Consider the following 57671-nt stretch of genomic DNA (forward strand, 5'->3'; position numbering starts at 1 on the left):
TTTGATCGTGAAGACGTGTTTTCGGGTAATGTGGACGCTAAACTGTTGCGGGATACAATGAAGGAGTTTGGGATCAGGCAAACGCATGATTATCAAGAGCCGGAGTTGTTAGCATTAAAAACACAACGTAATGAACTCGCGCATGGTGTCCTCTCCTTTGCAGATGCGGGCAAAGAGATAACCGCAAGAGAGTTGATTGGTAAGTATTGGAGGGTAAGAGTGTTTTTTAACAATATGCTATCTGATTATTCAGAATATATTAATTCAACACGCTACATGAACGCCTGATCTCTTGAGTTTGGGCGAGGCTTAAGTCACGCCCAAATATTTCTGTACATGCTTGACAAAACTTAGACCGATCACCTCTCCTAGGCGCACAGGTACTGCATTTCCTATCATTTTCCCTACTGCTTTAAAGTTGACCTTCGCTGTGTGCGGTTGGAAGGAGTAGTTTTCTGGGAATGATTGCAATATTGAAGCTTCTCGCAGCGATAGAGCCCTATCCTGTTCGGGGTGCCCGAAGCGCCCATTGCCGTATCCATAGCAAAGTGTAGTTATGGTTGGACTCGGCATGTCCCACTCCATTCTCCCGTAGACACCGACGTAAGATTTCCCGGAAGGCTTGTTATGGCACTTCGCTCGCAAGTGTTCCGGCCAATCCTTCCATGTCCCTCCAGGCAACGAGGCTTTGATTCTCTCCAAATTCGTAGGGGATAAATTTTGCGTGGCATGCAGAGGATCATCGACGTTGGCTTCGCCTGCCGTAAGACTGGCTTTGTTAGCAATTGCCTCACGTACGGAAACAAATCTCTCGCTATGTGTCGCGGGTATAAGTTCAATCGGCCCAAGTTTTGAGGCTAGAAGCACGTGACGCCTTCTTATTTGAGGCAGGCCATATGTTTCACAGCGGACTCGGCCTTCCCAAACGAAGTAACCGTGTTCAACTAAACCTTTGACAAAATCTTGGTATACCTGATGTTTAGTCACGTCTGGAACATTTTCCATCGTAACAAGTTCAGGACGGCTTTCTTCTATTAAACGTGAGAACTGGTAGAGCAATGGCCATTTCTTGTCAAGGGTAGTATCCCGACCTTGATTGTAAGTTGAAAATGGTTGGCATGGGGCACATCCCGCTAGTAAACGTACTTTTCCAGGCTGGTACCAGTTGAGAATTTCCTCTTTGGTAACGACCGCAACATCCTTTTGAACGAACGTAGATCCGTTGTTAGAAGAATACGCATGGCTGCATGCTCCTTCCACATCGTATCCGGCAGGTACGTCGATACCAGCCTTAATGAGACCCGCAGTGAGCCCGCCGGCCCCACAAAATAAATCAACAGCTTGGATCATGAATTCCTCCGTAGCTCATTATATTCGATGTCAACGCCCCCTGCATCTTACGGTTTACCAAGTTCGCTGCGCGCGCCGTCATCCCCCCGCCTCGCCGGCGGGCTAAATGGGTCTTTTTTTCCGCAATCCTGCGATCTGCTCAGCGCACCCATGGCTGGGCTTTGTGATACTGAATGAATGAGACAAAAAGCCTGCGAATCCCTGCGAAGGGTAGGGCCGCCGATGCGTTTTCCCTGGGTCGATTGTTCGTCAGACATGACGCACCGTCAGGCGCTGATTCTCAGGAGCGCAGTCGGAAAAAAGTAATGTGGCGATTCGGATATCGGTAGACCGCTGAAAGCCCCGTGTTCATTGGCTTTGCTGGATTACTTCGAAAGGTAATTTTGAGTAATGAAAAAGGTAATGCGAGCGTAAGTGACTGATTTATGAGGGGTGAATAATTAGAAAAATTACTTTCTCAAAAGGTAACTACCTTACCTCTACATTACTTAAAAATTACCTTGTGCCGATCCCTTGCCGGCCAGTCAAATCAAGCCTCTCAGGCCGGTTAGTTGATTAGGTTACCGAAATTACCTTTTTCCGATGCCATTGCCGAAAAACCGGATAACCCTGTATGGCCTTTTGCGTGTCCGACCGCCGCCCAAACCCATGGGACTGCCATGGGAACGCTTGCGCGCTAACTATCGGCCTGAACCACTTATAAACCGGGCCCTGACTTCATGAAAATCGCAATCGGGCGGTTTCGAATCTCTCCTTCACCGCCACATTCAGTACACAAAACCCCTGATTTCGAAAGAAGTCAGGGGTTTTGTGGTTTCTGGCGTCTGAAAAAGATGTAGCGTTTGTTCGCGCAAGATTTCAGTCGGATTTCACGTAGCAGTGCAGTTCGTATGCGCTGCCAATGCTGGCGCTGGAGTAGACGATAAATCGGGATTCGACGCCTTCGATAGTCACATCGATTTCTGCAATCGACAGTCGATGTTGCTGCAACGATACGGAGATGATCACTTGGTCTTTGTGAGCATCTTGAGTCATATGGATGACGGTCTGGACGGTCATCCGACGGTAAAACGGTTTGAGGCAGCGGATGATCAAGTCCGCCTCGCCGATATACTCCATGCGCCTTTCCTTACTGACTTCCTGTCTAGTGAGGAGGGTACAGCACAACTTGCCAGTCACGGACCCTGACTAAAGTCGGGTGCTTAGCGATAGCACAGCGTTAGTTGGCGATTACAATCGCGGTTTTACCTGCCAAAGAAAGGACTGCATTCATGATTATTTCTACGACCCACGCCATCGAAGGCCGGCAGATCACTGCGTATCTGGACATCGTCAGCGCGGAATCGGTGCAGGGCGTCAATGTGATTCGCGATATGTTCGCTGGTATGCGCGACTTTTTCGGTGGCCGCTCGCAGACCCTGGAGCGGGCTTTGAAAGAAGCTCGCGTTCAGGCGACGGAAGAGCTCCGCGAGCGTGCGCAGGCTCTGCAGGCAGATGCGGTGGTCGGGGTTGATTTCGAGATCAGCATGCCCGGCGGCAAAGGCGGAATGGTTGTGGTATTTGCGACCGGCACGGCGGTGAAGTTGCGCTGATTTGTTATCAGGCCTGTGAGCCCATTCACAATCGAATGGGCTCTTTTTGTTGGCGATCAGCCCTGCGGCTTGAGGATTACCAGGCCTTTATCGTCATAGGTCAGCGGTGTGTCGATAGCGACCAGCGGAGGCGTGTCGGAGGGTTGACCCGGCTGCACCGGCTGGCTCGGATGATAAATGACGCCGGGCTGCAGGACCGGCGTATCCGGACCCGGTTGTTTGATGGTGATTTCACCGGAAGCGATCTTGTCCTTGAGTTTTTCCGCCCCGGCTTTGCCGGCTGCGATTTGTTCGTCCGTGAGCTTTACGACGGGCAGGTTTGGAAATCCGTTGATTTGCATGTTCTCTCCTTGAGATTCATTTGTCTGAAAAAGGGCAACGGCTTGTCGGTGGAATTCTTTAGCCATGCGAGACCAATGGTTCATGTCCGTGTTTAATCTTCGTAGTCCATTCGTCGGGCATCAGCGGATCTGAATCACAAGTCCAGGAATGACCGGCTAGTCTCAAAAGTCTTGGAGGTCGATATTTTTGCAGGCAAAAAAGTTTTGCCGGTGTCGACCGATGGCGAAGGGGCGAAGGTATGACTGATCCGTATATCGAAGACGATGGCGCTGAATTTTCCTTCAACAATTGCGTACGGTGCGGCCAGACCGAGTACCAGGCAGGCTTTGGCGAGGATCCAGTGCAGACCGGCAAGATCAAATCGACGGCACCGAAAGGACCGAAAGCGAAATTCCTCCCTAAGGTTACGGCGCGAGTCAGAAAGTAATTGCTCTCCGTATAACCCCGTCATTGAGCGGGGTTTTTTATGGTTGAACGATTGAGGAAATACGCTGAACACGATGTTTAGATGGATTTCACAAACTTTTCACGTCTACCGCAGTAGGGTGAAGCCATCCGTTAGAAAGCAAGTCTCCAGCCCGTCTCCCCAGCGGGCTTTTTTTTGCCTGTCATAAAACCTTTCGCAGAATCGCTGTCAAATCGGCGCCGAGTGCGCGCGACCCTGTGTTTGCGTCTGGACTTTTATGCGCCGAGCGCATTAAATCCCGGCCCGTTTTGTCATCCCATTTTTTGAGGTTTTTGTCATGCGTTTAACTCTGCCTGCTCTGGTTCTAGGGCTTCTGGTTGCTCAAGGTGCAATGGCTGCCGGTGATGGCACGGCTGCGTTGGGCGGTGGTCTGGGTGGCGCGTTGGGTAATGTGCTCGGTCAGAAAATGGGCGGCAGCACCGGTGCAGCAGTGGGTGCCGGCGTCGCGGGCGCAGCGGGCAGTGCTTTGACGGCTCGCAAGGGCAGCCGCACCAAGGCAGCCATCGGTGGCGGTGTCGGTGCAGCCGGTGGCTCGGTGATCGGCAACAGCCTCGGCGGCAGAACGGGCGCCACCATCGGCGCAGGTCTGGGCGGTGCAGCCGGTGGCGCAGTGGGCAGCAACTTGTCCAAAGGTCACAAACGTCACTGAGATTGATCGCTTGTCAGAAAAAGCCCGGCTTGATGTCGGGCTTTTTCATGGCTGAACGTTTTTCCCGCTGGTGTCTCCAATCTGACATAGGCCCATGTTTGGGCGAGCTGTCCCGCTTCGGGAACTGTGAGGTTCATATGCGATTGTCATTATCTGCACTGTTTTTCGGATTGCTGGTGGCGCAAGGCGCGATGGCCGCCGGAGATGGTTCTGCCGCCGTGGGCGGTGGGCTCGGCGGCGTGCTGGGCAATGTGGTCGGCGGACAACTCGGCGGCAGCACTGGGGCGGCGGCCGGTGCCGGTGTAGGCGGCGCAGCCGGTGGTGCGGTCGGGGCAAATAAACGCAATCGCACCGAAGCCGCCATTGGCGGTGGCCTCGGCGCTGCGGGCGGCTCAGTGGTTGGCAATAGCCTTGGCGGATCAACGGGTTCGGCGGTTGGCGCAGGTTTGGGTGGCGCGGCGGGCGGGGCGGTCGGCAATAACCTGGGTGACGATGGTGGATCTCACTCCGGTGGTGGCCACAAACACAAGAACAAACACAAGAACCGCCATCATTGATAAGTGGTTCAGCAGAAACCCGGCCTCGTGCCGGGTTTTTCGTTTTTGCCGGTCAGACTCAGGAACGATTGGCCGTAGGACTTTTCGAACTTCATACACTCCCCCGAAATGATGAGGTATGCCATGACTCCCGAAACCGAAGGCAAGGAAGAAAAAGGCCCGAGTGGGCTGCCGTTTATCAATGATCCGGGGAACGAGGATCCGGGCTCACTGATGGATGATGCGACGGTACCTTTGAATGATTCGGATGAGGCGGATATGGAGTATGAGGAGGATGAGGATGAGCAGTGATTGGTCGTGGGAATCGAGCGCGATATCGCACCGATTTTGAATTGCAAGGGCCTGTGCTTTCAGGCCCTTTTATTTGGAGTGATTGGTGGCGATGGTAACGGTTGATAAACCAGTCGTTAAGCCCTGGAAGTGGCGATCTATAAGAATTTTTATTATTGCCGAGTTGGGTTGGGGTTAGTGAGGGTGTAAAGATTATCTGATGCCGACATTTTTTCAATTCGACCTGATGCGATGTACTCTTTAAACTCCTTTTCCACTGTTTTTTTGTCGCAGTATTTTTGATATATGGATGGCCTATCGCTAGCGTAAATGTAGATGCGCCATACATCGAAGCCATCGATTCGGTTATTCGACCCGTAATCAAAGTCCACTGATTCCGATGGGAAGTGAATAGCGCATCCGACGCCGTGCAATTCATATCGAATTCCAGTGGTTATTTGCCCGCAGCGTTCGATTTCCTTGCTCCGCCAAAGTCTTAAAATATTCCGGGTGCCAAATTTCTTTAGTAGTAACTCCGTGCCACTGTCTACTTTTGAAAGAAAGTCAGTTATTAGGTTTTCAAGATTTTTATCGTCTGTTTTCATCTTCTTCTGTGGTGCTCCAATCGGTCGTGTCCGACATTGTCAGCTGATTCAATTACTTCTTCGATGGTGTTGAGCTGCCCTTTGTGTTCTCTGATATTTTTGATCAGTTTTATAATTATAGGCGTTGCTGTTTGTCTTGCAGCCGCTGCACGGTGATGTCCATCTAGAATATAGAGCGTGCCCTGGTGTTCTGCTACATCTATGGGATAGTTGATGTCGTAGCCATCTGCTCGCATTGCATCCCTTATTTTTTCAACACCTTTAGTTGATTTTTTTCCCATAATTGCATGCGTCCGCTTCAATGATGAGGTATGCCATGACTCCCGAAACCGAAGGCAAGGAAGAAAAAGGCCCGAGTGGGCTGCCGTTTATCAATGATCCGGGGAACGAGGATCCGGGCTCACTGATGGATGATGCGACGGTACCGTTGAATGATTCGGATGAGGCGGATATGGAGTATGAGGAGGATGAGGATGAGCAGTGAGGGAGAATAGGGTGATAAAAGTTTGAAGTTGGTTTTGAGGGCCTGAGTGAACAGGCCCTTTTTGTGGTCGCGTCTATTTGGTTTCTTCTGAGTCAGCCCATACATACAGGTTCCTCATGGCTGACATTTTTCTGATTTTTTTTAGTTTTATATATTCTTCGAGTTCTTTTTTAATGGTTTCTTCATCGCAATATTTCTTATGTCTAGATGGTCTGTCACGGGCAAAGTTGTATAGGCGCCAAGCGTCAAAACCATTAATTTCCCCGTTCGGGCCATAGTCAAAATCAACGCTTCCTGTCGATGAATTGATGCGGCAGCCAATACCATGCAATTGATATTTAACGCCTCGAGTGACTCTCCCGCACCGCTCTATTTCCTTGGTGTACCAAAGCTTTCGAATGTCACGAGTGCCAAACTTAAGCTCCAATGACAAGGTGCTGGACTCCACCGTGGAGATAAAATCATTTATCAGTGTCTCCAAAGTTTCATTTTGATCGCTCATCTTCTTCTCTTGTGCTCCAATCTGTCCAAGCCCACGTTGTTTGCTGACTCTAATACATCTTCAATACTTCTTAGAGCTCCGTTATACGCTTGGAGGTCGGTTATGAGTTTGATTGTCACATTTGTCGAAGTTTGCCGTGCAGCTGCTGCACGATGGTGCCCGTCCAAAATATATAGGTTGCCGTCATGTTCTATGACATCGATAGGATCTGTTGGATCGTATCCGTTGCGCATTTTATTTTTATAATCCTCAACTGTCCTGGTCGAGTTCTTTCCCTCTATCGTATGTACTCGCTTCAAAGTTTTTGGATCTATATTGTGAGCGATGGCCGGGAGGATCGGCCCTCCTTCATCAACCTTAACCCCATCACTCCCACCCGGCACCTCACAACCCGGCTTATTCGGCGGCGGACAATCGGAGCTCAACCCCAACGGATCCACCCACCCCGTCGGATTTGGCACGTACTCGTATTGATTCAAGCCACCCGCTAACTTGATGGGATCCGGCGTCAGATACCGTCCCAACCTCGGGTCGTAATACCGATGCCGGTTGTAATGCAGCCCGCTCTCGGCATCGAAATACTGCCCCTGAAATCGCAGTGGTTGATCCAGGTACTCGTCAGCAGCGAGGCTCAGCGCGGCGACTTTGCCGTAGGCGTCGTATTGCGCTGACCAGACGATCTCACCGCTGTAATCCGTGAGTTCCAGCGGCGTGCCGAGGTGGTCGAGTTGGTAATAGAACGGGCAGGCTTTTTTCGGGCCTTTGCCGTCGAGCAGCGCCAGCGGGCGGAAGGTGCCGGGTTCGTAGACGTAGCTGCGGTATTCGTTGTGGCTGCTTTCGGCGACGACCTGCTCGCCTTGCCAGAAGAACTCGGTCACTTGGCCGTCCACGGTTTTGCGGATGCGCCGGCCGAAGGCGTCGTACTGATACGAGGCGGTTTGGCCGTCGGGGCGAGTGAGTCCGATCAGGCGGTGCTGGCAGTCGTAGCGGTATTCGGTGACGAGTTTTTGTGCGGTGCCACGGCGTTCGCGGATCAGGTTGCCGAAGGCGTCGTAGTCGTAATGACGGTCGCCCTGCATGAGCAGGCGGTTGCCCTTGATCTGGCTCGGGCCGGGACGATCCTGCATCAGCAGGTTGCCGGCCGGATCGTGGGCGAAGCTTTCCGGCAGTTCGTCGCGCGAGTGGCGCACGCGGATCAGCCGGTCGAGGACGTCGTAGGCGTAGGTGCGCTGGCCGTGGCGGGTGTCGGCGATGTGCTCCAGATTGCCGTTGGCGCTGTAGGCATAGTCGCGGCGATACAACGAATCGTGGGAATGGCCTACCGCGTGGGCGAGTAATCTTCCCTGATCGTCGTAAGAATATTCGCTGAGCAGCAGGCCTTGCTGGCGTTGCTGTTCGCGCCCGGACAGGAAAACATGCGTGGTCAGTTGCGCGCCATTGAGGTCGATGCCGGTCAGCGCGCCGCCCTTAGCGTAGTGGTAATCGAGCTTGCTGTTGTCCGGCAGGCGCAGGCGTTTGAGCTGACCGCAGGCGTCGTAGCTGTAGCGCAGCGTGCCCCAGCCCTGATGCTCGGTGATCAGTCGATCCTGACGGTCGTACTCGAACGCCAGCGGATGGTTCTGGCCGTCATCGACGCCGGTCAAACGGCCGAGGCGGTCGTATTGATAGCTGACCTTGACCCCGTCGGGCAGGGTTTTCACCTGCAGCCGGCCAGCAGGGTCGCGCTCATACCCAGTGACTAGCGTCGAGCCGTCGTCACCAAATTCAGTCTTTTCCAGCAGATGGCCGTTGAGGTCATAGGCATACGCAGTGCGTCGCCCGTCGAAGCCGGTTTCCTGGCGGATCAGCCCGGTCGGTGTGTAGTCCAGTCGGTATTTTTCGCCCGACTCGTTTTCAATCTCGGTGAGCAGCAGTTGCGCGTGGTCGTAGCGGTACTGCACCCGCGTGCCGTCGGGGTTGATCCGCCGCGAGACCAGGTGCAGATCGTCGTCATATTCATAACGGGTGATGCGTCCGAGTTCATCGCGCTCGGCGGTGACCTGACCGTAGGCGCCATAGCTGTAAGCGCGGGTGGCGCTGGTAGGAAAAGTCGTCTGAACAAGTCGGCCCACACCGTCCCACTGCTGACGGGTGACCGCACCGTGTTCGTCTACGGTGGTGGTCCGCCGCCCCAGTGCGTCGTAGGAAAAGCGCCGCACGCCACCGTCAGGCGAGGTCTCTTCAACGAGCTGACCGAGGTCATTCCACACCAGCCGCAGCCGGCTGCTGTCCGGATAACGGATCGACAGCAAGCGCCCACGCGCGTCGTAGTAGTAATGGGTGACCTTGCCGTCGGGATCGACTGCTTCGGTGACATCGCCCTCGGCATTGCGCCGATAGATCCACACCGCATCACCGCGTGAACGCCGGTAGAGGAAACCGTTGCGGTACTCGTAGGACGTTGGCGCGTCATCCGGCGGAATCAGCGCGATCAGCCGTCCGACGTCGTCGTAGCGGTATTCGGTGACGGCGCCTAAGGCATCCTGTTCGGCGATCAACCGCCCGGCAGCGTCATAGGCCTTGAGCTGCTCGCCGCCATCGGCCTCGACCTTGCGCACCAGCCGCGCTTGATCGTCGTGGACGTAAACCTCTTCGGTGCCATCGACGTAATGCACCGTGACACGGCCATCATCGTCCCAGACGTACCGCGTGTTCATCTGCGAGAACGAGGCCCAGTGCCTTACGCAACGCGCCGATTTACCCGAGCGTTCCCACTCCCAGAAAAAACTCGCACCACCGGCCAGTTGCCGCTGCAGGATGACGTGGGCGTCGTCGTAGTCGTAACGCTCGCTGTCACCGACCGCGTTGGTCGCGGCCAACAGGCGTTGACGGGCGTCGTAGCTGTAACTGACCAGCGTCTGCTCGGTGTGCCAGGCGCCCTCAGACCACACCTGATAATCAACCGCGATCAACTGCGCCCGGTCATAACGCAGCAGCAGCGAGCGCCCGGCGCCGTTATCGAGTCGCTGCACCCTGTCAGACCGATCGCACTGCAGGGTCAGACGATTGCCATAGGCGTCGCTGATCGCCGTCAGACGTCCCGCCCGAAAGTGATAAAACCGCGCCGCGTCCCCCGCCAGCGCAAGAATCAGCTCCTCCGGTTCATCCCCCAGAAAAATCGCTGCCCGCGACAGACTGTTGTGAATCGCCGGGCGCTCGACGTTCGGCAGCGGAAACCGCGTGCGACGGTTCTCATGGTCGATCCAGACCACGAAATCGCCCTCAAACGCCAAGCGATGCGCCAGCGAATGGCTCCAGCCAAAACCCAAGCCGACATCGATCTCGACCGCACTGCTGCGATACAAACGACTGAACTCAAACGGCAGCACGCCATCGAGCACCGCATCGGTCAGGGTCAGCAATTCCTCGCCGGTGACCATCGACACCGGACAGCCGTTGGTGCAGGTCAGTAGCGCGCAATCGGCATTATCACCGTTGGGATTTTTCGCCTGATCAGAGGCGTCGTCGTGTGGCTCTTGCCGTTCCATCCGGGTCGAACCACCCGACTTGTCTCGGGCAAGCGGCGCCGGATTCGGCACCGTCAACACCAGTGAATCGGCCTGACGAATGTTCAGCGGAATCGACGGTGTCGGTTTCAACTCAACATCACGCGCATGGAGCGCCAATGGCCGCAAAGCGCTCGCGTGCTTGTTCAGCTCCGGCGTCGACGTCAGTTCAGCCAGCCGCGAAGCCGAAGCCGCCAGCCACTCCCGGGCCCGTGGCGACTTGACCTTTGCCAGCACTTTGCTGCTCAAGCGCAACGGCACACCGACGCCACCCGAAACGCGCATCAGCAGAAAGCTGATCAGCAGTTCGACGCGAACTTCAGCCACCACTTCGGCCAGATACTGTGGCGGCAACATCTTCAGCCAACTGGTAAACGCGGCCAGATGAATAAACAGCAGCGGCTCATCGCTGAGCATCAATAGAGCATTGGCAACGGCGTCGCTGGAGGCGTTTAGCAGCGCCTCCAGCTCAACCGCGCTCAGATATTCCAGCAACTTTTCGCTGTTGGCCTGCAAGTCGGCGAGGAGGGCGAAAACCTGCTTGATGTCATCCCAAACCCCGTTCAGGGCACTCTCGAATCCACGCCAATCGGCTCGCTGCAACTGCCCGTAACGATCAACAAACCCGGCGCTGGAAAACTCCTTCCACTGCGGCTGAAACTCCGTCCATTCACCCCGCAACCAGTCTTCCAGACCTGCAATGACCCCTTCATAAGAGGCGTACAGCGCACCCACATGCTCGCTGGAAACATCGGGAAAAAAGGTGATGCGATAACGCTGGCCCCGCTCGCAATCGTCCACTTGCAGAATGCCGCTCGGGCCGATCGTGTGGCGCAGTGGTTCGCCGAAAGTCAGCACACCGCCAACATCGGCTATCACCGGTTCGAGCGTGACCGGCGTATCGCCAATCGGCACAAACCGCGCCGCTTCGAACATGTGCACCAGCGTCAATGGACCACTGGCCGGACACATAACCACAGAGGAACTGATTGGCTTGCGCGATTGGATCGGCGCACTGAGACGCACGTCATTGCCGACGGTGAACACCTGTTCGACGTCCAGCGCCGTGCCTGTCCAGAACTGCTCGGCCCAGGCGTCGTAGTTGTTCAGGCACAAACGGAATTCGCGAAGGAGGGTTTCAAAATCGGGGTGTTCGGGATTCAGGGCAGCAACCAGCAGCAGACCGATGCTGTTGTTGAGTTGCAATAACCGTTCGGGTGGCTGCATTCACAGTCTCTCGCGCACGTAAAAAAGGTGCGGGGACTTTGCGGGGGATCAAACAGGAAAGAAGTCGGGCGAGTAGGTGAAGTCTGTAGGATGTTTCGCTAAATGCTTGCGAGTCGTTCATCGCAGCAACGGACATTGGCCGTTGCCCAATGTCCATTGCCCTCGTTATGCTGCTGAACCCTTTAATCAGATCCGAGCAGCGACCTGTATCAAGTCGCCTGGGATGTCTTTGTTAACGGATCCGATGATGAATGCACCGCTGAAGGCGTTTGGCCCGATCAAGGCCGTGATTTTCGATATGGACGGTTTGCTGCTCGACACCGAGGGCATTTACACAGAAGTCACCTCGCTGATTGCAGGGCGCTATGGGCGCACCTTCGACTGGAGCATCAAGCAGAACATCATTGGCCGTGGTGCCAACGACCTGGCGAACTACGTGGTGCAGGCGCTGGATCTGCCGATCACCGCTGAAGAATTCCTGGTGATCCGCGAACCGCTGATGCGCGAGCGTTTTCCTACCGCGCAAGCGATGCCGGGCGCCGAGGAGCTGATCCGTCATCTCAAGGCGCACAACATTCCGATCGCCGTGGGCACCAGCTCGTCGCGTCAATCGTTCGGCCAGAAAACCACGTTGCACCGCGACTGGTTTGCGTTGTTCGATTTCATTGTTACGGCAGACGATCCGGAAGTCGGCGCAGCTAAACCGGCGCCGGATATTTTCCTCACCGCTGCCCGGCGTCTGGGCGTTGCACCTGAAGATTGTCTGGTGTTCGAGGATTCGCCGTTTGGCGTGACCGCCGCGAAAGCCGCCGGTATGACTGCCATCGCCATCCCCGACGCCGCCATGGCCGATGAAAAATACGCTCACGCTGACGGGATTCTTCGTACGCTGAAAGCCTTCACACCGAGTGCCTGCGGATTACCGGCGCTGGAATGGGCTTAAACACCTGACACAGAAAAACGCCGTCCCTCTGTAAAAAGAGGGGCGGCGTTTTTCGTTCAGGCGAATCGGAAACAATCAGGCGCCGAAACCACCGTCGATGGTCAGGCTGGCGCCGGTGATGTAACCGGCTTCCGGGCCTGCCAGGTAGGCGACGAAACTGGCGATTTCTTCGGCTTTGCCGTAGCGACCGACGGCCATCAGCGGAATCAGGCTTTCGGCGAAGTCACCGTGCGCCGGGTTCATGTCGGTGTCGACCGGGCCAGGTTGCACGTTGTTGACGGTGATGCCGCGTGGGCCGAGATCGCGGGCCAAGCCTTTGGTCAAACCGACCAGCGCCGATTTGCTCATTGCGTACACACCGCCGCCGGCGAAGGGCATGCGGTCGGCGTTGGTGCTGCCGATGTTGATGATGCGTGCGCCTTCACCCATGTGTTTGGCCGCTTCTTGGGAGGCGATGAATACGCTACGAATGTTGATCGCTACAGTCTGGTCGAAGTCTTCGAGTTTGAAGTCTTCCAGCGGTGCGACGGCCAGTACGCCAGCGTTGTTGACCAGAATATCGACTCGGCCAAAGGCTTCGACGGTGGCGCTGACGGCGTGGCGGATGGCGGCGGCATCGGCACTGTCGGCCTTGATCGCCAGGGCTCTGCCGCCGTTGGCGGTGATGCTGTTCTGCAACTCTTCGGCTTTAGCGGCGGAGCTGACGTAAGTGAAGGCAACTGCAGCGCCTTCAGCGGCGAGACGTTTGACGATGGCAGCGCCGATACCGCGGGAACCGCCTTGAATCAGAGCGACTTTGCCGCCGAGGTGTTGAGTGGTCATGTTCGATCTCCAGACTATTCAAGGCGGAATGCCTTGGTGTTGGTGCCGAGTATCGGCGTGGTACCGACAACTGTGTAGACCATGATTGCTATAGTCTGTGTAAACCAGAAGTTTATAGTGGCGATCATGGAAACCTTCAGCAGCATCGAATGCTTCGTGCGCAGTGCCGAGGTCGGCAGCTTTGCCGAAGCCGCGCGGCGCTTGAGTCTGACCCCGGCGGCAGTCGGCAAGAGTGTGGCCAAACTCGAGGTGCGGCTCGGCGTGCGGCTGTTCCAGCGTAGTACACGCAGCCTGACGCTGACCGAGGCCGGACTACTTTTCCTCGATCAGGTCAGTGGCAGCCTGACCACGATCCAAAATGCCGTGGCCAACCTGTCCAGTGTCGAAGGGCTGCCGGCGGGAACGCTGAAAGTCAGCATGGGCGCAGCGTTTGGCTGTCTGCACATCGTGCCGATGCTCGGTGAGTTTTTGCGGCGATATCCGGCGATCAACCCGGACTGGCATTTCGATAACCGGCAGGTCGATCTGATCGGGCAGGGCTTTGATGCGGCCATCGGTGGCGGCTTCGAATTGCCGCAAGGGGTGATCGCGCGCAGGTTGACCCCGGCACACCGGATATTGGTGGCGTCCGCCGATTATTGTCAGGCTCATCCCGAGATCGTCGAGCCGGAAGACCTCAGCCATCACGATGGCATTCTGATTCGCTCGCCGCAGACCGGGCGTGTGCGTTCCTGGCAGTTGACCGGGCGCAATCCGCAGAACTGCCAACCGTTGACACTCCGGGCGCGGATGACCATGAGCGATTCCGAGGCCGCTTGCAGGACGGCGGCGCAAGGCTTGGGGATTGCCTTGGTGAGCATGCCGTTTGCGGTCGGTTATCTGGAGGCTGGGACGTTGCAGCGGGTGTTGCCGGATTGGTATGTCGATGACGGCAACATTTCGATCTATTACGCCGAGCACAAATTGTTGCCGGGCAAGACGCGGGCGTTTGTGGATTTTGTGATTGAGCAGTTTTCGGAGCAGGGGTTGGCGCGGCGGTTTAGTGCGATTTGAGTAGGGCTTTGGATCGAGTCGCGGCCATCGCGGGCAAGCCCGCTCCCACAGGGTTTTGTGTTGTGCACAGAATCTGTGGGCAACTCAGAACCTGTGGGAGCGTGGCTTGCCCGCGATGAACGATAACTCGGTCTAGCGGGCAAACCGCCCAGGCCAGCCAATAATGTTCTTCGGTCGCGGCGTCGCGTAGGTGCGGACTTTCGAGGTCGATAACTTCAGTCGCACCAGCGATTCCGCAATCGTCACCGCCGCCGTCACGCCATCCACCACCGGCACCCCGGTACGCCGACGAATCTGCTCATCCAGCCCGGCCATACCGCCGCAACCCAGGCAAATCACCTCGGCTTTATCCTGCGTCACCGCCAGTTCCGCCTGATGGACGATCGCTTCCAGCGCACGCTGCGGCTCGTGTTCCAGCTCCAGAACGGCCAAACCACTGGCACGCACTGAAGCGCAGCGATCCCACAAACCTGACAGCTTCAGCCGATCCTCGATTAGCGGCACGGTGCGATCCAGTGTGGTCACCACCGAATACGCATGGCCGAGAAACATCGCCGTGCTCGCCGCTGCATCGGTGATGTCCACCACCGGCACGTTAAGTAATTCCTGCAAGCCTTCGCGCCCGTGTTCGCCGTAACCGGCCTGAATCACCGCGTCGAACGGCTGATCGTAGGCCATCACCCGATCCATCACGGCGATGGCGGCGAGGTAGCTTTCGAAATTGCCTTCAATCGAGTCGGCGCCAAAGAACGGCGTCAAACCGACGATTTCAGTACCAGGTGAAGCGACAGCCTGCGCCGAGCGGGCGATGGCATCGGTGATGGATTCGGTGGTGTTGACGTTGACCACGAGAATACGCATGGGGACATCCTTATAGCGGGCAGTTCTGCGGCCCGAAGTCCGGGCCGCGAGGGAGTTAATGGCAGACGTTGTCGACCGCAATCGATTCGCCACTGACGTCGGCGTAGTGCGGCTGACGCTTGGCGATGATCAGGTAAAGCATTCCGGCGATACCGGCGCCGATCAGCCAGGAAAACGGCGAAACGCTGTGGAAACCTGGAACCAGCGCAAGGACGATGGCGATCAGCGCCGCAGGAATAAACGCCGCCACCGCGCGGAAATTGATCCCGTGGCTGTAGTAATAAGCGCCATTTGGGTCTTCGCTGTAGAGCTGCGGGACGTTGATCCGGCCTTTGCGGATCAGCCAGTAGTCGACCATGATCACGCCGTACAGCGGGCCGAGCAGGGCGCCGAGGCCGGACAGGAAGTACACGATCACCAACGGGCTGTTGTAGAGATTCCACGGCAGTATCAACACGGCGATGGTGGCGCTGATCAGCCCGGCACGGCGGAAGGTCAGGTATTTCGGCGCCAGGTTGCTGAGGACGAAGGCCGGAGCGACGAAGTTGGCCATGATGTTCACCGCCACGGTGACGATCAGGAACGCCAGGCAACCGAGCACCAGAAAGAAGGTGTTGGGGATCGAGGCGATGATTTCCGTAGGACTTTCAATGATCCGGCCATTGATCTGAAATTGCGCGCCGCAGAGCAGGACAGTAATCGCGGCGAACACCAGAATATTCACCGGCAAACCCCAGAAATTTCCCACCTTGATGGTCTTGCGGCACGGCGAGGAGCGGGCGAAGTCGCAGAAGTTGAGAATCAACGTGCCGTAGATCGCCAGCCACAACGCGCCGCCAGCGAAGATGTTGCGCCACATCTCGCCACCGGTCAGCGGGTCGCGAGTCGACCAGGCGATGGTCGCGTTGGCCTGGAAGTACATCCACGCGGCGAGCGCGGCGACAGTCAGCAGAATCACTGGCCCGGCGAACGCCTCGTAGCGACGCACCATTTCCATGCCGTAGGCGAGAATCGCCAGTTGCACGAACCAGATCGCCACGAAGCACACCCAGCCCAAGGTCGACAGGCCAAGAATCGAGTTGTGGTCGTATTCGGCGAAACCGGGGTGTACCGCTGTGAGCAATACACGAAAGACCACCGAGGCCAGATACGTCTGAATGCCGAACCAGGCGATGGCGATAACTGCCCGGATCAGTGCAGGAATTTGCGCCCCATGAATGCCGAAACTGATCCGGCTGATGACAGGAAACGGCACACCGGTTTTCTGCCCCATGTAACCGGACAGGTTCATGAAGAAATACACCAGCGCCGCGCCGATCCCCAGCGACAGCAGAATCTGCCAGCCACCCAGGCCCAAGGCATACAGGCCAATGGCGAAGGAGTAGTTGGCGATGTTGTGCACGTCGTTCGTCCACAGGGCGAAGATGCTGTATTTGCCCCAGCGCCGTCCTTCGGCCTTGGTCGGCGCGAGATCGCTGTTGTGCAGGCGAGGGCTCAGTTGTAACGGCTCGGTCAGACCGTCATGGGGTAACGGTTGGTCGAGAGCAGAGGCGGGCAGATTCAGCGCGATGTTATTGGAGAGACTTGTACGCATTCCGGCAGGCTCCTGATGTTCAGGGCCGCGATGACTGTGCATAAGCCGTCAGGCTCGACAAATCTTCGTCGCGGCAGTGAAAAACATCACTGGTTACGGGGCATCTGCAGCCTGTACGGGATAGGGCGCTTCAGGCTTGCGGATCGAAAGTGTGGGTATGTTTTGCAGTTTTGTATACAAAACATGTATGCACTCAAGCCAGATTTGTGCCAGTTAGCGATCTATACGCAGCTATGCTCATTTCTAAAAGTTATCGATGCGCGCTAAGTCTTTGAAAATAATTGGTTAAAAATTGACCGACTGAACAGGTATTTATTTTTGATGGAGGGGTTTCAGAGGAGGCGAGGGCGAGTGGTTTTCAGGCGGGATGTAACTTTTCAGGGCGCGGAAACAAAAAAGTGCACACACAAATGGCACCGATGGTGACAGTTGTGTGTACACATTTTTTGTAGGCCTAATACAGAGCGTGGAAGCCAGCTTTGCCGGCGATGGCGGTTGATCAGTCAACATTGCAGTGACTGAAAGACCGCCATCGCTAGCAGGGCTAGCTCCCACAGGGGAAAACGGTGGCTGGTGGTTACGCTTTGCTGATGATGTTGCCCGCGTGCAGCCCACACTCTTTCTGCGTCGCCTCTTCCCACCACCAACGCCCCTCGCGCTCGTGCTGGTTTGGCAACACCGGGCGGGTGCACGGTTCGCAGCCGATGCTGATGAAGCCGCGCTCATGCAGGCTGTTGTACGGCAGCTCGAGCATGCGGATGTAACCCCAGATCTCTTCGCTGGTCATCTGCGCCAGCGGGTTGAATTTGTACAGGGTGCGTTCCGGCGTGGAGAACGCGGTATCGATTTCCATCGCCGCCACGGCACTGCGAGTGCCCGGGCTCTGGTCGCGGCGCTGGCCGGTGGCCCAGGCTTTGACGTCGGACAGTTTGCGGCGCAGCGGCTCGATCTTGCGGATGCCGCAGCATTCGCCGTGGCCGTCCTTATAGAAACTGAACAGGCCTTTTTCCTTCACGAACGGTTCCAGTTTCGTGTAGTCCGGCGAGACGATTTCGATGTCGATCTTGTAGTGCTCGCGCACTTGCTCGATGAACCGGTAGGTCTCCGGGTGCAGGCGACCAGTGTCGAGGCTGAATACTTTGACGTTCTTGTTAAGCTTCCAGGCCATGTCCACCAGCACCACATCCTCGGCGCCGCTGAAAGATATCCACAGATCATCGCCGAACTCGGCGAAGGCGAGTTTGAGGATGTCTTGCGCGGATTTGTTGGCATAGGTCGTGGCGAGTTCCACGACGTCGAACGTTGGGCTCATCAGGGCGGCTTCCTACAGGTCGGTGGCGCTGGGCGCTCTATATGGGGCCGATGGTAACAAAAAGCTGCAGGGCTCGGGGCGCGCTGTGCGTTGCGCGTCGGGATTCGAGTCGCTAGAGTTCGGCCTCGCTCGACTCAAATAATCAATACAAACGGGAGTGTCTTGTGGAAATTGCTTGCCTTGATCTTGAAGGGGTGTTGGTGCCGGAAATCTGGATCGCCTTCGCCGAAAAAACCGGAATCGACTCCCTCAAGGCCACCACCCGGGACATTCCCGATTACGACGTGCTGATGAAGCAGCGTCTGCGCATCCTCGATGAACACGGCTTGAAGCTCTCCGACATTCAGGAAGTGATCGCCACGTTGAAGCCGCTGGACGGCGCCGTGGAGTTCGTCAACTGGCTGCGCGAGCGCTTTCAGGTGGTGATTCTGTCGGATACGTTTTACGAGTTCTCGCAGCCGCTGATGCGTCAGCTGGGCTTCCCGACCTTGCTGTGCCATCGGCTGATTACTGACGAAACCGGTAGGGTGACCAGCTATCAGTTGCGCCAGAAAGACCCGAAGCGCCAGTCGGTGCTGGCGTTCAAGAGCCTGTATTACCGGGTGATTGCGGCGGGGGATTCGTACAACGACACGACGATGCTGGGCGAGGCGGACGCGGGGATTCTGTTCCATGCGCCGGAAAATGTGATTCGCGAGTTTCCGCAGTTTCCGGCGGTGCATACGTTCGCCGAGTTGAAGCAGGAATTTCTCAAGGCTTCTAACAGAGAGTTGAGTTTGTAATGAATTCCCCTGTCATGATCGTTCCCACGCTCCGCGTGGGAATGCCTCAATGGACGCTCCGCGTTCGGCTTTGGATTGGACGCTGAGCGTCCCGGGCTGCATTCCCATGCAGAGCGTGGGAACGATCATTCATCAGAGGTTTTGCAGGGTTTCCAGGAGGATTCTGACTTTGGTAATCGACTCCTGATACTCCGCCTGCCAATCCGAATCCGCGACAATCCCGCCACCGCCCCAGCAGCACACCTGCCCATCCTTGACCAACAGACTGCGAATCGCGATGGAGCTGTCCATCTCGCCGCGCACGTCCAGGTACAGCAACGAACCGCAATACAACCCGCGTCGAGTCGGCTCCAGTTCATCAATGATCTGCATCGCACGAATCTTCGGCGCACCGGTGATCGAGCCGCCGGGGAAGCTGCCGGCAATCAAGTCCAATGCGTCGCGATCATCCGCCAATTCTCCGGTCACGCTGCTGACCAAGTGATGCACGTTCGGATAACTTTCCAGGCTGAACAACTCCGGCACTCGCACCGAACCGATGCGGCAGGTGCGCCCGAGGTCGTTGCGCAGCAGGTCGACGATCATCAGGTTTTCCGCACGATCCTTGGGGCTGGCCAGTAATTCGGCAGCGTTGGCGGCATCTTCTGCCGGCGTGAGGCCACGGGGGCGGGTGCCTTTGATCGGTCGGGTTTCCACCTGACGCTGGCTGACTTTGACGAAACGCTCGGGTGACAGACTCAACACCGCGCCGCCCTCGGGCAGGCTCTGGAAACCGGAAAACGGTGTCGGGCAGGCTTCGCGCAACGCGCAATACGCCAACCACGGATCGCCTTGGCACGATGCGCGGAAACGTTGAGCGAAGTTGACCTGATAGCAGTCGCCGGCCTGGATGTAGTGCTGAATGCGTTCGAAGGCCTGACGGTAATCGTCGGCAGAAAGATCGGCGGCCATCGGGGCGTTCAGTTTGAACGGTGTCAGCGCATCAATTTGAGGCTGAGTGAACAGCGCGATCAGCCGTTGTTTTTCGCTGTCGTTCACGGACGGGTGAAAGACCAATTGGCTGGTCGACGCGTGGTGATCGCTGATCAGCGCCCAGTCGTACAACCCGAAGCGCGCGTCCGGCAATTGCAGGTCATCACGGGCTTGACTCGGCAGGTGTTCCAGATGCCGACCGAAGTCGTAGCTGAGGTAGCCGATCAAGCCGCCAGCGAACGGCAGCTCGAAACCCAACGGTAAATCAGCCTCGCCCAAACGCTGCAAATTGTCGCGCAACCGCTGGAGGAAATGACTGCCACTCTCGTCGGGTAACACCGCTAATTGCTCCAGCGGCCAAGCGCTGAGCAGGTCATAACGGCCACGGTCGGCACTTGGCCGGCCACTGTCGAGCAGCACGGCGCCAGGTGCATTGCGAATGGCCGCGAAGTAGTCGGCGGGATTGGCGCGGTAGGGCAGCGGGTGTACGGAACAGGTCAACATGGGCGGGGCAGATCGGCCATCGAGGCGGGGTGGGGATTGTAGTCCTCTGCGGGAATTGCTCCTAGAGGGGATGTCGGGGATTGGCAGATTGGCGGCAGGCTGAGTGAATGATCGTTCCCACGCTCTGCGTGGTAACGCCGCCATGGACGCTCTGCGTCCACTGTGACGCGGAGCGTCACGGGATGCATTCCCACGCAGAGCGTGGGAACGATCATCGGGGGAGATCAGCCCTCGACCGCAGGAATATGCCCAAACATTTCCTGAGTAAAGGCCACACGCTCCTCAACCGTTTCCGTCACCCCACGCGCCTTCAGCTCTTCCAGTCGCGCCTCAACCGCGTGCGTACGCAACGTCAGCCCACAGTCATTGGCGATCTGGATATTCAGCCCCGGCCGCGCATTCAGTTCGAGAATCAGCGGGCCTTTCTCCTGATCCAACACCATGTCCACACCGATATAACCCAACCCGCACAGCTCATAGCAGCCAGCGGCGAGTTTCATGAAACCGTCCCAGTAGGGCAGTTGCACGCCATCCACTGCGTTGGTGGTGTCAGGGTGTTTGGTGATGATGTTGTTCAGCCAGGTGCCGCGCAGGGTCAGACCGGTGGCCAGATCGACACCGACGCCAATCGCGCCCTGGTGCAGGTTGGCTTTGCCGCCGGACTGCCGGGTTGGCAAACGCAGCATCGCCATCACTGGATAACCCATCAGCACAATGATGCGGATGTCCGGCACACCTTCGTAGCTGATGCTTTTGAAGATCTGATCCGGGGTCACCCGGTATTCGATTAGCGCACGGTCACGGTGACCACCCAACGAATACAAGCCAGTGAGGATGCTCGAGATGTGATGCTCAAGCTCTTCGTGGGCAATGATCTTGCCCGACACCGTGCGATAGCGGCCTTCGAAACGGTCGGCGATGACGATGATGCCGTCACCGCCGGCGCCTTGGGCCGGTTTGATCACGAAGTCGCTGCGCCCGCCGATGATCTCGCCGAGCTTGTCGATTTCCTTCTCGGTGGAAATCACGCCATACAGTTCCGGCACATGAATGCCGGCCTCGATGGCGCGTTCCTTGGTGATGATCTTGTCATCGACGATCGGGTACAGGCTGCGCTTGTTGTACTTGAGCACATAGTCGGCGTTACGCCGATTGATGCCCATGATGCCCCGCGCCTCCAGGGCCTTCCAGGTCTTCCAGAAACCGAACATCAGGCGTCAGCCTTCTTCAGGAAAGCCTTGAAGCGCACCAGTTCGGTCAGGCGGTAGCCGCGATAACGACCCATCGCCAGCATGAAACCGACCAGAATCAGCAGGATCGCCGGGAAGGTGAACACGAAGTAAACCAGCTCCGGCACGGTCATGATCAGGTGCGCCAACGAGGCCGCGAACAGCGTGCCAATCGCGACTTTCATTGCATGGCTGGCACCGCGTTCTTCCCAGGTGATCGACAGGCGTTCGATGGTCATGGTCAGAATCACCATCGGGAACAGCGCCACCGACAAGCCGCGCTCCAGACCGAGCTTATGGCTGAACAGACTGATCGCCGCAATCAACACCACGACAAAGGTCAGCACTACCGACAATCGCGGCAGCATTTGCAGTTTCAAGTGTTCCAGATACGAACGTAATGACAAGCCCAGCGCCGTGATCACGGTAAACAGCAGAATGCCGAAGCCCAGTTGCGTCTCGCGGAAGGCGAGGGCGATCAGTACCGGGGTAAACGTGCCGAGGGTCTGCAGGCCGATCAGGTTGCGCAGGATCAGAATCACCAGCACGCCGATCGGGATCATCACCATGATCATGAAGGTCTGCTGGGTCTGCAGCGGCAAGCCGTACAGCGAGTATTCGAGGAAGTTGGCGTCGGTGTTTTCGTCGGTCAGCTTGGCCAGACGAATGGCGTTCATCTCGCTGTTGTTCAAGCTGAAGGTCACGTTGGCTTTTTTGCCGCCGTCGACGGTGATCAGGTTTTCATCGCCGGTCCACCACAGCAGGCGGTCGGTCGGCAGGCCTTGCTCGCCAGTCTCCGGGTTGAAGTACAGCCAGTCGTTGCCGTTGAAGCTGCGCAGCCACAGTTCCGGCATTTGCGGCTGATCGGCGACGAGGCGGATGGTGTGGACTTTTTCCACCGGCACGTGGGCGATGGACAGCAGCAGTTCGACGATTTTGGCTTTGTGCGCGGTCGACGGATCGCCGGCCAGCAGCAGTTTCACGTTGTCATCGTTGAGGTTGTTGACGCGTTTGATCGCCTCGCCAATAAAAGTTTCAACGTCGGCCGAGTGCTGGCGGATCGGCGCGAGCAGGGCTTCGGCGGCGATTTTTTCCGGGCCTTCGATGGCGATGCTGTCGCGGAAGGTCGGGCCTTTGATCTTGGTTTTTTCCGCGGTGTAACGCTTGGTCAGCACCAGACGGTAATAAAGGGTCTGGTTGCCCTTGGCGCGACGGGCCGACCAGGTCACCTTGCGGTTGCCATCGACGCGGTTCACGGCGACGCCGTAGTTATTGGAAATAAAACTCTCGTTGAGGCTGACGTAGTCGCGGCTCAACGGTGGCACGAACATCTGGATCTTCACCGGATCCTTGGTGCTGGCGACGAACTCGACCTTGGCGTCGATGTTCCACAAGTCGTCGGTCGCATCTTCGGTCACCGGGATGCCGAGCACGAAAATCTGATAGGCCGTAACCGAAACGCCCAGCAGCACCAGAATGGTGATCAGGATTTTCAGGTGGAAGGTTAGAGAACGCATGGAAATTACTCGGCGGTATGAGCGGCGATGGTGCAGGCGGGTTTGCCGGCAGCGTATTTAAGACTGGGGTCGACCAGCGCGTCGAAGCGTTTCAGCGCTTCGGAGCCAATCAAAAGCGGGTATTGGAACGCACTTCGGTCGGTCAGGTTCACTTCGATGCTGCGCAGCGCTGTGCCCATGCAGATATCCAGCTCGATCACCGGACGGGCGGTGTACTTCTTGCCTTCTTCCGGGTCGTAGTCGCCGGCACGGCGTTTGATCTTGCTCACTCGGGCCAGTGGCCGTTCGATAGGGTGCGAATGCGCGGCGTCGATGGCCAGGTAGAAACGTACCCAGGACTCGCCGTTGCGTTTGAAACGTTTGATGTCGCGGGCACTCAGCGAGGCGGTTTTCGCGCCGGTGTCGAGTTTGGCCGCGACTTCCAGATTGATGCCGTCAAGCGAAGCGTATTCGTTGAGGCCGTACACGGTTTTTTCCCCCGCGGCGGCAAGGCCGGGCAGGCAAAACAGGGCAAAGAATGTGGGGAAGGGCTTGAGTCTCATAAATCCTGGTGCGCAGCGTTCCGTTTTCGGTTCAGGTCCTTGGCAAAACTTGCGCAAGGCCCTTCGTGTGCCTATCAGCTTTTTATGACAAGCCGTACAAATGGCCAGCAAATGCGGGCGGCATTCTAGCACGGTGGTTTTATGGCGCCAGCGCCCGAGCCGGTCTATAACCCTTGGGGATGTCAGCAGCTGTTATTAGACGATTGTCGACAATGTCTATTTATCCTTTGACTGATGCAGGCGAATTGGCTAGTTTTTGCCGCATTGGATTTAAAGGTGTCGACAATCATGCTGGATCAACTCGATCCCCCGGTCATCAGCGGCGACGATTCCGAGACGCTTTCGGAAAACGTTTTCCGGCGCATTCAGGCCGCGATCGTCAAGGGCGAGATCGCCCCCGGCAGCAAGATCTCCGAGCCGGAACTGGCGCGCACCTACGGCATCAGCCGTGGGCCGTTGCGTGAGGCGATCCATCGTCTAGAAGGTCAGCGTCTACTGGTGCGCGTGCCGCACGTCGGCGCGCGGGTGGTCTCGCTCAGCCATGCCGAACTGCTCGAACTCTACGAAATCCGCGAATCCCTCGAAGGCATGGCCTGCCGTCTGGCGGCCGAGCGCATGAGCGTCGAAGAAATCGACGAACTGCGCCGGGTGCTGGAAACCCATGAGCGTGACGCGGCGTTTCAGGCCGGCGTGGGTTATTACCAACAGGAAGGCGATTTCGACTTCCACTACCGGATCATCCAGGGCAGCGGCAACCGTACGCTGACCCAAATGCTCTGCGGCGAGTTGTATCAACTGGTGCGCATGTACCGCATCCAGTTTTCCACCACACCGAACCGCCCGCGTCAGGCCTTTGCCGAACACCACCGGATTCTCGATGCCATCGCCGACCGTGACGGCGAACTCGCGGAATTGTTGATGCGCCGTCACATCGGCGCCTCGAAACGCAACATCGCCCGTCATTACCAGGACGGCGCCCACAATAAGACAGCCACTGAACGAGGTGAGTCATGAGTTCCAAGCACAGCACTCCAGGCCAGCGTTTCCGCGATGCGGTCGCCAGCGAGCACCCATTGCAGGTGGTCGGCGCGATCAACGCCAACCACGCGCTGCTGGCCAAGCGCGCCGGTTTCAAGGCGATCTACCTGTCCGGTGGCGGGGTGGCCGCAGGCTCCCTCGGCGTGCCGGATCTGGGCATTACCGGCCTGGATGATGTGCTCACCGACGTACGCCGTATCACCGATGTCTGCGATCTGCCGCTGCTGGTCGATGTGGACACCGGGTTCGGTTCGTCGGCGTTCAACGTGGCGCGCACCGTCAAGTCGATGATCAAGTTCGGCGCGGCGGCGATTCACATTGAAGATCAGGTTGGGGCCAAGCGCTGCGGCCACCGTCCTAATAAAGAGATCGTCAGTCAGCAGGAAATGGTCGACCGCATCAAGGCTGCGGTCGATGCGCGCACCGATGACAGCTTCGTGATCATGGCGCGCACCGATGCGCTGGCGGTGGAAGGTCTGGAATCGGCACTCGATCGCGCTGCCGCGTGCATCGAGGCCGGCGCCGACATGATCTTCCCGGAAGCCATCACCGAACTGGAGATGTACAAGCTGTTCGCCAACCGTGTGAAAGCGCCGATTCTGGCCAACATCACCGAGTTCGGCTCGACGCCGCTGTACACCACCGAGCAACTGGCCGGCGCCGATGTTTCGCTGGTGCTGTATCCGCTGTCGGCATTCCGTGCGATGAACAAGGCTGCGGAAAACGTCTACACCGCGATCCGCCGCGACGGCACGCAGCAGAATGTCATCGACACCATGCAGACTCGCATGGAGCTCTACGATCGCATCGATTACCACACCTTCGAGCAGAAGCTCGATGCGTTGTTTGCGGCGAAGAAATAAAGATCAAAAGATCGCAGCCTGCGGCAGCTCCTACATAGATCCCTGTAGGAGCTGACGAGTGCAACGAGGCTGCGATCTCTTAGCCACACTCCCTAACAAATTCAAGATTGGAGATAGACATGGCCGAAGCAAAAGTACTCAGTGGCGCCGGGCTCCGTGGCCAGGTTGCCGGGCAAACCGCACTGTCCACCGTGGGCCAGGCCGGTGCCGGGCTGACCTATCGCGGCTACGACGTGCGCGAACTCGCAGCCGATGCGCAATTTGAAGAAGTCGCGTACCTGCTGCTCTACGGCGAGCTGCCGACTCAAGCGCAACTCGACGAATACCAAGGCAAGCTGAGCAAGCTGCGTGACCTGCCGCAAGCGCTGAAAGAAGTGCTCGAACGCATCCCCGCCGACGCCCACCCGATGGACGTGATGCGCACCGGTTGCTCGTTCCTCGGCAACATCGAGCCGGAGAAAGATTTCTCCGAGCAGCGCGACAAGACTGACCGCTTGCTCGCCGCGTTCCCGGCGATCATGTGCTACTGGTATCGCTTCAGCCACGACGGCAAACGCATCAACTGCGTGAGCGACGAGCCGACCATCGGTGGCCACTTCCTGCACCTCTTGCACGACAAGAAGCCAAGCGAACTGCACGTCAAAGTGATGAACGTCTCGCTGATCCTCTACGCCGAGCACGAATTCAACGCTTCGACTTTCACCGCGCGGGTTTGCGCCTCGACCCTGTCCGACCTGTATTCCTGCGTGACTGCAGCCATCGGTTCGCTGCGCGGCCCGTTGCACGGTGGTGCCAACGAAGCGGCAATGGAAATGATCGAGCGCTTCTCGTCGCCCGAAGACGCTATCAAAGGCACCCTCGGCATGCTTGAGCGCAAGGACAAGATCATGGGCTTCGGCCACGCGATCTATAAGGACAGCGACCCGCGCAACGAAGTGATCAAAGGTTGGGCGAAAAAGCTCGCCGATGAAGTCGGTGACAAGGTGCTGTTCCCGGTTTCCGAAGCCATCGACAAGACCATGTGGGAGCAGAAGAAACTCTTTCCCAACGCCGATTTCTACCATGCCTCGGCGTACCACTTCATGGGCATCCCGACCAAGCTGTTCACGCCGATCTTCGTTTGCTCGCGCCTGACTGGCTGGGCTGCGCACGTGTTCGAACAGCGCGCCAACAACCGCATCATCCGCCCAAGCGCCGAGTATGTCGGCGTCGAACAGCGCAAGTTCGTGCCAATCGAACGTCGCTGAAATGGTGAGGGCCAACCGCTGATCCGAGATTCACCGAAGGCCCTGTGGGAGCTGGCTTGCCAGCGATGACTGAGTCACATCCAACATTGATGTCGACTGACCCACCGCTATCGCTGGCAAGCCAGCTCCCACAGGGTTGAGTGTGAATTTCGAGGTCGGTGCCCGGCCCACCCTTTGCAACCACCGTGACCCGAGTCCTGACCCGATGAACACAGAATTCCGCAAAACGCTGCCCGGCAGTCCTCTGGATTATTTCGACGCCCGCGCGGCTGTCGAAGCCATCCAGTCCGGCAGTTACGACACTCTGCCGTACACCTCCCGCGTGCTGGCGGAAAACCTTGTGCGTCGCTGCGACCCGGCCACGCTCACCGATTCCCTTAAGCAACTGATAGAACGCAAACGCGACCTCGATTTCCCGTGGTTCCCGGCGCGTGTGGTCTGCCACGACATTCTCGGCCAGACCGCGCTGGTCGACCTCGCTGGCCTGCGTGATGCGATTGCGTTGCAGGGCGGAGACCCGGCGCAGGTCAACCCGGTGGTGCCGACGCAACTGATCGTCGACCACTCGCTGGCTGTTGAGGCCGGTGGTTTCGATGCGCAGGCGTTCGAGAAAAACCGCGCCATCGAAGACCGTCGCAACGAAGACCGTTTTCACTTCATCAACTGGACGAAAAAGGCCTTCAAGAACGTCGACGTGATCCCGCCAGGCAACGGCATCATGCACCAGATCAACCTGGAGAAAATGTCGCCGGTGATTCAGGTGCGCGAGGGCGTCGCGTTCCCCGACACCTGCGTCGGCACCGACAGCCACACGCCGCACGTCGACGCCTTGGGCGTGATCGCCATTGGTGTCGGCGGCCTCGAAGCGGAGAGCGTGATGCTTGGTCGCGCGTCGTGGATGCGCCTGCCGGAAAGCGTCGGCGTCGAACTGACCGGCAAGCTGCAACCGGGCATCACCGCCACCGACATGGTGCTGGCGCTGACCGAATACCTGCGCAAGCAGAAAGTCGTTGGCGCGTGGCTGGAGTTCTTCGGCGAAGGCGCAGCGGCGCTGACCCTCGGCGACCGCGCAACCATTTCCAACATGGCCCCGGAATACGGCGCCACGGCGGCGATGTTCTACATCGACCAGCAGACCATTGATTACCTGAAACTCACTGGTCGTGAAGACCAGCAAGTGCAGCTCGTCGAGCAATACGCCAAGCTCACCGGCCTGTGGGCCGACAGTCTGAAAGGCGCGCAATACGAGCGCGGTCTGACCTTCGACTTGTCCTCGGTGGTGCGCAACATGGCCGGCCCGAGCAACCCGCACGCGCGCGTTGCGGTGTCGGATCTGGCGGCCAAAGGTATCTCCGGCCAGTGGGATGACGTGCCGGGGCAAATGCCTGACGGCGCGGTGATCATCGCCGCCATCACCAGTTGCACCAACACCAGCAACCCGCGCAACGTGATCGCCGCCGGCCTGCTGGCGCGCAACGCCAACAAGCTCGGCCTGACGCGCAAACCTTGGGTGAAATCGTCGCTGGCGCCGGGCTCGAAAACCGTGGCGCTGTACCTCGACGAAGCGGGGCTGACCACTGAGCTGGAGCAGCTCGGTTTTGGCGTCGTCGCGTTCGCTTGCACCACTTGCAACGGCATGTCCGGCGCGCTTGATCCGGTGATCCAGCAAGAGATCATCGACCGTGATCTGTATGCCACCGCCGTGCTTTCGGGCAACCGCAACTTCGACGGCCGCATCCACCCGTACGCCAAGCAAGCGTTCCTCGCGTCGCCGCCGCTGGTGGTCGCTTACGCCATCGCCGGGACCATCCGTTTCGATATCGAGAAGGACGTGTTGGGCGTGGTCGACGGCAAGGAAATCCGCCTCAAAGACATCTGGCCGAGCGACGAAGAAATCGACTCGGTGGTGAAATCTTCGGTCAAGCCTGAGCAGTTCCGTCAGGTCTACATTCCGATGTTCGCCGTCCACGAAGACACCGGCCCGAAGGTTACGCCGCTGTACGACTGGCGCGAGATGAGCACCTACATCCGCCGTCCGCCGTACTGGGAAGGCGCGCTGGCCGGCGCTCGTCCGCTCAAGGGCATGCGCCCGTTGGCGGTGCTGCCGGACAACATCACCACCGATCACCTGTCGCCATCGAACGCGATCATGCTCGACAGCGCCGCTGGCGAATACCTGGCGAAAATGGGCCTGCCGGAGGAGGACTTCAACTCCTACGCCACCCACCGTGGCGACCACTTGACTGCACAGCGCGCCACTTTCGCCAACCCGAAACTGTTCAACGAAATGGTCGTGGAAAACGGCAAGGTCAAACAGGGTTCGCTGGCGCGTGTCGAGCCGGAAGGCAAGGTCATGCGCATGTGGGAAGCCATCGAAACCTACATGGAACGCAAGCAGCCGCTGATCATCATCGCCGGCGCCGATTACGGTCAGGGTTCGTCCCGCGACTGGGCGGCGAAAGGCGTGCGTCTGGCCGGTGTCGAGGCGATTGCCGCTGAAGGTTTCGAGCGCATTCACCGTACCAACCTGGTGGGCATGGGCGTGTTGCCGCTGGAGTTCAAACCGGGCACCGACCGTCATACCTTGGCAATTGACGGCAGCGAAACCTACGACGTGATCGGCGAGCGCAAACCGCGCGCGGATCTGACGCTAGTGATCCACCGCAAGAACGGTGAACGCGTTGATGTGCCGGTGACTTGCCGACTGGATACCGCTGAAGAAGTGTCGATCTACGAGGCCGGCGGCGTGTTGCAGCGCTTCGCGCAGGACTTCCTTGAAGAGTCGGCGGTTGCCGTTTAAAAAAATTAAGCGATCAAAGGATGATGAGTCCTTTGGTCGCTTTGAAGGAGCACACATGGCTCACGCACCACAAATCAAAATTCCCGCCACCTACATGCGCGGCGGCACCAGCAAAGGCGTGTTCTTCAGCCTCAAGGATCTGCCCGAAGCGGCGCAGGTTGCCGGCCCGGTTCGCGACGCTTTATTGCTGCGCGTCATTGGCAGCCCCGACCCTTACGACAAGCAGATCGACGGCATGGGCGGCGCTACGTCGAGCACCAGCAAAACCGTGATCCTGTCGAAAAGCACCCAGGCCGATCACGACGTCGATTACCTGTTCGGTCAGGTCTCCATCGACAAGCCATTCGTAGACTGGAGCGGCAACTGCGGCAACCTCTCGGCCGCGGTCGGTTCGTTCGCCATCAGCAACGGTCTGGTAGATGCCAGCTGCATTCCGCACAACGGTGTCGCCGTGGTTCGCGTGTGGCAGGCCAACATCGGCAAAACCATTATTGCTCACGTGCCAATCACCAATGGCGAAGTGCAGGAGACCGGTGATTTCGAACTCGACGGCGTGACCTTTCCGGCGGCCGAAGTGCAAGTCGAATTCATGGACCCAGCGGCGGAAGAAGAGGGCGGCGGTGGCTCGATGTTCCCTACCGGCAACTTGGTCGATGAACTGCAAGTGCCGGGTGTTGGCACGTTCAAGGCGACCATGATCAACGCCGGCATTCCGACGATTTTCGTCAACGCCGCAGACATCGGTTACACCGGCACCGAGCTGCAAAGCGCGATCAACAGCGATCCGAAAGCGCTGCAGATGTTCGAGACCATTCGTGCTTACGGCGCGCTGCGCATGGGCCTGATTTCCCATCTCGACGAAGCAGCGAAACGGCAGCACACACCGAAAGTCGCATTTGTCGCCAAGCCTGCGAATTACGTGGCGTCCAGCGGCAAAGCAGTTGGCGCCGGTGACGTGGATTTGCTGGTGCGCGCCTTGTCGATGGGCAAGTTGCACCACGCGATGATGGGCACGGCGGCGGTGGCGATTGGTACGGCGGCGGCTATTTCCGGCACGTTGGTGAACCTCGCGGCCGGCGGTGTTGAACGCAGCGCTGTGCGTTTCGGGCATCCGTCCGGGACGTTGCGCGTTGGCGCTGAAGCCAGTCTGGAAAACGGCGAGTGGATCGTCAAAAAAGCGATCATGAGCCGTAGTGCGCGTGTCCTCATGGAAGGTTACGTGCGCATCCCCGGTGATTCTTACTGATACAACACCGAACAAGACTGTAGGAGCGAGCCTGCTCGCGATGCCGGACTGGCATTCAGCACAATGTTGTCTGACACACCGCCATCGCGAGCAGGCTCACTCCTACAGGGGAATGTGTTCCAACAATTAGAAAAAGTTAGCCCTGAACCGAGGTCCCATCAACGAACCACTTCACGAGTGAATCGAACATGAGCGCCAACGTCGACCTGAACAAACGCCCCGACTACGACCGTGTCCTGCAGGACATCGCCGACTACGTCCTCACCTTCAAAACCGAATCTGCCGAAGCCCTCGACACCGCCCGCAACTGCCTGATGGACACACTGGGCTGTGGCCTGCTGGCATTGCGTTTCCCTGAATGCACCAAGCACCTTGGCCCGATGGTCGAAGGCACCGTCGTGCCGTTTGGCGCACGCGTCCCCGGCACGTCCTTTCGCCTCGACCCGGTCAAGGCCGCCTGGGACATCGGCTGCATCGTCCGCTGGCTCGACTACAACGACACCTGGCTCGCCGCCGAGTGGGGTCATCCCTCGGACAACCTCGGCGGGATTCTCGCGGTGGCGGATCACTTGTCGCAAAAACGCGTGGCCAACGGTGAAGCGCCGCTGACCATTCGCGATGTGCTGGAAGCAATGATCATGGCCCACGAGATTCAAGGCGTGGTTGCCCTGGAAAACTCCTTCAATCGTGTAGGACTCGATCACGTCATTCTGGTGAAAGTCGCCTCAACCGCCGTCACCGCCAAACTGATGGGCGCCAATCGCGAGCAACTGTTGACGGCGTTGTCCCACGCGTTTGCCGATGGCCAGGCCCTGCGCACTTATCGTCATGCGCCGAATGCCGGCTCGCGAAAATCCTGGGCAGCGGGGGACGCGTCGAGCCGTGGTGTGCGGCTGGCTGACATTGCGATGCGTGGCGAGATGGGCATTCCCGGCGTGTTAACCGCGAAGCAGTGGGGTTTCTATGACGTGTTGTTCAGCCACACCAACAGCGATCTGGCGTTGAAACCCGAAGACAAACGCGCTTTCAGTTTCTCGCGGCCATTCGGTAGTTACGTGATGGAAAACGTGCTGTTCAAGATCAGCTTCCCCGCCGAATTCCACGCGCAAACGGCTTGCGAAGCGGCGGTGACCCTGCACCTGCAAGTGCGCAACCGTCTGCATGAAATCGACCGCATCCTGATCACCACCCACGAATCGGCGATTCGCATCATTTCCAAGGTCGGGCCACTGGCCAATGCGGCTGACCGCGACCACTGCATCCAGTACATGACCGCCGTGCCCTTGGCCTTCGGCAATCTGGTTGCCGAGCAGTACGAAGATGATTTCCACCGGGCGCATCCGATCATCGATGTGCTGCGCGAGAAAATGATCATCGTCGAAGAGCCGCGTTTCACCCGCGAATACCTGGAGCCCGAAAAACGCTCGATTGCCAACGCCGTACAGGTGTTTTTCAAGGATGGCAGCAGCACCGACAATGTCGTGGTGGAATACCCGATCGGTCATCGTCGCCGCCGTGCCGAGGGTATTCCGCTGCTGGAGGACAAGTTCAAAGCCAACCTGGCCACGCGTTTCACCGGCCAGCGCTGTGGCGAAATCTTTGTGTTGTGCAAGGATCAGGCGCGACTTGAAGCCACGCCGGTCAACCGCTTCGTCGACCTGTTCGTGATCTGAAGGTACAAACACGCTCCTACATGGAAGGTTTGCGCCATTTTTCGATGGGCAATTTAGTGATCGCAAAACCGCTCAACAAAATCGCCGAATAGATCATCAGCTCCCGGGACAGGGTTTGTCCCTCGTACCAGGCGCCGATGATCACGGCGAACACCGGGAAAATGATGAACACGAACGACAGAATGATCGGGCTCAGGCGTTTCAGCAGCAAAAAGTAAACGATGAATCCACCGACCGACGCCACCAGCCCGAGATAGAGCAGGGCACCCCATGAGCGCGTCGTGATGTCCTGAAAAACCGGCGCTTCAACGCTTAACCCGACAATAAATAACATCGCGCCGGCAATGCCGATCGGCAATGTGTTGTAAGTGATCACGCTGATCGCACTGCCTTGTTTTTTTGTCACCACGTAGCACAGCGCATGCATCACGGCTGCACAGAGGATCGCCAGCACTCCTAGCCATTCGGCCTGATCCAGATGCAAACCCTGACTGCGAATAATCATGAACAGACTTCCGAAACCAATCGCGATGCCGAGCATTTGTGACGGGTAGATTTTCTCGCGCAGAAACAGCGCGGAAAAGATCAGGATAAATACCGGCATGCAACTGAACAGCAACGCAGTCAGACCGGACGAAACGTGCATTTCGCCGTAGTTGAGCAAGTAGTAGGGCAGGCTGAAATACGACAGCGTGACGAACACGAAAAACCAGCGGCTTTGCTGGGGAAACAGCAGCGGTTCCTTGCGCAACAACGCGAAACTCAGAAACAGCGGAAACGCGATGAGAAAGCGCAGTCCGGCAGCCGTCAGGGGCGGCACGCTTTCCACGGCAATCTTGATCCCCAGCCACGTCGTGCCCCAACTCAGGCAGACGATCAGAAACAAGGCGCTGGTGAGCAGCCCCGCGAGCCAGGGTTTGCCGAGGGGCATCGGTGTACTGACGGCGGTCGACATGATGTGCGTGCTCCGAACGTTGAAATTGACCTGATCGGGGAAACGGTCTATTTCTGATTGAACCTGTTTCCAGCACGCTATTCGGGGCGAGAATGACTGTCAAAGTAAGTATTGCCATGGTGTCAATCCTCCGTGACGGACTCAGCAATGGCTTGGGCGTGAAATACAAACGCCTTGCCAATGGCGTCGCGCAGGCCATCGAGGAGGGTGTAATCGAGGCTGGCGGCAAGTTACCGCCTCATCGACTATTGGCCGACAGCCTCGGCGTGACTATCGGCACGATCAGCCGTGCCTACGGTGAGCTGGAACGTGTGGGATTGGTCGTCGCCCGTGTAGGCGATGGCACTTACGTGCGTCAGCGCGGTATGGATCGGCCGCAGGACAAAGGCTTTCGCAATGTCAGCGATGAGCCGTCCACGTGCCTGGACATGAGTCGGAATCAGCCGATGCCCGGACAGGAAGCCGAATTCATGCGTCAAAGCCTGCTGGATCTGGCGAACGAGCCGGGCGTCCTGCAGCAATTGAGTGGGTACACCGCCGAGGCCGGGATGGCGCGGCATCGTGTGGCGGGGGCGGTCTGGCTGAGCCATGGCGAATTCGTGCCACATGCCGATCAGGTGCTGTGCGTCAACGGTGGTCAGCATGGTTTGCTGTGCGCGTTGATGGGGCTGCTCAAGGCCGGCGACACACTGGTCACCGAGCATTTGTCCTACCCCGGTTTGATCAGTGTCGCTCGTCAGCTCGGGATAAAACTGCTTGGCGCAGCGATGGATGACGAAGGACTTTTGCCGTCAGCGCTGGAGGATATCTGCCGTCAGCATCGCGTTTCGGCGCTGTATTGCACGCCGACGATCCAGAATCCTACGGCGGCGGTGATGTCTGTCCCACGGCGCGAGGCGATTGCCGATGTCTGCCGCCAGCACAATCTGCTGATTATTGAAGACGAAGCCCATGCAGTGCTGGATCGCCAGCGCCCGTTGCCGCTGAGTCATTTCGCGCCGGAGCGTTCGATACTGATCGGCAGTTTGAGCAAAGCCGTTTCTGCGGGCTTGCGCGTCGGCTATCTCCACGCGCCGCAAGCGTTGATCGGGCGCATCGGTTCAGCCATTCGCAGCACGTGCTGGATGGCCAATCCACTGTCGATGGAAATCGCGAGCCTGTGGATCGAAAACGGCCTGGCCGCGCGATTGCTGGATGAGCAGATCAGCGAAATCGGTCGGCGCAAGGCGTTGGTCTCGCCGGTGCTGGCGGGATTGAACTACAACACTCACGCCTTTAGTCCGCACTTCTGGGTGGAAGTCCCCGAGCTGTGGCGGGCGTCGCAGATCGCAGCGGAATTGAAGGAAAACAATTATCTGGTCGCCACCGCTGAGGCATTTGCGGTCGGGCATGCAGCGGTGCCGCAGTTTATTCGGGTGAGTGTGTGTAATGCGGTGGGGGATGATCGGTTGTTGCTCGGCGGTTTCGCAGCTTTGGCGCGGGCACTGACTGAGACCGTGTAATCGTTCAATCGCTAGCAGGGCTAGCTCCCACATTCGAGCGCATTCCAACTGAAGGAACCCGGTCAACCTGTGGGAGCTAGCCCTGCTAGCGATGGGGCCAGCCCAGGCAAAACATCACTACTTGAACCGCCGCTCGACACCTTTCTCCACCAAAATCTTCGCCGAAATCTCTTCCACCGAAAAATGCGTGGAGTTGATGTTGGGAATGTTCTCGCGGCGGAACAGATTCTCCACTTCGCGCACTTCGAACTCGCACTGGGCGTAGCTCGAATAACGGCTGTTGGGTTTGCGTTCGTTGCGGATCGCGGTGAGGCGGTCCGGGTCGATGGTCAGGCCGAACAGCTTGTGCTGATGGGCGCGCAGGGCGGCTGGCAGGGTCAGACGCTCCATGTCGTCTTCGGTCAGCGGATAGTTGGCCGCGCGGATGCCGAACTGCATCGCCATGTACAGACACGTCGGTGTTTTGCCGCATCGCGACACGCCCACTAGTATCAGATCGGCTTTGTCGTAATAGTGCGTGCGCGCACCGTCGTCGTTGTCGAGGGCGAAGTTCACCGCCTCGATACGCTCCATATAATTGGAGTTGTGCCCGATCGAATGGGACTTGCCGACGGTGTAGGAAGAATGCTCGGTCAGCTCCTGCTCCAGCGGGGCGAGGAAGGTCGAGAAAATGTCGATCATGAAACCATTGGACGTTGCGAGAATCTCACGGATGTCCTGATTGACGATGGTATCGAAGATGATCGGGCGAAAGCCGTCGGTTTCGGCGGCTTTGTTGATTTGTTGTACCATGGCCCGCGCTTTTTCAACGCTGTCGATGTACGGTCGCGTGAATTTGCTGAAGGTAATGTTTTCGAACTGCGCCAGAAGGCTTTGACCCAGGGTTTCGGCGGTGATGCCGGTGCCATCGGAGATAAAGAAAGCAGATCGTTTCATTTGCACCTTGGGCCTTAAGCTAATGAGCATTTCTGGATATGATAGGCGCGATTTGTCGGCCGCGATTGGCCCGCATTCTCACTTATTTTCCAGGTCCAGGCCATACAACCGGCCAACGCTCCCCCGAGCAGCCGGTTTCTGAGCTTTTCCAACACAGTTAGTGGAGAGATCACCTTGGTAGAGTACGTAGTTTCCCTCGATAAGCTCGGCAAACACGATGTTGAGCATGTGGGGGGCAAGAACGCATCCCTGGGCGAGATGATCAGCAACCTGGCAGGCGCCGGTGTGTCGGTCCCTGGCGGCTTTGCCACCACCGCCCAGGCCTATCGCGACTTCCTCGAACTGAGCGGCCTCAACGACCAGATTCACCAGGCCCTCGACGCGCTCGACGTTGACGACGTCAACGCCCTGGCCAAGACCGGCGCACAGATCCGTCAATGGATCATGGAAGCCGAATTCCCCGAAAAACTGAATGCCGAAATCCGCACCGCGTTCGCCGCGCTGTCGGCCGGCAACCCTGACGTGGCCGTGGCCGTGCGTTCTTCCGCCACCGCCGAAGACCTGCCGGACGCTTCGTTCGCCGGTCAGCAGGAAACCTTCCTGAACATCCGTGGTGTGGAAAACGTTATCCGCGCCGCCAAAGAGGTGTTCGCTTCGCTGTTCAATGACCGTGCGATTTCCTACCGCGTGCACCAGGGCTTCGACCACAAACTGGTCGCCCTGTCGGCTGGCGTGCAGCGCATGGTGCGTTCGGAAACCGGCACCGCCGGCGTGATGTTCACCCTCGATACCGAATCCGGCTTCCGTGACGTAGTGTTCATCACCGGCGCCTACGGCCTCGGCGAAACCGTCGTACAAGGCGCGGTCAACCCGGACGAGTTCTATGTGCACAAGGGCACGCTGGAGGCCGGTCGTCCGGCGATCCTGCGTCGCAACCTGGGCAGCAAAGCCATCAAGATGATCTACGGCGACGAAGCCAAGGCCGGTCGTTCGGTCAAGACCGTCGATGTCGACAAGGCTGATCGCGCGCGTTTCTGCCTGAGCGACGCTGAGGTCAGCGAACTGGCCAAGCAAGCGATGATCATCGAGAAACACTACGGCTGCCCGATGGACATCGAGTGGGCCAAGGACGGTGACGACGGCAAGCTGTACATCGTGCAGGCCCGTCCGGAAACCGTGAAAAGCCGCACTCAGGCCAACGTCATGGAACGTTACCTGCTGAAAGAAACCGGCACCGTGCTGGTTGAAGGTCGTGCGATCGGCCAGCGCATCGGCGCCGGTAAAGTGCGCATCATCAAAGACGTCTCCGAGATGGACAAAGTCCAGCCGGGCGACGTGCTCGTTTCCGACATGACCGACCCGGACTGGGAACCGGTCATGAAGCGCGCCAGCGCCATCGTCACCAACCGTGGCGGGCGTACCTGCCACGCAGCGATCATCGCTCGTGAGCTGGGCATTCCGGCAGTCGTCGGTTGCGGCAACGCCACCCAGCTGCTGAAGGATGGCCAGGGTGTGACCGTTTCGTGCGCCGAAGGCGACACCGGTTACATCTTCGAAGGCGAACTGGGCTTCGACATCAAGAAGAACTCCGTCGACGCCATGCCGGAGCTGCCGTTCAAGATCATGATGAACGTCGGCAACCCGGACCGCGCCTTCGACTTCGCGCAACTGCCGAACGCCGGTGTGGGCCTGGCCCGTCTGGAATTCATCATCAACCGCATGATCGGCGTTCACCCGAAAGCGCTGTTGAACTACGACGGTCTGCCGCAGGAAATCAAGGAAAGCGTCGACAAGCGCATCGCCGGTTACGACGATCCGGTCGGTTTCTACGTCGAGAAACTGGTTGAAGGCATCAGCACCCTCGCTGCCGCGTTCGCGCCGAAGAAAGTCATCGTGCGTCTGTCGGACTTCAAGTCCAACGAATACGCCAACCTGATCGGCGGCAAGCTGTACGAGCCGGAAGAAGAGAACCCGATGCTGGGCTTCCGTGGCGCTTCGCGTTACATCAGCGAGTCGTTCCGTGACTGCTTCGAACTCGAATGCCGCGCGCTGAAACGTGTGCGCAACGAGATGGGCCTGACCAACGTCGAAATCATGGTGCCGTTCGTCCGTACCCTCGGCGAAGCCAGCCAGGTGGTCGATCTGCTCGCCGAAAACGGCTTGAAGCGCGGCGAAAACGGTCTGCGCGTGATCATGATGTGCGAACTGCCTTCCAACGCGATCCTTGCTGAAGAATTCCTCGAATTCTTCGACGGTTTCTCGATCGGCTCCAACGACCTGACGCAGCTGACACTGGGTCTGGACCGCGATTCGGGGATCATCGCGCACCTGTTCGACGAGCGTAATCCGGCGGTCAAGAAGCTTCTGGCCAACGCGATTGCCGCGTGCAACAAGGCCGGCAAGTACATCGGTATCTGCGGTCAGGGCCCGTCCGACCACCCGGATCTGGCCAAGTGGCTGATGGAGCAGGGCATCGAAAGCGTGTCGCTGAACCCGGACACCGTGCTGGAAACCTGGTTCTTCCTGGCGGAAGGCCAAGCGCCGGCCTGATCGGTATGTGAACGGCCCGCTCCCTGGTGGGAGTGGGCTTTGAGATTGAAGTAGGGCGAGCGCCTTCGGATGCCGCCCTTTTTTGTGCAAGAGCATTATGCAAAGCAGCAGCAACCTATTTCCTGTCGCCCTGATCAGCGCCGAACGGCGTGGTGATCTGAGCGAAGACGTTTATCGTTTGAAACCCGGCAACAGCCCCGACTGGTCCGTGGAAATCGCCGTGACCCGGCTGGGCATGGCCGATGACTCGGCGCCGCGGGGCGTGCCGGTGATCTTGCTGCACGGCAGTTTTTCCAATCGGCGCTTCTGGTTTTCACCGAAAGGCCTGGGGCTGGGCGCGTATCTGACGCGTCTGGGTTTCGACGTGTGGATTCCGGAGATGCGCGGCCACGGCTTATCGCAGCGCAACGAGGACTATCGGCGCAACCGTGTCGCCGATTATGCCCGTTACGATCTGCCGGCGATTGCCGCGTTCGTGCGTGAACAGAGTGGGCAGATTCCGCACTGGATCGGCCATTCGCTGGGCGGCATCACCTTGGCCGCAGCGCTCGGTGGCGAATACCTCGGCGAGCCAGCCGTGGCCTCGGCGGCGTTCTTCGGCACGCAAGTCAGTCGTACTTACTGGCCGCTGAAGATCCCGCCGGTGGAGTGGAGCAGCCGCTTCATTCTCAAGCGTTTCGCGCAATTGTCCGGTTCACGCCTCAAGCGCGGCCCGGAAGATGAGCCAATCGGTCTGGCCATCGAAAGCATGCGCTGGTACGGCTTGTTCGGCCGCTTTGGCGACAAGGACAAGGATTGGTGGGCTGGCTTGGCCGACGTCAAAGTGCCGGTGCTGGCGGTGACAGCGGCGGGTGATCATCAGGATCCGGCCTGGGCCTGTCGCAAACTGTTCGAGCAGATTGGCGCCGAGCACAAACAATTCATCAACCTGGGCCGCGAGCAGGGCTTCAACGATAATTTTGGCCATGTCGAGATGTTGGTGAGCAAAGCCGCGCAGGCTGAGGTGTGGCCATTGGTGGCGCGGTGGCTGGCCGATCAGCGCACACCATTGCTGGGCGAGAAGCCGGATCTGGCGGCGGCCGGCTGAGACTGAAAAGGGCATTTCGTTCAGATTGGCTTGCGGCTAAGATATGACGCATTGTTCGGTTCTGGTCATTTTTGGTGGCTGTTTAGCGATTACGTTTCAGGGTTTGTTCAGGTTCGTTCAGCGACCATGGGATGGACTAAGGTAAACAGCGACCGCCGGATCTCGTCTCAACAGAATGCGTCATCCTTGATCGTCTTCCTTGTTACAGGAGTTTTTCGATGAACCATTACCTTACGCCTGACCTGTGCGACGCCTATCCGGAGCTGGTGCAGGTGCTGGAGCCGATGTTCAGCAATTTCGGCGGCCGTGATTCGTTCGGTGGCGAAATCGTGACCGTCAAATGTTTCGAAGACAACTCGCTGGTCAAGGAACAAGTCGACCTCAAGGGCAATGGCAAGGTACTGGTGGTCGATGGCGGCGGGTCTCTGCGTCGTGCACTGCTGGGTGACATGCTCGCCGAGAAAGCTTCGAAAAACGGTTGGGAAGGGCTGGTGATCTACGGTTGCATCCGTGACGTCGACGTTATTGCGCAGACCGATCTGGGCGTGCAGGCGCTGGCCAGCCACCCAATGAAAACCGATAAGCGCGGCATCGGCGACCTCAACGTCCCGGTGACTTTCGCCGGTGTGACGTTCCACCCGGGCCAATACATTTATGCGGACAACAACGGCGTGATCATCTCGCCGAGCCCGCTGAAGATGCCTGAATAAGCTTTTCGACAAAGGGATGCGGATGTTCGAGGAAGAAAACGCGCAATGGGGGCTGGTGCACGCCCTGGTGCTGGATGGAAAAGGCGGTGCGCGTTCGATAGTCCGGACTGAGCTCGACGATTTGCAGCTGCAGGCCCACGAAAGCCTGTGGCTGCATTGGGATCGCAGCCATCCGCAGACCCAGACCTGGCTGCGAAAATCCAGTGGCCTCAACGAATTCACCTGCGACTTGCTGCTGGAAGAGAACACGCGACCGCGTTTGTTGCCTCTGCCGGATTCCGAGCTGTTGCTGTTCCTGCGTGGAGTCAATCTCAATCCAGGTGCCGAGCCGGAAGACATGGTTTCGGTGCGGATTTTCGCCTCCGCTCAGCGGGTGATTTCTTTGCGTTTGCGTCCTCTGCGTGCAACTGATGAGTTGCTGGCGCAATTGGCGGACGGCAAAGGCCCGAAAACGGCTTCTGAACTCATTCTTTATCTGGCGCAGTTCCTCACCAACAAGGTGCAGGATCTGGTCACTTGCCTCTCGGAAATCGCCGATGAGGAAGAAGAAAAGATGGATGCCGACGAACGGTATACCCCCGAACATGGCGCCATTTTGCACATCCGACGCAGGGCTGCCGGGCTGAAGCGTTTCCTGGCACCGCAGCGGGATATTTTCGGTCAGCTGACGCGGATCAAAATGCCGTGGTTCGTCGATGACGATGCCGATTACTGGAACGAATTGAACAACAGCCTGACCCGCTATCTCGAAGAGCTCGAATTGACCCGAGAGCGCGTGGGGCTTGTGTTGGAGGCGGAAGATCGGCGCTTGAGCGAGCGCATGAACCGCACGATGTATCGCTTCGGGATCATCACCTGCATCTTTTTACCGATGAGTTTCATCACCGGTCTGCTGGGTATAAATGTGGGTGGAATTCCATTCTCCAGCAGCCCTTATGGTTTCCTGATCGCCTGTTTGACGGTGCTCGCCCTGGCCTTCGGTCAGTGGTGGTTGTTCCGTCGTTTGCGCTGGGTCTGACGATGGCGCATGTGACCCGACCAAATCTGCCCGCGTCTTTCACAGACATCACGAGAGGTGCGTATGCACGATCCGTTTGAACAGTCTTTGCGCGACATGCTCAACGCTTCGCCGTCCAGCCGCGACGACGATGCCTGCTTGGGCCGCGTGCTCAAAACCGCCAACCGCCAGGTCGGCGCCGGTGATCTGTTCAGCCTGCTGGGCCGCTGGCTGCCCGCGCTGATGATCGCCCTGAATAACGGATCGGCCCACGTCTCGCCGGTTTCCCGTCTTCGTAAACCTACCGCTCGCACTGCTGATAAGGCTGATTGAATATGGAACTCGACCTCTGGACCCAGAGCCTCGTCACTGCAATGACTGCGTTGTGGACCAAAGTGGCCAACTTCATTCCGAACCTGTTCGGCGCACTGGTCGTGCTGCTGTTGGGTTTCGTCGTGGCCAAGCTGCTCGATACCTTGTTGTCCAAACTGCTCGCCAAACTGGGCCTCGATCGCCTGATGGGCGGTACCGGTTTGACCAAATTGATGTCGCGCGCCGGGCTGCAAGTGCCGATCTCGACCCTGATCGGCAAAATCGTCTATTGGTTCGTTCTGCTGATATTTTTGGTTTCTGCAGCAGAATCCCTTGGACTTGAGCGAGTTTCAGCTACGCTGGATATGTTGGCGCTGTATTTGCCGAAAGTATTCGGCGCCGCGCTGGTGTTGCTGGTGGGTGTTTTACTTGCGCAACTGGCCAACGGGCTGGTGCGCGGGGCGGCAGAAGGTGTAGGCCTGGACTACGCTTCGGGGCTGGGGCGAATTGCTCAAGGGCTGGTGATCATTATCAGCATCTCGGTGGCGATCAGTCAGCTCGAGGTCAAGACCGACCTGCTGAACCATGTGATTGTCATTGTATTGATTACCGTTGGTCTGGCCGTTGCGCTGGCCATGGGCTTGGGAAGCCGGGAAATTGCCGGTCAGATTCTTGCGGGAATCTATGTGCGTGAGTTGTATCAGGTTGGGCAACAAGTGCGTGTTGGCGAGGTCGAAGGCCAGATCGAAGAGATCGGCACGGTTAAAACCACATTGCTGACCGATGAGGGTGAGCTAGTCTCTCTCTCCAATCGGATCCTGCTGGAACAGCATGTGAGTAGCCGCTAATCCGGCAAACCCTGCTAATGTATGCCGCCGCAAAATGCCAGCTGATGCTGGTTGCGGTGGACATTGACCTGACTGTCGGCACGACTTGTTTTGAATAAAGCCCAAACGCTATCCACGCGCTACGACCCCCGCGAGCTCTCTGATGAGGAGTTGGTCGCGCGCTCGCATACCGAGCTTTTTCACGTAACGCGCGCTTATGAAGAACTGATGCGGCGTTACCAGCGAACATTATTTAACGTTTGTGCGAGATATCTTGGGAACGATCGCGACGCAGACGATGTCTGTCAGGAAGTCATGTTAAAGGTGCTGTACGGCCTGAAGAACTTCGAGGGGAAATCGAAGTTCAAGACATGGCTATACAGCATCACGTACAACGAATGTATTACGCAGTATCGGAAGGAACGGCGAAAGCGTCGCTTGATGGACGCATTGAGTCTTGACCCCCTCGAGGAAGCGTCCGAAGAAAAGGCGCCAAAACCCGAGGAGAAGGGCGGACTTGATCGCTGGCTGGTGTATGTGAACCCGATCGACCGCGAGATTCTGGTGCTACGATTTGTCGCAGAGCTGGAATTTCAGGAGATCGCAGACATCATGCACATGGGTTTGAGTGCGACAAAAATGCGTTACAAACGTGCTCTAGATAAATTGCGTGAGAAATTTGCAGGCATTGCTGAAACTTAGTTCAGCGCAAATATCTCTTACGTGTAGGCAAGTTCTGATAGACTTGCCGCCGAGTTGTCCCCCGGTTTGCGGGACTGCTTCACAATCACCAGATGGGGATTTAACGGATGAAACTGAAAAACACCTTGGGCTTGGCCATTGGTTCTCTGATTGCCGCCACTTCGTTCGGCGCTCTGGCACAAGGCCAAGGCGCAGTTGAAATCGAAGGCTTCGCTAAGAAAGAACAATTCGACAGCGCTCGTAACTTCAAGAACAACGGCAACCTGTTCGGCGGTTCGATCGGTTACTTCCTGACCGACGACGTTGAACTGCGTCTGGGCTACGACGAAGTTCACAACGTACGTGCTGACGACGGCAAGAACGTAAAAGGCGCTAACACCGCTCTGGACGCTCTGTACCACTTCAACAACCCAGGCGACATGCTGCGTCCATACGTCTCGGCCGGTTTCTCCGACCAGAGCATCGACCAGAACGGTTCGAACGGTCGTAACCGTTCTACCTTCGCTAACCTGGGCGCTGGTGCCAAGCTGTACTTCACCGATAACTTCTACGCCCGTGCTGGCGTTGAAGCTCAATACAACATCGACCAGGGCGACACCGAGTGGGCTCCTAGCGTCGGTATCGGTGTGAACTTCGGTGGCGGCTCCAAGCCTGCTGCTGCTCCAGTTCCAGCACCAGCTGAAGTCTGCTCCGACAGCGACAACGACGGCGTTTGCGACAACGTTGACAAGTGCCCTGACACCCCAGCCAACGTAACTGTTGACGCTGACGGCTGCCCAGCAGTTGCTGAAGTTGTTCGTGTTGAGCTGGACGTTAAGTTCGATTTCGACAAATCTGTTGTTAAAACCAACAGCTACGGCGACATCAAGAACCTGGCTGACTTCATGAAGCAGTACCCATCCACCACCACTACTGTTGAAGGTCACACTGACTCCGTCGGTCCTGACGCTTACAACCAGAAACTGTCCGAGCGTCGTGCAAACGCCGTTAAGCAAGTTCTGACCAACCAGTACGGTGTTGAATCGTCCCGCGTTCAGTCTGTTGGCTACGGCGAATCCCGCCCAGTTGCTGACAACAAAACTGAAGCTGGCCGCGCTGTTAACCGTCGCGTAGAAGCAGAAGTTGAAGCTCAAGCTAAGTAATTAGCTGCCGCTTCGAGAAAAGCCCGGCTTAGGCCGGGCTTTTCTTTGTCTGCGATTTGGCTTTGAAGCTTTGAAAGGCCGCAGCCTTTGACAGCTCCTACAGGACCGATGCAGATCCAAAGTAGGAGCTGCCGCAGGCTGCGATCTTTTGTTCTTCAGCAACAGCTGCCACCGCGCCGATCACCAGAATGGCCGGGCTTTTCAATTCAAACGCATACGCAGCGTCACTCATCGCTGTCAGATCGCTACGGCATTCGCGCTGCTGCGGCAGTGACGCATTCTCGATCATTGCCACCGGCGTATCTGCCGCCATCCCACCCGCCAACAACTGATCGCGAATCTCGCCCAATTTGGCCACGCCCATATAGATCACCAACGTCGTCCCGCCTTGCGCCAGCGCCTGCCAATTCAATTGGCTGTCGTCCTGGGTGTGCGCAGTCACTAGGGTCACACCCCGCGCCACACCGCGCAGCGTCAGCGGAATATCGCACTGTGTCGCCCCGGCCAGCCCGGCGGTGATGCCATTCACCAGTTCCACCTCAACGCCACGTTCGCGCAGCCACTGCGCCTCTTCACCACCTCGGCCAAAAATGCACGGGTCGCCGCCCTTGAGCCGCACCACGCACTTACCCTGACGGGCGTAACGCAGCATCAGTCGATGGATAAACGCCTGCGGTGTCGAACGACAGCCGCCGCGTTTACCCACGGCAATAATGCGCGCACCGGGACAGTGTTCCAGCACTGCGTCGTTGACCAGATCATCGATCAGCACCACATCGGCCTCGCGCAAGGCGCGTACCGCTTTGAGGGTCAGCAATTCGGGATCACCAGGACCTGCGCCCACCAGCCAGACTTTTGCATTCATGGGGTTTTCCTCATCAGATGACGGCGGCGGGCTGCGCGTCGGCGGCCAGCAAACGTTTTATTTCCGGGACACACGAGCCGCATTGCGTGCCGCAGCCCAAATTGTTTTTCAAACCTTGGAGATCCAGACCCTGGCGAATGCCGACGCAGACCGCGTTGATGCTGACGTTCATGCAGTTGCACAGGGTCTTGTCGGTAGCGATTGCGCCCACGCTACCTGGCGGCGCACTCATCGGAGCGAGCAGCCAGCGGCGCAGTTGTTCGTCCGCCCGGCCTTCCAGCCAGAGACTTTGCAGCCAATGTTGCGCGAGGGTTTCGCCGGCCAGTCGAATCGCCGTGATCCGGCCGTGTTCAATGCGCACGCGCTTACCGATAGCGCGACGGCGATCGTCGTAGGCCAATACCGGACCGTCGATAAGGGACAGGCATTGGTCGATCTGGGCCAGCAATTGCGGATTCGGCGCCTCACTGCTGGCAGCGCGTATCAGCAATGCCGGTCGCTCACGTCCGACAAGGCTGAAACTTACGTAGGAAAACGCCTCACAGAGCGGTCGTAGGGCCTCAAAATGCTGTTGAACATTGCCTTCGATGAGTGCGAACAATTGCCATGGCAGATTTACCGCTTCCAGGCGCACGCCGCTGTGTTTGAGTTCCGGCTGTTTCGACAAGGGGTCGAAGGCTGGCTGGGTCAGACTGTTCACGCCGCCCTTGAGAAACCGATCACCCCAATGCATCGGCAAAAACGCCTGACCGGGGCGCACACTGTCATCGCTACCGACAGCGACGATGACTGCACCGCGACGACTTTTCAGATTGACCAGATCACCCGGCTGCAAGCGGTGCCGGCGCAATTCATCCGGGTGCAGGCTCAACGCCGCTTCGCTGACATGGCCGAACAATTGCGCGGCCGTGCCGGTGCGGCTCATACCGTGCCATTGATCTCGCAGACGGCCGGTGATCAACGTCAATGGAAAGCGTGCGTCACGTTGTTCCTTGGCGGCGCGATACGGGTCGGCAATGAATTGCGCGCGACCGCTGACCGTAGGAAAAACGCCGTCTTCATACAGCCGTGCGGTGCCTTGTCTCGCGCCGACAGGGAAGGGCCATTGCTGCGGCCCGATCTCGTCGATCAGCGCGTGACTGATCCCGGACAGATCCAGATCCCGTCCGTGAGTCAGCCCTTTGAATTCGTCGAACAACTGCGCAGGTTGGCTGAACGCAAACAGGCTCGACTCCTCAGGGCGCAGACGTTTCTCCAGACGTTGTGCGAAATCCACCGTGATCGCCCAGTCCGGGCGCGCTTCACCCGGTGGGAGAATGGCTTTGCGCACGTGGGAAATGCGCCGTTCGGAATTGGTCACCGAGCCTTCCTTCTCGCCCCAACTGGCAGCGGGCAGCAGAAGATCGGCGAACGCTGCGGTTTCGGTGGTGCGGAAGGCCTCTTGCAGAACCACGAACGGGCAGGCTTCCAGCGCTGCGCGCACCGAATGTTGATCCGGCATTGATTGCGCAGGGTTGGTGCAGGCAATCCACAACGCCTTGATCTTGCCGCTGCGCATCTGCTCGAACAGTTCGATGGCGCTGAGGCCAGTACTCTCCGGGAGCCGATCCACGCCCCAATAAGCCGCGACTTCGGCGCGGTGTTCCGGGTTCGCCACCTCGCGGTGACCGGGTAACAGGTTTGACAGGCTGCCCGTTTCCCGTCCGCCCATGGCATTTGGCTGACCCGTCAAAGAGAAAGGTCCTGCACCCGTACGGCCGATTTGCCCGGTGGCCAGGTGCAGATTGATCAACGCGCTGTTCTTCGCGCTGCCGGCCGTGGACTGGTTCAAACCCATGCACCACAGCGACAGGAAACTCGGCGAAGTGCCGACCCATTCGGCGCACTGCTGCAATTGCTCGACGCTGATGCCGCACAGCTGCGAAACCATCTGCGGGGTGTAATCACGCACCAGACTTTTCAGCTCGGCCAAACCCTCGGTGTGCGCCTTGATGAAGTCGCGATCAACCCAGTCTTCCCACAACAGCAGATGCAAAATCCCATGGAATAAAGCGACGTCGGTGCCGGGCAGAATCGCCAGATGCAGATCGGCGAGGTCGCAGGTGTCGGTTCGGCGTGGATCAATGACGATGACTTTCATCTGTGGGCGGCGGGATTTTGCCTCTTCCAGTCGACGGAAAAGTACCGGATGAGCGTAGGCCATGTTACTGCCGACGATCATCACGCAATCGCTGAGCTCCAGATCTTCATAGCTGCAGGGCGGCGCATCGGCGCCAAGGCTGCGCTTGTAGCCGACCACCGCCGAGGACATGCACAGGCGTGAATTGCTGTCGATGTTGTTGGTGCCGACCAGCGCCCGCGCCAGTTTGTTGAAGGCGTAGTAATCCTCGGTCAGCAGTTGCCCGGAGATATAGAACGCGACGCTGTCCGGGCCGTGTTCGGCGATGGTTTCAGCGAACACGTTGGCAGCATGTTCCAGCGCGGTATCCCAATCCGTACGGCTGCGCGCCAGGCCTTTGCCCAGACGCAATTGCGGGTACAGCGCGCGGGCGGCGAGGTCGCCGGTCAGGTGCAGGGTCGAGCCTTTGCTGCACAGTTTGCCGAAGTTGGCCGGATGCGCCGGATCGCCGCTAACGCCGAGGATGCGCTCGCCGTCATGCTCGATCAGCACGCCGCAGCCGACCCCGCAGTAACAGCAGGTCGAGGCGGTCGTCTGGCGGTTCATCAGATGGCGTCCCGCAGGGCCAACTGCACACGACCGTTTTCGACCCGCGCCGGATGGTGATGCGCGCAACCGATGTCCGGCGCCTGAGCTTCACCGGATTGCAGGTCGATCTGCCAGTTGTGCAGCGGGCAGGCCACGCGTTTGCCGTAGATCAAGCCTTGCGACAACGGCCCACCCTTGTGTGGGCAGCGGTCGTCGAGGGCGAAAACTTCGTCGTCGCTTGTACGAAAAATCGCGATGTCACCTTTCGGCCCGGCAATGATTCGCGAACCGAGGGCATTGATCTCTTCGAGGGCACAGATATCCAGCCAGTTCATGCCAGCACCTCCAGATTTTTTACCGGGATCACGTCGAATTCTTTCTTCAGTTGCGGCTGGGCCAGGCGTTCTTTCCACGGATCCTGTTCGAACGACAGGGAGAATTGCAGGCGTTCGTTCAGCGCTTTGCGCCGCTCAGGATCTTCCAGCACGGCTTTCTTGATGTGTTCCATGCCGACGCGTTGCAGGTAATGCACGGTGCGTTCGAGGTAGAAGGCTTCTTCGCGATACAGCTGCAGGAAGGCGCCGTTGTATTCGCGCACTTCCTCGGCGGTTTTCAGCTTGACGAAGAATTCGGCAACTTCGGTTTTGATCCCGCCATTGCCGCCGATGTATACCTCCCAGCCCGAGTCGACGCCGATGATTCCTACGTCTTTGATCCCCGCTTCCGAGCAGTTGCGTGGGCATCCGGAGACAGCCAGTTTCACTTTGTGCGGCGACCACATGTTGAACAGGTCGTGCTCAAGCTCGATGCCCAGTTGCGTCGAATTCTGTGTGCCGAAGCGGCAGAACTCGCTGCCGACGCAGGTTTTCACCGTGCGAATGGATTTGCCGTAAGCGTGGCCGGACGGCATGTCGAGATCCTTCCACACACCGGGCAAGTCCTGCTTCTTGATGCCGAGCAAATCGATGCGCTGCCCGCCGGTGACTTTGACCATCGGCACGTTGTATTTGTCCGCGACGTCGGCAATCCGCCGCAGTTCCGAAGGGTTGGTCACGCCGCCCCACATCCGTGGCACCACCGAGTACGTGCCGTCCTTCTGAATGTTGGCGTGGGCGCGTTCGTTGATCAGGCGCGATTGCGGGTCGTCCTTGGCTTCGCCGGGCCAGGTGGAGATCAGGTAGTAGTTGAGGGCAGGGCGGCAGGTGGCGCAGCCGTTCGGCGTGCGCCAGTTGAGGTAGCTCATGGTGCCGGCGATGGTCAGCAGATGCTGCTCGCGAATGGCCTGGCGAATCTGCCCGTGGTTGAGGTCGCTGCAGCCGCAGATGGCTTTTTCGCTTTTCGGTTTGACGTCCGCCGCGCCGCCGACGGTGTTGATCAGGATCTGCTCGACCAGCCCGGCGCATGAGCCGCAGGAACTCGCCGCTTTGGTGTGTTTCTTCACCTCGTCGACGCTGAACAGGCCGTGTTCCTGAATGGCTTTGACGATGGTGCCTTTACACACGCCGTTGCAGCCGCAGACTTCGGCGGTGTCAGCCATGACCATGGCTTTGTCCTGGCCCTGATGTCCTACATCGCCCAAGGCGTTTTCGCCGAACATCAGGTGATCGCGGATCTCGCCGATGGCGTGATTCTCACGAATCTGTCGGAAATACCAACCGCCATCTGCCGTATCGCCGTACAGACAGGCGCCGACCAGCACGTCATCCTTGATCACCAGTTTTTTGTACACGCCGCCGATCGGGTCGGAGAGGGTGATGGTCTCGGTGCCTTCGCCGCCCATGAAGTCGCCAGCGGAAAACAGGTCGATGCCGGTGACTTTCAATTTGGTCGAAGTCACCGAGCCTTGATAGCGGGCGAAGCCCAGCTGCGCGAGGTGATTGGCGCAGACCGTGGCTTGTTCAAACAGCGGCGCAACCAGGCCGTAAGCGATACCGCGATGGCTGGCGCATTCGCCGATCGCGTAGATGCGCGGGTCGTAGGTTTGCAAGGTGTCGTTGACCAGAATCCCGCGATTGCAGGGGATGCCGGCCTTCTCCGCGAGCTCGGTATTGGGACGAATGCCGGCGGCCATCACCACCAGATCGGCAGGGATGATATCGCCGTTCTTGAATTGCACCGAGCCGACCCGGCCATTGCCGGCGTCGTGCAGGGCCTGGGTCTGTTCGCACAGACGGAAGTGCAGGCCGCGGGATTCGAGCGCGCTTTGCAACAGTTGGCCGCTGGTCTTGTCCAGTTGGCGCTCCAGCAGCCACTCGCCGATGTGTACCACGGTGACGTGCATGCCGCGCAGCATCAGGCCGTTGGCCGCTTCGAGACCGAGCAGGCCGCCGCCGATGACCACCGCATGCTTGTGGGTTTTGGCGGTGTCGATCATCGCTTGGGTGTCGGCGATGTCGCGGTAGCCGATCACACCGTGCAGGGTGTTGCCGGGGATTGGCAGAATGAACGGCGTCGAGCCGGTGGCGATCAGCAGGCGGTCGTATTCGGCTTCGGTGCCGTCCTCGGCGATCACCCGACGTTTGACCCGGTCGATCTCGACCACTTTGCGGTTGAGCAACAACTTGATGTTGTTTTCCAGGTACCAGTCGAGGTCGTTGAGCACGATTTCTTCGAAGGTCTGCTCACCGGCCAGCACCGGCGAAAGCAGGATGCGGTTGTAATTGGTGTGCGGCTCGGCGCCGAAGACGGTGATGTCGTAAAGCTCGCTGCTCAGCTTGAGTAGTTCTTCGAGGGTGCGGACCCCGGCCATGCCGTTGCCGATCATCACCAGTTTGAGTTTTTTCATCAGGTTCTCCGGGGAGCTGCGGCTGGCCTCTTGTGGGCAGTCAGGCCTTGCTCGAGAAATTTTGCGCAAACAAAAAAAGGCGTCCCGCTAGTTGCCTAGCGAGGACGCCTTTGTCCTGGTCCCGTTCTCTCGGGAAGCGCAGCCTTCGTCGTTGAAGGTTGGGCTTTATGTGTGTGTTGAATGGGGTAATGCAGTGGTTGTGCCAACTAGCAATGGCGCCGTAATTGCTTGGCTGATGGCTCGATTGGAGATGTCTCGCTGCACTCTCTGGAGGCGTGTTGCGCTTTTTTGGAGCGCGGGATCAAAAGATCGCAGCCTTCGGCAGCTCCTACAGGTGTACGCAATCAACTGTAGGAGCTGCCGAAGGCTGCGATCTTTTCAGCGCTGATGAAACAACAAAACCAGCAGCACCAAATTCCCGAGCAAAGCCACCAACGCCACCGTGCGCCAGACCTTCAACGGCTCGCGCTCCAATAAAGGCCGAGGCCGCACGCTCAGACTGCGCCGCTCACCCTGTTCCAGCACCAGCAGCCATTCTTCAGCGGTTTCAAACCGTTGTTGCGGATCAGCCGCCACCCCGCGCTCCAGACTCTGCGCCAGCCAGTCCGGCAGATCGGGCCGATAGCGACTGGCGCTCACCGCGACACCAAATCGCGGCCGTTGAAACGCTTCGATCTCGCCATAGGGAAAATGCCCGGTCAGCAGGAAATACAGGGTCACGCCGACCGCATACAAATCCTGCTGCGCACTGGGCGGATCACCGCGAAACGCTTCCGGGGCGATGTAACTCGGGGTTCCCGGCAACGTCGACGGCGCGTCTTCGGACAGCCCCGGGCAATACGCCAAGCCGAAATCCAGCAGGCGCAATTCACCGTCGTCACCCCAATGCAGGTTTTCCGGTTTGATGTCGCGATGCAGAATCTGCCGCCGATGCAGCAGGCCGACCGCACGCAGCAGGCGTTCGGCGATGTCCTGCCATTGCGCCAAGGGTAAAGGCCCGAGCTGTGCCAGAGTCTTGCCGGAATATTCCCGCATCACGTAGTACAAATGCTGACGCTGGCTGCACGGGTGGACTTCAGGAAAATGTCGCCCGGCCACACGTTTGAGGAACCATTCCTCGGACAGCAGCGCTTGCCCGGCGTAGGAATCGTCAGCCGAACGTGTGGGCAGGGTTTTCATCAGCCATGCCTGACCTTGGGCATCCAGCACCCGATACAGCAATGATTGCTGGCTCTGCGCGACAATGCTTTGCACTTGCCAGCCTTCAAACGGTTGCCCAGGTTTCAGCGGCGGCGGCAGTGGCCATTGCTGCAAATGAATCAGTGCATCGCCGATGCTCGCCTCACCGACAGCATCAACCCGCACCAGCAAAGCGCTGGCATTGTCCTGACTGCCAGCCAGATGCGCGGCGTTCACCAGCGTCTGTGCGGCGCTGTCGAGATCCGGCTGGTCGCGCAGAATAGCGGCAATCGCGGTGTCGCCCAGCGTCGACCAGACACCGTCGCTGAGCAGCACAAAGCGTTCGCCTTCGCGCAGTTCGCCGTCGAGAAAATCCAGCACCAGATGCTGATCCAGGCCGAGCGCACGCTTGAGCACATGCTGCATGCCCGGCTGCTCCCAGACATGATCTTCGCTAATCCGCTGCAAACTGTCGGCGTGCCAGCGATACACCCGGCAATCGCCAACATGGGCCAGGGTGAAGCGCCGACCGCGCATGACCAACGCGCTGACCGTGGTGAGCAGCGGCTGACCGCCGCCATTGGCCTGCAACCAGCGATTTTGCGCGAGCAGCAGACGGTCCAGTGCCTGGGCCACGCTCCAGGTTTCCGGCGTGGCGTAGTAGTCGAGCGCCAGGGCCTGCAAGGTCGAACGCGCGGCGAGCCCGCCATCGGCGCACTGGCTCACGCCGTCGGCGATGGCGAACAGATAACCCTTGCTCGCCGCCAGCGCCGGGGCCGGAGTGACCGAACGCAGAGCGTCCTGATTTTCCGCACGCGGACCGGTGGCGCTGGCTTCGGCAAAGCTCAGTTGCAGGGCCATCGAAGACTCAGACCCGCGCCGCCGTCACCGCCGCCGAACCCCAAGTGGTTCTCCAGCGACGCTTGACGCCGTGCAGACCAAACCACGCCAACACGCCGAGGCTGGCGAACAACCACAGGGCCAATTGATAGCTGCCGGTGCTTTGCTTGATCGCGCCCATGCCAGCGGCCAAAGCAAAACCGCCGATGCCGCCGGCCATGCCGATCAGCCCGGTCATCACGCCAATCTCCAGGCGAAAACGCTGCGGCACCAATTGGAAAACCGCGCCGTTGCCTGCGCCTAATCCGAGCATGGTGCAGACGAAAAGGGCGAGTGCCGCGTAGGAACTTGGCAGGTTGAAGCCGACGGCAGCGATGCAGATGGCCGCAACGGTGTACATCGCCAGCAAGGTGCGGATGCCGCCGAAGCGATCAGCCAGCGCGCCGCCCAACGGCCGCATCAGGCTGCCGCCGAACACGCAAGCGGCGGTGTAGTAACCCGCCGTCACCGGGCTCAAACCGTATTGATCGTTGAAATAGCCGGGCAGGGCGCTGGCCAGACCGATGAAGCCGCCGAAGGTGACGCTGTAGAAAAACATGAACCACCAACTGTCGCGGTCGCCCAAGGCTTTGAAGTAGTCGGTCATGGCTTTGGCTTTCGGGCGCTCAGGTGCGTTTTTTGCCAGCCAGGCGAACAGCACCAACGTCAGGATCAGCGGAATCAGAGCGAAGCCGAACACATTGCTCCAGCCGAACGCGGCGGCGAGCACTGGCGCGAGCAGCGCGGCGAATACCGTACCGGAGTTGCCCGCGCCGGCGATGCCCATGGCTTTGCCCTGATGCTGTGGCGGATACCATTGCGAGGCCAAGGGCAGGGCGACGGCAAACGATGCGCCGGCCATGCCGAGGAACAGACCGAGGATCAGCGCCTGTTCATAACTGTGGATGCCGAGTTTCCAGGCACCGAACAGCGCGCAAATCACAATGACCTGACCGATCAGTCCGGCGGTTTTCGGTGACAGGCGATCGGCGAGCATGCCCATGATGAAGCGCAGTACGGCACCGGCGAGGATCGGCGTGGCGACGACGAGGCCGCGTTGTTGGGTGGTCAGGTGCAGGTCGGCGGCGATCTGCACCGCCAACGGGCCGAGCAGATACCAGACCATGAAACTCAGGTCGAAATAGAGGAAGGCCGCGAACAGTGTCGGGGTGTGGCCGGATTTCCAGAAGCTTGAATTCATCGCGCACCTCAGCTGAAAAGAGTCTCGAAAGGAGTCATGCAACAGCAGGTGGGGCGCCGCCACGGCCGCACCACCGGCCCCGGTCTGTGGGGCCAAAACGCAAAAACGCCGCTACCTGATGCGCCGGTTGGGCGAACGGGTGAGCGACGTCTTTGTCGTGGGTGGGGCAACCGCCGTTGGTTACCTGTGCGTTTTACATAGCGAGATTTGTGCCAACAGGTTGAGACCGAGATGCGGCCCATCGCTGGCAAGCCAGCTCCCACAGGTTCTGTGGTGTTCACAAATTCTGTGGGAGCTGGCTTGCCAGCGATGAGGCCCGTACAGGCCCAGCAAAACCTCAGCCGAGCAACTCACTCATCGCAATAATCTGCTCCGCCACCTGAATCAGCTTCTGCTGCCGGCTCATCGCCTGCCGCCGCATCAGTGTGTAGGCCTCTTCCTCATTGCAGTCCTTCATCTTCATCAACAACCCCTTGGCCAGCTCGATACGCTTGCGCTCCGCCAGTTGCTGATCACGCGCCTGCAACTGCGCACGCAAGGCCTGATCACTCTCGAAACGGGCCATCGCCACATCGAGAATCGGCTGCAGACGCTGGGCGTGAATGCCTTCGACGATGTAGGCACTGACCCCGGACTTGATCGCCTGACGCATCACCCCCGGATCATGCTCATCGGTAAACATCACGATCGGCCGAGGCTGGTCGCGGCTGACCAGCACCACTTGCTCCATGACATCGCGGCTCGGTGACTCGGTATCGATCAGGATCACGTCCGGGCGCACCGTTTCGACGCGCGCGGGCAGGTCGATGGTCAGCCCGGATTCGTCGATCACCTCGAAACCGGCCTCGGTCAGCGCGGCTTTCAGGCGCCCGACTTTTTTCGCCGTGTCGTTGATCAGCAGAATGCGCAACATGTTCGCGGTCTCCTGTCAGCGGCGGGCGAGAAGGGCGACGTCGTCGCTCATCGCGTGCAGCTTGAAACTGCGCGCATAACCGGCGGGATCGCTGCCGTCCCAGATCTTGCCGTCGAGCAACTGGCTGCTGCGCATGTCGCTGCCCCACGCGGCAACGCCGAGCGCCGTGGCGGCCTCGCGATAGAGGTCGAGCTGCTGAACCTGACGGGCCACGGCGAGGTAGTCCGGATCCTCACGCAACAAGCCCCAGCGGCGGAACTGGGTCATGAACCACATGCCATCGGACAGGTATGGCACGTTCACTTCGCCTTTGCCGTGAAAACGCAGCGCGTGCGGATCTTGCCAACGATTACCAAGACCGTCGGCGTAGTCGCCGAGAAAACGTGGTTCGATGCAGGAAAGCGGCGCGTCGAGATACTCCGGCGCACTCAGCAATTGCGCGGTGCTGCGGCGGTTCTCCGGGCTTTCTTCGATAAAGCGGCTGGCTTCGAGGATCGCCATCACCAGCGCCCGCGCGGTGTTCGGGTATTGCTCGACAAATTCGCGGGTGCAGCCGAGGACTTTCTCCGGATGATCAGGCCAAATGGTCTGGCTGGTGGCGAGGGTGAAACCGAGATCCTGCTGCACCGCGCTGGCCGCCCACGGTTCGCCGACACAAAAGCCATCGATGCGCCCAGCCTGCAAGTGCGCGACCATTTGTGGCGGCGGCACCACCACGCTGTCGACGTCCTGCAGCGGATGAATGCCCTGACTCGCCAGCCAGTAATACAGCCACATCGCGTGAGTGCCGGTGGGAAAGGTCTGCGCGAAGGTCAGTTTTGCGCGGCTTTGGTGCACGTGGCGGTCCAGCGCTTCAGGACTGGTCACGCCGAGCTGTTGCAGACCGTGGGAAAGGTTGAGGCTCTGGCCGTTCTGATTGAGGCCCATCAGCACCGCCATGTCGGTCGGGGCGACCCCGCCGATGCCCAGGTGCACGGCGTAAATCAATCCGTACAGGCTGTGCGCGGCGTCGAGTTCGCCGCTGACCAAGTTGTCGCGCAGATTCGCCCATGAAGCCTGACGCTTGAGATTCAGCGTTAGCCCGTAAGGTTGAGCAAAGCCCTGAGTGGCAGCGACGACGACCGAGGCGCAATCGCTCAGCGCCATGAAGCCGAGGTTGATCGCGGTCTTTTCCGGGGCATCGCTGCCATTGACCCAGGCCAGCGGCCCTACCGAAGGTTCATTCATCCAGCGTTACCTCGAAAAAAAAGCGCCGCCGCAGACTTTGCACAGGCAAAACCCGGGACGACGCCATTGTCCTTGCCCGCACGCCGCCATTGGCCTGCCAGCTGATAACGATGAAGGTGCAAGGCATATGCCAGCGGCAGTGATTTGCGCGTGCGCCTCGCGCGGCAGGTCGATGCCCGGCTATAATCGCCGCCTCTTTTCGCCGCCCGAGTCATCGCTGCCCATGTACACCCTGGCCCGTCAGCTGTTGTTCAAACTTTCCCCGGAAACCTCCCACGATCTGTCACTGGATCTGATCGGCGCGGGTGGGCGTTTGGGCCTCAACGGCTTGCTGTGCAAGGCGCCGGCGAAGAAGCCGGTGACGGTCATGGGCCTCGAGTTCCCGAACCCGGTGGGTCTGGCGGCCGGTCTGGACAAGAACGGCGCGGCCATCGATGGCTTCGCGCAACTGGGTTTCGGTTTTGTCGAAATCGGCACCGTGACCCCGCGTCCGCAGCCGGGCAACCCGAAACCACGGATCTTTCGCCTGCCGGAAGCCGAAGCGATCATCAACCGCATGGGTTTCAACAACCTCGGTGTGGATAACTTGCTGGCGCGGGTCGCTGCGGCGAAATACCAAGGCGTGCTCGGTATCAACATCGGCAAGAACTTCGATACGCCGGTCGAGCGCGCGGTTGACGACTACCTGATCTGCCTGGACAAGGTTTACGCCCACGCCAGTTACGTAACCGTCAACGTCAGTTCGCCGAACACCCCGGGCCTGCGCAGCTTGCAGTTCGGCGATTCGCTCAAGCAATTGCTGGCCGACCTGGCCACACGCCGCGCCGAACTGGCCCTGCGTCATGGCAAGCATGTGCCGCTGGCGATCAAGATTGCCCCGGACATGACCGATGAAGAAACCGCGCAGGTTGCTCAGGCGTTGATCGAGACCGGCATGGACGCGGTGATCGCGACCAACACCACCCTCAGCCGTGTCGGCGTTGAAGGCATGGAGCATGGCGACGAGGCGGGCGGTTTGTCCGGCGCGCCGGTGCGTGAGAAGAGCACCAATACCGTGAAGGTGCTGGCGGGTGAGTTGGCTGGGCGGTTGCCGATCATTGCGGCGGGTGGCATCACCGAAGGCAAGCATGCTGCCGAGAAGATCACTGCCGGTGCGAGCCTGGTGCAGATTTACTCCGGCTTCATCTATAAGGGCCCGGCGCTGATCCGAGAATCCGTGGACGCGATCGCCGCCCTACGCTGATCCATAGGCACCACTGTTCCCTTGTAGGAGTGAGCCTGCTCGCGATAGCGGTCTGTCCGTCGCTGATGAAGTGACCGAAAGAAAGCTATCGCGAGCAGGCTCACTCCTACAGGTTTTGTGTTTGGCACAAATAATGTGGCAGGCATAAAAAAGGGCTCCTCGAAGGAGCCCCTGGGCCGTAGCCCGCCGTCCGGGAAGGACGTGCGTGGTTAATTCGTTACAAATTCAGATTGTCGTGTCGGAATTAATGCCCTGTGTCAGCCGACGGCGTGAAGTTCGTTGAGTCTGTGGATTCCCGCAGTGCCGGTCATACCGTCCCAGTTGTCGCCGCGTCCTTCTCGCCAGCCGTTAATCCAGGCTTGACG

At 58.7% G+C, this 57671-nt stretch carries 52 protein-coding genes (2 of these 52 only partly in view); 26 read left to right on the forward strand and 26 right to left on the reverse strand.

Translation table 11 applies throughout. From position 1 onward, the window contains the following. Positions 1-288 carry the 3' end of an MAE_28990/MAE_18760 family HEPN-like nuclease gene (locus tag AC3Y64_RS09130; protein ID WP_489987941.1) on the forward strand. The gene continues 318 nt to the left of window position 1, outside the view, so the window shows 288 of its 606 coding nt (coding positions 319-606); the start codon falls outside the window, past its left edge; its stop codon occupies positions 286-288. Positions 289-309: 21 nt separating this feature from the next. On the opposite strand, the gene AC3Y64_RS09135 is transcribed toward AC3Y64_RS09130, so the two are convergent. Continuing rightward, positions 310-1350, reverse strand: coding sequence for a DNA cytosine methyltransferase (locus AC3Y64_RS09135; RefSeq protein ID WP_489987181.1), 1041 nt, complete (start codon positions 1348-1350; stop codon positions 310-312). An 858-nt stretch (positions 1351-2208) separates the two neighbouring features. Further along, positions 2209-2469 carry a hypothetical protein gene (locus AC3Y64_RS09140; protein WP_489987182.1) on the reverse strand — a complete coding sequence of 87 codons (261 nt, stop codon included), beginning with the start codon at positions 2467-2469 and terminating at the stop codon, positions 2209-2211. Positions 2470-2621: 152 nt separating this feature from the next. Between AC3Y64_RS09140 and AC3Y64_RS09145 the strand changes: the two genes are divergently transcribed. Beyond that, a complete protein-coding gene (locus tag AC3Y64_RS09145; RefSeq protein ID WP_064391236.1) occupies positions 2622-2942 on the forward strand; it encodes a YbjQ family protein in 321 nt (106 codons plus the stop codon). A gap of 56 nt (positions 2943-2998) precedes the next feature. Here AC3Y64_RS09145 and AC3Y64_RS09150 read toward each other — a convergent pair whose 3' ends face one another. Further along, complete coding sequence (locus AC3Y64_RS09150) at positions 2999-3283, reverse strand: hypothetical protein (RefSeq protein WP_158957507.1); 285 nt, start codon at positions 3281-3283, stop codon at positions 2999-3001. Positions 3284-3522: 239 nt separating this feature from the next. Between AC3Y64_RS09150 and AC3Y64_RS09155 the strand changes: the two genes are divergently transcribed. The 4 genes from AC3Y64_RS09155 to AC3Y64_RS09170 all read left to right on the forward strand — a co-directional run bounded on the left by AC3Y64_RS09155 (position 3523) and on the right by AC3Y64_RS09170 (position 5247). Further along, entirely contained in the window at positions 3523-3711 is a 189-nt protein-coding gene (locus AC3Y64_RS09155) for a hypothetical protein (protein ID WP_158957509.1), read from the forward strand. 316 nt (positions 3712-4027) lie between these two features. After that, a complete protein-coding gene (locus AC3Y64_RS09160) occupies positions 4028-4399 on the forward strand; it encodes a glycine zipper domain-containing protein (protein WP_122594861.1) in 372 nt (123 codons plus the stop codon). 137 nt (positions 4400-4536) lie between these two features. After that, positions 4537-4956, forward strand: coding sequence for a glycine zipper domain-containing protein (locus tag AC3Y64_RS09165; RefSeq protein WP_489987183.1), 420 nt, complete (start codon positions 4537-4539; stop codon positions 4954-4956). Positions 4957-5079: 123 nt separating this feature from the next. Continuing rightward, entirely contained in the window at positions 5080-5247 is a 168-nt protein-coding gene (locus AC3Y64_RS09170; RefSeq protein ID WP_163005296.1) for a hypothetical protein, read from the forward strand. A 152-nt stretch (positions 5248-5399) separates the two neighbouring features. Here the strand turns inward: AC3Y64_RS09170 and AC3Y64_RS09175 are convergent, their stop codons facing one another. Together AC3Y64_RS09175 and AC3Y64_RS09180 are read right to left on the reverse strand one after the other, a co-directional pair. After that, complete coding sequence (locus AC3Y64_RS09175) at positions 5400-5831, reverse strand: DUF6896 domain-containing protein (RefSeq protein ID WP_489987184.1); 432 nt, start codon at positions 5829-5831, stop codon at positions 5400-5402. Further along, complete coding sequence (locus tag AC3Y64_RS09180; RefSeq protein ID WP_489987185.1) at positions 5828-6133, reverse strand: hypothetical protein; 306 nt, start codon at positions 6131-6133, stop codon at positions 5828-5830. Before AC3Y64_RS09180 ends, AC3Y64_RS09175 begins: the two co-directional genes overlap by 4 nt. A 14-nt stretch (positions 6134-6147) precedes the next feature. Here AC3Y64_RS09180 and AC3Y64_RS09185 point away from each other — a divergent pair, with 14 nt between their 5' ends. Beyond that, on the forward strand, positions 6148-6315 hold the full coding sequence (locus AC3Y64_RS09185; protein WP_163005296.1) for a hypothetical protein: 168 nt from the start codon (positions 6148-6150) through the stop codon (positions 6313-6315). Between the two features lie 73 nt (positions 6316-6388). Here AC3Y64_RS09185 and AC3Y64_RS09190 read toward each other — a convergent pair whose 3' ends face one another. Both AC3Y64_RS09190 and AC3Y64_RS09195 read right to left on the reverse strand, forming a co-directional pair. Further along, positions 6389-6817, reverse strand: coding sequence for a DUF6896 domain-containing protein (locus tag AC3Y64_RS09190; RefSeq protein ID WP_489987186.1), 429 nt, complete (start codon positions 6815-6817; stop codon positions 6389-6391). Beyond that, entirely contained in the window at positions 6814-11589 is a 4776-nt protein-coding gene (locus tag AC3Y64_RS09195) for an RHS repeat-associated core domain-containing protein (RefSeq protein WP_489987187.1), read from the reverse strand. The genes AC3Y64_RS09190 and AC3Y64_RS09195 overlap by 4 nt, the downstream gene beginning before the upstream one ends. Before the next feature lie 247 nt (positions 11590-11836). Between AC3Y64_RS09195 and AC3Y64_RS09200 the strand changes: the two genes are divergently transcribed. Beyond that, a complete protein-coding gene (locus tag AC3Y64_RS09200; RefSeq protein ID WP_034152892.1) occupies positions 11837-12532 on the forward strand; it encodes an HAD-IA family hydrolase in 696 nt (231 codons plus the stop codon). A 75-nt stretch (positions 12533-12607) separates the two neighbouring features. Here the strand turns inward: AC3Y64_RS09200 and AC3Y64_RS09205 are convergent, their stop codons facing one another. After that, on the reverse strand, positions 12608-13354 hold the full coding sequence (locus AC3Y64_RS09205) for a 3-oxoacyl-ACP reductase family protein (RefSeq protein WP_489987188.1): 747 nt from the start codon (positions 13352-13354) through the stop codon (positions 12608-12610). A 126-nt stretch (positions 13355-13480) separates the two neighbouring features. Here AC3Y64_RS09205 and AC3Y64_RS09210 point away from each other — a divergent pair, with 126 nt between their 5' ends. Then, positions 13481-14407 (forward strand): LysR family transcriptional regulator, encoded by a 927-nt coding sequence (locus AC3Y64_RS09210; RefSeq protein WP_489987189.1) that lies wholly within the window; start codon positions 13481-13483, stop codon positions 14405-14407. A 132-nt stretch (positions 14408-14539) separates the two neighbouring features. On the opposite strand, the gene AC3Y64_RS09215 is transcribed toward AC3Y64_RS09210, so the two are convergent. From AC3Y64_RS09215 to AC3Y64_RS09225, 3 genes are all read right to left on the reverse strand, one after another. Beyond that, positions 14540-15268 carry an aspartate/glutamate racemase family protein gene (locus AC3Y64_RS09215; protein WP_158959248.1) on the reverse strand — a complete coding sequence of 243 codons (729 nt, stop codon included), beginning with the start codon at positions 15266-15268 and terminating at the stop codon, positions 14540-14542. A 55-nt stretch (positions 15269-15323) separates the two neighbouring features. Continuing rightward, a complete protein-coding gene (locus AC3Y64_RS09220) occupies positions 15324-16862 on the reverse strand; it encodes an NCS1 family nucleobase:cation symporter-1 (RefSeq protein ID WP_489987190.1) in 1539 nt (512 codons plus the stop codon). A gap of 577 nt (positions 16863-17439) precedes the next feature. Continuing rightward, the gene (locus tag AC3Y64_RS09225) at positions 17440-18174 is read right to left on the reverse strand and encodes a phosphoadenylyl-sulfate reductase (protein ID WP_489987191.1); all 735 of its coding nucleotides are present in this window, start codon (positions 18172-18174) and stop codon (positions 17440-17442) included. A gap of 164 nt (positions 18175-18338) precedes the next feature. Between AC3Y64_RS09225 and thrH the strand changes: the two genes are divergently transcribed. Then, a complete protein-coding gene (gene thrH / locus AC3Y64_RS09230) occupies positions 18339-18956 on the forward strand; it encodes a bifunctional phosphoserine phosphatase/homoserine phosphotransferase ThrH (RefSeq protein WP_158953916.1) in 618 nt (205 codons plus the stop codon). Positions 18957-19088: 132 nt separating this feature from the next. Here thrH and pabB read toward each other — a convergent pair whose 3' ends face one another. From pabB to rloA, 4 genes are all read right to left on the reverse strand, one after another. Next, positions 19089-20432: an aminodeoxychorismate synthase component I gene (pabB, locus tag AC3Y64_RS09235; RefSeq protein WP_489987192.1), complete on the reverse strand. Its 1344-nt coding sequence runs from the start codon at positions 20430-20432 to the stop codon at positions 19089-19091. A 224-nt stretch (positions 20433-20656) separates the two neighbouring features. After that, entirely contained in the window at positions 20657-21643 is a 987-nt protein-coding gene (locus AC3Y64_RS09240) for an alpha-L-glutamate ligase-like protein (RefSeq protein WP_489987193.1), read from the reverse strand. After that, on the reverse strand, positions 21643-23178 hold the full coding sequence (rloB, locus tag AC3Y64_RS09245; protein ID WP_008080999.1) for an osmotic stress tolerance membrane protein RloB: 1536 nt from the start codon (positions 23176-23178) through the stop codon (positions 21643-21645). The genes AC3Y64_RS09240 and rloB overlap by 1 nt, the downstream gene beginning before the upstream one ends. Positions 23179-23183: 5 nt before the next feature. After that, entirely contained in the window at positions 23184-23720 is a 537-nt protein-coding gene (rloA, locus tag AC3Y64_RS09250; protein WP_008081000.1) for a retropepsin-like aspartic peptidase RloA, read from the reverse strand. 291 nt (positions 23721-24011) lie between these two features. On the opposite strand from rloA, the gene AC3Y64_RS09255 reads away from it, so the two are divergent. From AC3Y64_RS09255 to prpD, 6 genes are all read left to right on the forward strand, one after another. Continuing rightward, the gene (locus AC3Y64_RS09255; protein WP_172828118.1) at positions 24012-24734 is read left to right on the forward strand and encodes a GntR family transcriptional regulator; all 723 of its coding nucleotides are present in this window, start codon (positions 24012-24014) and stop codon (positions 24732-24734) included. Then, positions 24731-25621, forward strand: a complete 891-nt coding sequence (prpB, locus tag AC3Y64_RS09260; protein ID WP_007916432.1) for a methylisocitrate lyase — start codon at positions 24731-24733, stop codon at positions 25619-25621. The genes AC3Y64_RS09255 and prpB overlap by 4 nt, the downstream gene beginning before the upstream one ends. A 119-nt stretch (positions 25622-25740) precedes the next feature. Further along, a complete protein-coding gene (gene prpC / locus AC3Y64_RS09265; RefSeq protein ID WP_463557429.1) occupies positions 25741-26868 on the forward strand; it encodes a bifunctional 2-methylcitrate synthase/citrate synthase in 1128 nt (375 codons plus the stop codon). Positions 26869-27073: 205 nt separating this feature from the next. Further along, on the forward strand, positions 27074-29668 hold the full coding sequence (acnD, locus tag AC3Y64_RS09270) for a Fe/S-dependent 2-methylisocitrate dehydratase AcnD (RefSeq protein WP_489987194.1): 2595 nt from the start codon (positions 27074-27076) through the stop codon (positions 29666-29668). 55 nt (positions 29669-29723) lie between these two features. Further along, complete coding sequence (gene prpF / locus AC3Y64_RS09275; protein WP_489987195.1) at positions 29724-30914, forward strand: 2-methylaconitate cis-trans isomerase PrpF; 1191 nt, start codon at positions 29724-29726, stop codon at positions 30912-30914. A gap of 188 nt (positions 30915-31102) precedes the next feature. Continuing rightward, positions 31103-32587: a 2-methylcitrate dehydratase gene (gene prpD / locus AC3Y64_RS09280; RefSeq protein WP_489987196.1), complete on the forward strand. Its 1485-nt coding sequence runs from the start codon at positions 31103-31105 to the stop codon at positions 32585-32587. A gap of 16 nt (positions 32588-32603) precedes the next feature. Here prpD and AC3Y64_RS09285 read toward each other — a convergent pair whose 3' ends face one another. Then, positions 32604-33518: a DMT family transporter gene (locus AC3Y64_RS09285; RefSeq protein ID WP_489987942.1), complete on the reverse strand. Its 915-nt coding sequence runs from the start codon at positions 33516-33518 to the stop codon at positions 32604-32606. Positions 33519-33634: 116 nt separating this feature from the next. Between AC3Y64_RS09285 and AC3Y64_RS09290 the strand changes: the two genes are divergently transcribed. Then, on the forward strand, positions 33635-35044 hold the full coding sequence (locus tag AC3Y64_RS09290; protein WP_489987197.1) for an aminotransferase-like domain-containing protein: 1410 nt from the start codon (positions 33635-33637) through the stop codon (positions 35042-35044). Between the two features lie 117 nt (positions 35045-35161). On the opposite strand, the gene ppsR is transcribed toward AC3Y64_RS09290, so the two are convergent. After that, on the reverse strand, positions 35162-35980 hold the full coding sequence (gene ppsR, locus AC3Y64_RS09295; protein WP_008076822.1) for a posphoenolpyruvate synthetase regulatory kinase/phosphorylase PpsR: 819 nt from the start codon (positions 35978-35980) through the stop codon (positions 35162-35164). Between the two features lie 174 nt (positions 35981-36154). On the opposite strand from ppsR, the gene ppsA reads away from it, so the two are divergent. From ppsA to AC3Y64_RS09335, 8 genes are all read left to right on the forward strand, one after another. Next, positions 36155-38530: a phosphoenolpyruvate synthase gene (ppsA, locus tag AC3Y64_RS09300; protein ID WP_127926486.1), complete on the forward strand. Its 2376-nt coding sequence runs from the start codon at positions 36155-36157 to the stop codon at positions 38528-38530. Between the two features lie 97 nt (positions 38531-38627). Beyond that, positions 38628-39617 carry an alpha/beta fold hydrolase gene (locus AC3Y64_RS09305; protein WP_489987198.1) on the forward strand — a complete coding sequence of 330 codons (990 nt, stop codon included), beginning with the start codon at positions 38628-38630 and terminating at the stop codon, positions 39615-39617. Positions 39618-39835: 218 nt separating this feature from the next. Further along, on the forward strand, positions 39836-40327 hold the full coding sequence (rraA, locus tag AC3Y64_RS09310) for a ribonuclease E activity regulator RraA (RefSeq protein WP_489987199.1): 492 nt from the start codon (positions 39836-39838) through the stop codon (positions 40325-40327). A gap of 22 nt (positions 40328-40349) precedes the next feature. Beyond that, positions 40350-41345 carry a zinc transporter ZntB gene (locus AC3Y64_RS09315; protein ID WP_489987200.1) on the forward strand — a complete coding sequence of 332 codons (996 nt, stop codon included), beginning with the start codon at positions 40350-40352 and terminating at the stop codon, positions 41343-41345. A gap of 63 nt (positions 41346-41408) precedes the next feature. After that, positions 41409-41657, forward strand: a complete 249-nt coding sequence (locus AC3Y64_RS09320; RefSeq protein WP_008076827.1) for a hypothetical protein — start codon at positions 41409-41411, stop codon at positions 41655-41657. A 2-nt stretch (positions 41658-41659) separates the two neighbouring features. Continuing rightward, complete coding sequence (locus tag AC3Y64_RS09325) at positions 41660-42484, forward strand: mechanosensitive ion channel family protein (RefSeq protein ID WP_007916401.1); 825 nt, start codon at positions 41660-41662, stop codon at positions 42482-42484. Positions 42485-42574: 90 nt separating this feature from the next. Further along, a complete protein-coding gene (gene sigX / locus AC3Y64_RS09330; RefSeq protein ID WP_011333251.1) occupies positions 42575-43165 on the forward strand; it encodes an RNA polymerase sigma factor SigX in 591 nt (196 codons plus the stop codon). A 107-nt stretch (positions 43166-43272) separates the two neighbouring features. Beyond that, positions 43273-44307 (forward strand): OmpA family protein, encoded by a 1035-nt coding sequence (locus tag AC3Y64_RS09335; protein WP_489987201.1) that lies wholly within the window; start codon positions 43273-43275, stop codon positions 44305-44307. A gap of 97 nt (positions 44308-44404) precedes the next feature. On the opposite strand, the gene cobA is transcribed toward AC3Y64_RS09335, so the two are convergent. The 8 genes from cobA to AC3Y64_RS09375 form a co-directional block, all read right to left on the reverse strand. Next, complete coding sequence (gene cobA / locus AC3Y64_RS09340) at positions 44405-45172, reverse strand: uroporphyrinogen-III C-methyltransferase (protein WP_489987202.1); 768 nt, start codon at positions 45170-45172, stop codon at positions 44405-44407. A 13-nt stretch (positions 45173-45185) separates the two neighbouring features. Continuing rightward, positions 45186-47897, reverse strand: a complete 2712-nt coding sequence (locus tag AC3Y64_RS09345) for a nitrate reductase (RefSeq protein ID WP_489987203.1) — start codon at positions 47895-47897, stop codon at positions 45186-45188. Further along, positions 47897-48214 carry a nitrite reductase small subunit NirD gene (nirD, locus tag AC3Y64_RS09350; protein ID WP_008076837.1) on the reverse strand — a complete coding sequence of 106 codons (318 nt, stop codon included), beginning with the start codon at positions 48212-48214 and terminating at the stop codon, positions 47897-47899. The genes AC3Y64_RS09345 and nirD overlap by 1 nt, the downstream gene beginning before the upstream one ends. Continuing rightward, the gene (gene nirB / locus AC3Y64_RS09355; RefSeq protein ID WP_489987204.1) at positions 48211-50664 is read right to left on the reverse strand and encodes a nitrite reductase large subunit NirB; all 2454 of its coding nucleotides are present in this window, start codon (positions 50662-50664) and stop codon (positions 48211-48213) included. Before nirB ends, nirD begins: the two co-directional genes overlap by 4 nt. A gap of 378 nt (positions 50665-51042) precedes the next feature. Further along, the gene (locus tag AC3Y64_RS09360; protein ID WP_489987205.1) at positions 51043-52704 is read right to left on the reverse strand and encodes a bifunctional protein-serine/threonine kinase/phosphatase; all 1662 of its coding nucleotides are present in this window, start codon (positions 52702-52704) and stop codon (positions 51043-51045) included. A gap of 7 nt (positions 52705-52711) precedes the next feature. Then, entirely contained in the window at positions 52712-53923 is a 1212-nt protein-coding gene (locus tag AC3Y64_RS09365; RefSeq protein WP_158958432.1) for a nitrate/nitrite transporter, read from the reverse strand. 337 nt (positions 53924-54260) lie between these two features. After that, positions 54261-54836 carry an ANTAR domain-containing response regulator gene (locus tag AC3Y64_RS09370; protein ID WP_007916390.1) on the reverse strand — a complete coding sequence of 192 codons (576 nt, stop codon included), beginning with the start codon at positions 54834-54836 and terminating at the stop codon, positions 54261-54263. A 15-nt stretch (positions 54837-54851) separates the two neighbouring features. After that, the gene (locus tag AC3Y64_RS09375; protein WP_489987206.1) at positions 54852-56063 is read right to left on the reverse strand and encodes a CmpA/NrtA family ABC transporter substrate-binding protein; all 1212 of its coding nucleotides are present in this window, start codon (positions 56061-56063) and stop codon (positions 54852-54854) included. Between the two features lie 223 nt (positions 56064-56286). Between AC3Y64_RS09375 and AC3Y64_RS09380 the strand changes: the two genes are divergently transcribed. After that, entirely contained in the window at positions 56287-57306 is a 1020-nt protein-coding gene (locus AC3Y64_RS09380) for a quinone-dependent dihydroorotate dehydrogenase (protein WP_489987207.1), read from the forward strand. Positions 57307-57563: 257 nt separating this feature from the next. On the opposite strand, the gene rmf is transcribed toward AC3Y64_RS09380, so the two are convergent. Next, on the reverse strand, positions 57564-57671 hold the 3' end of the coding sequence (gene rmf / locus AC3Y64_RS09385; protein ID WP_003223300.1) for a ribosome modulation factor. It continues 108 nt past the right edge of the window; the window shows 108 of its 216 coding nt (coding positions 109-216); its start codon lies off the right edge, out of view — the gene reads right to left on this strand; its stop codon occupies positions 57564-57566.

The sequence above is a fragment of the Pseudomonas sp. 4CAES_32.4 genome, from assembly GCF_058136335.1.

Excerpts from the sequence above, each read along its gene's own strand:
- AC3Y64_RS09345 (WP_489987203.1), bottom strand. The coding sequence starts at position 47,897 with ATGAACCGCCAGACGACCGCCTCGACCTGCTGTTACTGCGGGGTCGGC.
- rraA (WP_489987199.1), top strand. The coding sequence starts at position 39,836 with ATGAACCATTACCTTACGCCTGACCTGTGCGACGCCTATCCGGAGCTG.
- cobA (WP_489987202.1), bottom strand. The coding sequence starts at position 45,172 with ATGAATGCAAAAGTCTGGCTGGTGGGCGCAGGTCCTGGTGATCCCGAA.
- AC3Y64_RS09185 (WP_163005296.1), top strand. The coding sequence starts at position 6,148 with ATGACTCCCGAAACCGAAGGCAAGGAAGAAAAAGGCCCGAGTGGGCTG.
- nirD (WP_008076837.1), bottom strand. The coding sequence starts at position 48,214 with ATGAACTGGCTGGATATCTGTGCCCTCGAAGAGATCAATGCCCTCGGT.
- AC3Y64_RS09190 (WP_489987186.1), bottom strand. The coding sequence starts at position 6,817 with ATGAGCGATCAAAATGAAACTTTGGAGACACTGATAAATGATTTTATC.
- rloA (WP_008081000.1), bottom strand. The coding sequence starts at position 23,720 with ATGAGACTCAAGCCCTTCCCCACATTCTTTGCCCTGTTTTGCCTGCCC.
- AC3Y64_RS09135 (WP_489987181.1), bottom strand. The coding sequence starts at position 1,350 with ATGATCCAAGCTGTTGATTTATTTTGTGGGGCCGGCGGGCTCACTGCG.
- AC3Y64_RS09145 (WP_064391236.1), top strand. The coding sequence starts at position 2,622 with ATGATTATTTCTACGACCCACGCCATCGAAGGCCGGCAGATCACTGCG.
- AC3Y64_RS09210 (WP_489987189.1), top strand. The coding sequence starts at position 13,481 with ATGGAAACCTTCAGCAGCATCGAATGCTTCGTGCGCAGTGCCGAGGTC.
- AC3Y64_RS09170 (WP_163005296.1), top strand. The coding sequence starts at position 5,080 with ATGACTCCCGAAACCGAAGGCAAGGAAGAAAAAGGCCCGAGTGGGCTG.
- prpB (WP_007916432.1), top strand. The coding sequence starts at position 24,731 with ATGAGTTCCAAGCACAGCACTCCAGGCCAGCGTTTCCGCGATGCGGTC.
- AC3Y64_RS09240 (WP_489987193.1), bottom strand. The coding sequence starts at position 21,643 with ATGTTCGGTTTCTGGAAGACCTGGAAGGCCCTGGAGGCGCGGGGCATC.
- prpF (WP_489987195.1), top strand. The coding sequence starts at position 29,724 with ATGGCTCACGCACCACAAATCAAAATTCCCGCCACCTACATGCGCGGC.
- prpC (WP_463557429.1), top strand. The coding sequence starts at position 25,741 with ATGGCCGAAGCAAAAGTACTCAGTGGCGCCGGGCTCCGTGGCCAGGTT.
- AC3Y64_RS09215 (WP_158959248.1), bottom strand. The coding sequence starts at position 15,268 with ATGCGTATTCTCGTGGTCAACGTCAACACCACCGAATCCATCACCGAT.
- AC3Y64_RS09140 (WP_489987182.1), bottom strand. The coding sequence starts at position 2,469 with ATGGAGTATATCGGCGAGGCGGACTTGATCATCCGCTGCCTCAAACCG.
- pabB (WP_489987192.1), bottom strand. The coding sequence starts at position 20,432 with ATGTTGACCTGTTCCGTACACCCGCTGCCCTACCGCGCCAATCCCGCC.
- rloB (WP_008080999.1), bottom strand. The coding sequence starts at position 23,178 with ATGCGTTCTCTAACCTTCCACCTGAAAATCCTGATCACCATTCTGGTG.
- AC3Y64_RS09320 (WP_008076827.1), top strand. The coding sequence starts at position 41,409 with ATGCACGATCCGTTTGAACAGTCTTTGCGCGACATGCTCAACGCTTCG.
- AC3Y64_RS09380 (WP_489987207.1), top strand. The coding sequence starts at position 56,287 with ATGTACACCCTGGCCCGTCAGCTGTTGTTCAAACTTTCCCCGGAAACC.
- AC3Y64_RS09195 (WP_489987187.1), bottom strand. The coding sequence starts at position 11,589 with ATGCAGCCACCCGAACGGTTATTGCAACTCAACAACAGCATCGGTCTG.
- AC3Y64_RS09205 (WP_489987188.1), bottom strand. The coding sequence starts at position 13,354 with ATGACCACTCAACACCTCGGCGGCAAAGTCGCTCTGATTCAAGGCGGT.
- AC3Y64_RS09335 (WP_489987201.1), top strand. The coding sequence starts at position 43,273 with ATGAAACTGAAAAACACCTTGGGCTTGGCCATTGGTTCTCTGATTGCC.
- AC3Y64_RS09325 (WP_007916401.1), top strand. The coding sequence starts at position 41,660 with ATGGAACTCGACCTCTGGACCCAGAGCCTCGTCACTGCAATGACTGCG.
- AC3Y64_RS09375 (WP_489987206.1), bottom strand. The coding sequence starts at position 56,063 with ATGAATGAACCTTCGGTAGGGCCGCTGGCCTGGGTCAATGGCAGCGAT.
- prpD (WP_489987196.1), top strand. The coding sequence starts at position 31,103 with ATGAGCGCCAACGTCGACCTGAACAAACGCCCCGACTACGACCGTGTC.
- AC3Y64_RS09220 (WP_489987190.1), bottom strand. The coding sequence starts at position 16,862 with ATGCGTACAAGTCTCTCCAATAACATCGCGCTGAATCTGCCCGCCTCT.
- AC3Y64_RS09200 (WP_034152892.1), top strand. The coding sequence starts at position 11,837 with ATGAATGCACCGCTGAAGGCGTTTGGCCCGATCAAGGCCGTGATTTTC.
- AC3Y64_RS09175 (WP_489987184.1), bottom strand. The coding sequence starts at position 5,831 with ATGAAAACAGACGATAAAAATCTTGAAAACCTAATAACTGACTTTCTT.
- ppsR (WP_008076822.1), bottom strand. The coding sequence starts at position 35,980 with ATGAAACGATCTGCTTTCTTTATCTCCGATGGCACCGGCATCACCGCC.
- AC3Y64_RS09370 (WP_007916390.1), bottom strand. The coding sequence starts at position 54,836 with ATGTTGCGCATTCTGCTGATCAACGACACGGCGAAAAAAGTCGGGCGC.
- AC3Y64_RS09360 (WP_489987205.1), bottom strand. The coding sequence starts at position 52,704 with ATGGCCCTGCAACTGAGCTTTGCCGAAGCCAGCGCCACCGGTCCGCGT.
- AC3Y64_RS09150 (WP_158957507.1), bottom strand. The coding sequence starts at position 3,283 with ATGCAAATCAACGGATTTCCAAACCTGCCCGTCGTAAAGCTCACGGAC.
- AC3Y64_RS09155 (WP_158957509.1), top strand. The coding sequence starts at position 3,523 with ATGACTGATCCGTATATCGAAGACGATGGCGCTGAATTTTCCTTCAAC.
- nirB (WP_489987204.1), bottom strand. The coding sequence starts at position 50,664 with ATGAAAAAACTCAAACTGGTGATGATCGGCAACGGCATGGCCGGGGTC.
- acnD (WP_489987194.1), top strand. The coding sequence starts at position 27,074 with ATGAACACAGAATTCCGCAAAACGCTGCCCGGCAGTCCTCTGGATTAT.
- AC3Y64_RS09165 (WP_489987183.1), top strand. The coding sequence starts at position 4,537 with ATGCGATTGTCATTATCTGCACTGTTTTTCGGATTGCTGGTGGCGCAA.
- AC3Y64_RS09305 (WP_489987198.1), top strand. The coding sequence starts at position 38,628 with ATGCAAAGCAGCAGCAACCTATTTCCTGTCGCCCTGATCAGCGCCGAA.
- AC3Y64_RS09285 (WP_489987942.1), bottom strand. The coding sequence starts at position 33,518 with ATGCCCCTCGGCAAACCCTGGCTCGCGGGGCTGCTCACCAGCGCCTTG.
- AC3Y64_RS09365 (WP_158958432.1), bottom strand. The coding sequence starts at position 53,923 with ATGAATTCAAGCTTCTGGAAATCCGGCCACACCCCGACACTGTTCGCG.
- AC3Y64_RS09315 (WP_489987200.1), top strand. The coding sequence starts at position 40,350 with ATGTTCGAGGAAGAAAACGCGCAATGGGGGCTGGTGCACGCCCTGGTG.
- AC3Y64_RS09160 (WP_122594861.1), top strand. The coding sequence starts at position 4,028 with ATGCGTTTAACTCTGCCTGCTCTGGTTCTAGGGCTTCTGGTTGCTCAA.
- AC3Y64_RS09225 (WP_489987191.1), bottom strand. The coding sequence starts at position 18,174 with ATGAGCCCAACGTTCGACGTCGTGGAACTCGCCACGACCTATGCCAAC.
- AC3Y64_RS09290 (WP_489987197.1), top strand. The coding sequence starts at position 33,635 with ATGACTGTCAAAGTAAGTATTGCCATGGTGTCAATCCTCCGTGACGGA.